This window comes from Streptomyces sp. NPDC027962 (genome assembly GCF_055566095.1).
The window spans coordinates 111,995-166,895 of the sequence record NZ_JBVHTA010000004.1 but is presented as its reverse complement, the minus strand read 5'-3'; the positions used below and the strand labels follow the sequence as shown (position 1 = coordinate 166,895).

General features: G+C 71.2%; 55 protein-coding genes and 3 pseudogenes (1 of these 58 only partly in view). 39 read left to right on the top strand and 19 right to left on the bottom strand.

What is annotated here, in order from left to right; translation table 11 throughout:
• Positions 1-397: 397 nt before the first annotated feature.
• The gene (locus tag ACZ4SA_RS05545) at positions 398-1,834 is read left to right on the top strand and encodes a Gfo/Idh/MocA family protein (RefSeq protein WP_468270124.1); all 1,437 of its coding nucleotides are present in this window, start codon (positions 398-400) and stop codon (positions 1,832-1,834) included.
• Between the two features lie 31 nt (positions 1,835-1,865).
• Positions 1,866-2,861: an NEW3 domain-containing protein gene (locus ACZ4SA_RS05540; protein ID WP_468270122.1), complete on the top strand. Its 996-nt coding sequence runs from the start codon at positions 1,866-1,868 to the stop codon at positions 2,859-2,861.
• A gap of 139 nt (positions 2,862-3,000) precedes the next feature.
• On the opposite strand, the gene ACZ4SA_RS05535 is transcribed toward ACZ4SA_RS05540, so the two are convergent.
• The gene (locus tag ACZ4SA_RS05535; protein WP_468270120.1) at positions 3,001-3,798 is read right to left on the bottom strand and encodes a DeoR/GlpR family DNA-binding transcription regulator; all 798 of its coding nucleotides are present in this window, start codon (positions 3,796-3,798) and stop codon (positions 3,001-3,003) included.
• Positions 3,799-4,184: 386 nt separating this feature from the next.
• Between ACZ4SA_RS05535 and ACZ4SA_RS05530 the strand changes: the two genes are divergently transcribed.
• The 4 genes from ACZ4SA_RS05530 (at position 4,185) to ACZ4SA_RS05515 (ending at position 7,486) form a co-directional block, all read left to right on the top strand.
• Complete coding sequence (locus tag ACZ4SA_RS05530) at positions 4,185-5,135, top strand: SIS domain-containing protein (RefSeq protein WP_468270118.1); 951 nt, start codon at positions 4,185-4,187, stop codon at positions 5,133-5,135.
• A complete protein-coding gene (locus ACZ4SA_RS05525; RefSeq protein ID WP_468270116.1) occupies positions 5,128-5,376 on the top strand; it encodes a hypothetical protein in 249 nt (82 codons plus the stop codon). The genes ACZ4SA_RS05530 and ACZ4SA_RS05525 overlap by 8 nt, the downstream gene beginning before the upstream one ends.
• Positions 5,357-6,187: a class II fructose-bisphosphate aldolase gene (locus tag ACZ4SA_RS05520; RefSeq protein WP_468270114.1), complete on the top strand. Its 831-nt coding sequence runs from the start codon at positions 5,357-5,359 to the stop codon at positions 6,185-6,187. Before ACZ4SA_RS05525 ends, ACZ4SA_RS05520 begins: the two co-directional genes overlap by 20 nt.
• 99 nt (positions 6,188-6,286) lie before the next feature.
• Complete coding sequence (locus ACZ4SA_RS05515; protein WP_468270112.1) at positions 6,287-7,486, top strand: MFS transporter; 1,200 nt, start codon at positions 6,287-6,289, stop codon at positions 7,484-7,486.
• Positions 7,487-7,618: 132 nt separating this feature from the next.
• Here ACZ4SA_RS05515 and ACZ4SA_RS05510 read toward each other — a convergent pair whose 3' ends face one another.
• On the bottom strand, positions 7,619-7,777 hold the full coding sequence (locus ACZ4SA_RS05510; RefSeq protein WP_468270349.1) for a hypothetical protein: 159 nt from the start codon (positions 7,775-7,777) through the stop codon (positions 7,619-7,621).
• Between the two features lie 88 nt (positions 7,778-7,865).
• Positions 7,866-8,018 carry a hypothetical protein gene (locus ACZ4SA_RS05505; RefSeq protein WP_468270110.1) on the bottom strand — a complete coding sequence of 51 codons (153 nt, stop codon included), beginning with the start codon at positions 8,016-8,018 and terminating at the stop codon, positions 7,866-7,868.
• Positions 8,019-8,093: 75 nt separating this feature from the next.
• On the opposite strand from ACZ4SA_RS05505, the gene ACZ4SA_RS05500 reads away from it, so the two are divergent.
• Positions 8,094-9,188 (top strand): glutamate--cysteine ligase 2, encoded by a 1,095-nt coding sequence (locus tag ACZ4SA_RS05500; protein WP_468270329.1) that lies wholly within the window; start codon positions 8,094-8,096, stop codon positions 9,186-9,188.
• 241 nt (positions 9,189-9,429) lie between these two features.
• Here the strand turns inward: ACZ4SA_RS05500 and ACZ4SA_RS05495 are convergent, their stop codons facing one another.
• Together ACZ4SA_RS05495 and ACZ4SA_RS05490 are read right to left on the bottom strand one after the other, a co-directional pair.
• Positions 9,430-10,269 carry a class I SAM-dependent methyltransferase gene (locus tag ACZ4SA_RS05495; RefSeq protein WP_468270108.1) on the bottom strand — a complete coding sequence of 280 codons (840 nt, stop codon included), beginning with the start codon at positions 10,267-10,269 and terminating at the stop codon, positions 9,430-9,432.
• A 114-nt stretch (positions 10,270-10,383) separates the two neighbouring features.
• Positions 10,384-11,304 (bottom strand): NADP-dependent oxidoreductase, encoded by a 921-nt coding sequence (locus tag ACZ4SA_RS05490; RefSeq protein WP_468270106.1) that lies wholly within the window; start codon positions 11,302-11,304, stop codon positions 10,384-10,386.
• Between the two features lie 138 nt (positions 11,305-11,442).
• Here ACZ4SA_RS05490 and ACZ4SA_RS05485 point away from each other — a divergent pair, with 138 nt between their 5' ends.
• Complete coding sequence (locus ACZ4SA_RS05485; protein WP_468270104.1) at positions 11,443-11,697, top strand: hypothetical protein; 255 nt, start codon at positions 11,443-11,445, stop codon at positions 11,695-11,697.
• Positions 11,698-11,787: 90 nt separating this feature from the next.
• Here ACZ4SA_RS05485 and ACZ4SA_RS05480 read toward each other — a convergent pair whose 3' ends face one another.
• Entirely contained in the window at positions 11,788-12,333 is a 546-nt protein-coding gene (locus tag ACZ4SA_RS05480) for a tellurite resistance TerB family protein (protein WP_468270102.1), read from the bottom strand.
• Between the two features lie 714 nt (positions 12,334-13,047).
• On the opposite strand from ACZ4SA_RS05480, the gene ACZ4SA_RS05475 reads away from it, so the two are divergent.
• Positions 13,048-13,233, top strand: coding sequence for a hypothetical protein (locus ACZ4SA_RS05475; protein WP_468270100.1), 186 nt, complete (start codon positions 13,048-13,050; stop codon positions 13,231-13,233).
• A 239-nt stretch (positions 13,234-13,472) separates the two neighbouring features.
• On the opposite strand, the gene ACZ4SA_RS05470 is transcribed toward ACZ4SA_RS05475, so the two are convergent.
• Together ACZ4SA_RS05470 and ACZ4SA_RS05465 are read right to left on the bottom strand one after the other, a co-directional pair.
• Positions 13,473-13,772 carry a hypothetical protein gene (locus ACZ4SA_RS05470; RefSeq protein ID WP_468270098.1) on the bottom strand — a complete coding sequence of 100 codons (300 nt, stop codon included), beginning with the start codon at positions 13,770-13,772 and terminating at the stop codon, positions 13,473-13,475.
• 97 nt (positions 13,773-13,869) lie between these two features.
• Entirely contained in the window at positions 13,870-14,823 is a 954-nt protein-coding gene (locus ACZ4SA_RS05465; RefSeq protein ID WP_468270096.1) for an aldo/keto reductase, read from the bottom strand.
• 153 nt (positions 14,824-14,976) lie between these two features.
• Here ACZ4SA_RS05465 and ACZ4SA_RS05460 point away from each other — a divergent pair, with 153 nt between their 5' ends.
• Positions 14,977-15,231 carry a DUF6296 family protein gene (locus ACZ4SA_RS05460; RefSeq protein ID WP_403864051.1) on the top strand — a complete coding sequence of 85 codons (255 nt, stop codon included), beginning with the start codon at positions 14,977-14,979 and terminating at the stop codon, positions 15,229-15,231.
• Positions 15,232-15,675: 444 nt separating this feature from the next.
• Here the strand turns inward: ACZ4SA_RS05460 and ACZ4SA_RS05455 are convergent, their stop codons facing one another.
• The gene (locus ACZ4SA_RS05455; RefSeq protein WP_468270094.1) at positions 15,676-16,017 is read right to left on the bottom strand and encodes a VOC family protein; all 342 of its coding nucleotides are present in this window, start codon (positions 16,015-16,017) and stop codon (positions 15,676-15,678) included.
• Positions 16,018-16,261: 244 nt separating this feature from the next.
• Here ACZ4SA_RS05455 and ACZ4SA_RS05450 point away from each other — a divergent pair, with 244 nt between their 5' ends.
• The 8 genes and pseudogenes from ACZ4SA_RS05450 (at position 16,262) to ACZ4SA_RS05415 (ending at position 26,280) form a co-directional block, all read left to right on the top strand.
• Positions 16,262-17,851: a cellulase family glycosylhydrolase gene (locus ACZ4SA_RS05450; protein ID WP_468270092.1), complete on the top strand. Its 1,590-nt coding sequence runs from the start codon at positions 16,262-16,264 to the stop codon at positions 17,849-17,851.
• A 107-nt stretch (positions 17,852-17,958) separates the two neighbouring features.
• A pseudogene (locus ACZ4SA_RS05445) lies at positions 17,959-18,654 on the top strand (alpha/beta hydrolase); the annotation flags it as partial.
• Between the two features lie 32 nt (positions 18,655-18,686).
• A complete protein-coding gene (locus ACZ4SA_RS05440; protein WP_468270090.1) occupies positions 18,687-19,433 on the top strand; it encodes a PIG-L deacetylase family protein in 747 nt (248 codons plus the stop codon).
• Positions 19,434-19,668: 235 nt separating this feature from the next.
• Positions 19,669-22,302: a beta-N-acetylglucosaminidase domain-containing protein gene (locus tag ACZ4SA_RS05435; RefSeq protein ID WP_468270088.1), complete on the top strand. Its 2,634-nt coding sequence runs from the start codon at positions 19,669-19,671 to the stop codon at positions 22,300-22,302.
• A gap of 58 nt (positions 22,303-22,360) precedes the next feature.
• Positions 22,361-22,945 (top strand): helix-turn-helix domain-containing protein, encoded by a 585-nt coding sequence (locus tag ACZ4SA_RS05430; RefSeq protein ID WP_468270086.1) that lies wholly within the window; start codon positions 22,361-22,363, stop codon positions 22,943-22,945.
• A gap of 118 nt (positions 22,946-23,063) precedes the next feature.
• A complete protein-coding gene (locus ACZ4SA_RS05425) occupies positions 23,064-24,032 on the top strand; it encodes an NADPH:quinone oxidoreductase family protein (protein ID WP_468270084.1) in 969 nt (322 codons plus the stop codon).
• Positions 24,029-25,210, top strand: a complete 1,182-nt coding sequence (locus ACZ4SA_RS05420) for an acyl-CoA dehydrogenase family protein (RefSeq protein ID WP_468270082.1) — start codon at positions 24,029-24,031, stop codon at positions 25,208-25,210. Before ACZ4SA_RS05425 ends, ACZ4SA_RS05420 begins: the two co-directional genes overlap by 4 nt.
• Positions 25,207-26,280 (top strand): acyl-CoA dehydrogenase family protein, encoded by a 1,074-nt coding sequence (locus ACZ4SA_RS05415; protein ID WP_468270080.1) that lies wholly within the window; start codon positions 25,207-25,209, stop codon positions 26,278-26,280. Before ACZ4SA_RS05420 ends, ACZ4SA_RS05415 begins: the two co-directional genes overlap by 4 nt.
• A 97-nt stretch (positions 26,281-26,377) precedes the next feature.
• Here ACZ4SA_RS05415 and ACZ4SA_RS05410 read toward each other — a convergent pair whose 3' ends face one another.
• Entirely contained in the window at positions 26,378-26,530 is a 153-nt protein-coding gene (locus tag ACZ4SA_RS05410) for a hypothetical protein (RefSeq protein WP_468270347.1), read from the bottom strand.
• 102 nt (positions 26,531-26,632) lie between these two features.
• Here ACZ4SA_RS05410 and ACZ4SA_RS05405 point away from each other — a divergent pair.
• Positions 26,633-27,122 (top strand): annotated as a pseudogene (locus ACZ4SA_RS05405) (ATP-binding cassette domain-containing protein); the annotation flags it as partial.
• A gap of 93 nt (positions 27,123-27,215) precedes the next feature.
• Here the strand turns inward: ACZ4SA_RS05405 and ACZ4SA_RS05400 are convergent.
• Entirely contained in the window at positions 27,216-28,031 is an 816-nt protein-coding gene (locus ACZ4SA_RS05400) for a hypothetical protein (RefSeq protein WP_468270078.1), read from the bottom strand.
• 320 nt (positions 28,032-28,351) lie between these two features.
• Between ACZ4SA_RS05400 and ACZ4SA_RS05395 the strand changes: the two genes are divergently transcribed.
• The 3 genes from ACZ4SA_RS05395 to ACZ4SA_RS05385 all read left to right on the top strand — a co-directional run bounded on the left by ACZ4SA_RS05395 (position 28,352) and on the right by ACZ4SA_RS05385 (position 30,077).
• Positions 28,352-29,215, top strand: a complete 864-nt coding sequence (locus ACZ4SA_RS05395) for a phosphatidylinositol-specific phospholipase C/glycerophosphodiester phosphodiesterase family protein (protein WP_468270076.1) — start codon at positions 28,352-28,354, stop codon at positions 29,213-29,215.
• A 144-nt stretch (positions 29,216-29,359) separates the two neighbouring features.
• The gene (locus ACZ4SA_RS05390; protein WP_468270074.1) at positions 29,360-29,554 is read left to right on the top strand and encodes a hypothetical protein; all 195 of its coding nucleotides are present in this window, start codon (positions 29,360-29,362) and stop codon (positions 29,552-29,554) included.
• Between the two features lie 76 nt (positions 29,555-29,630).
• Positions 29,631-30,077 carry a nitroreductase family deazaflavin-dependent oxidoreductase gene (locus ACZ4SA_RS05385; protein ID WP_468270072.1) on the top strand — a complete coding sequence of 149 codons (447 nt, stop codon included), beginning with the start codon at positions 29,631-29,633 and terminating at the stop codon, positions 30,075-30,077.
• Positions 30,078-30,232: 155 nt separating this feature from the next.
• On the opposite strand, the gene ACZ4SA_RS05380 is transcribed toward ACZ4SA_RS05385, so the two are convergent.
• Positions 30,233-31,507: an SWF or SNF family helicase gene (locus ACZ4SA_RS05380; protein WP_468270070.1), complete on the bottom strand. Its 1,275-nt coding sequence runs from the start codon at positions 31,505-31,507 to the stop codon at positions 30,233-30,235.
• Positions 31,504-34,446: a DEAD/DEAH box helicase gene (locus ACZ4SA_RS05375; RefSeq protein WP_468270068.1), complete on the bottom strand. Its 2,943-nt coding sequence runs from the start codon at positions 34,444-34,446 to the stop codon at positions 31,504-31,506. Before ACZ4SA_RS05375 ends, ACZ4SA_RS05380 begins: the two co-directional genes overlap by 4 nt.
• A gap of 321 nt (positions 34,447-34,767) precedes the next feature.
• On the opposite strand from ACZ4SA_RS05375, the gene ACZ4SA_RS05370 reads away from it, so the two are divergent.
• Together ACZ4SA_RS05370 and ACZ4SA_RS05365 are read left to right on the top strand one after the other, a co-directional pair.
• A complete protein-coding gene (locus tag ACZ4SA_RS05370; RefSeq protein ID WP_468270066.1) occupies positions 34,768-35,850 on the top strand; it encodes a fatty acid desaturase family protein in 1,083 nt (360 codons plus the stop codon).
• 117 nt (positions 35,851-35,967) lie between these two features.
• A complete protein-coding gene (locus tag ACZ4SA_RS05365) occupies positions 35,968-36,150 on the top strand; it encodes a hypothetical protein (protein WP_468270064.1) in 183 nt (60 codons plus the stop codon).
• Positions 36,151-36,318: 168 nt separating this feature from the next.
• Here ACZ4SA_RS05365 and ACZ4SA_RS05360 read toward each other — a convergent pair whose 3' ends face one another.
• The 3 genes from ACZ4SA_RS05360 to ACZ4SA_RS05350 all read right to left on the bottom strand — a co-directional run bounded on the left by ACZ4SA_RS05360 (position 36,319) and on the right by ACZ4SA_RS05350 (position 38,333).
• On the bottom strand, positions 36,319-37,122 hold the full coding sequence (locus tag ACZ4SA_RS05360; protein ID WP_468270062.1) for a hypothetical protein: 804 nt from the start codon (positions 37,120-37,122) through the stop codon (positions 36,319-36,321).
• A 74-nt stretch (positions 37,123-37,196) separates the two neighbouring features.
• Positions 37,197-37,508, bottom strand: a complete 312-nt coding sequence (locus tag ACZ4SA_RS05355) for a hypothetical protein (protein ID WP_468270060.1) — start codon at positions 37,506-37,508, stop codon at positions 37,197-37,199.
• Between the two features lie 195 nt (positions 37,509-37,703).
• The gene (locus tag ACZ4SA_RS05350; protein WP_468270058.1) at positions 37,704-38,333 is read right to left on the bottom strand and encodes a class I SAM-dependent methyltransferase; all 630 of its coding nucleotides are present in this window, start codon (positions 38,331-38,333) and stop codon (positions 37,704-37,706) included.
• Positions 38,334-38,517: 184 nt separating this feature from the next.
• Between ACZ4SA_RS05350 and ACZ4SA_RS05345 the strand changes: the two genes are divergently transcribed.
• The 4 genes from ACZ4SA_RS05345 to ACZ4SA_RS05330 all read left to right on the top strand — a co-directional run bounded on the left by ACZ4SA_RS05345 (position 38,518) and on the right by ACZ4SA_RS05330 (position 42,727).
• Positions 38,518-39,327, top strand: a complete 810-nt coding sequence (locus tag ACZ4SA_RS05345) for an MHYT domain-containing protein (protein ID WP_468270056.1) — start codon at positions 38,518-38,520, stop codon at positions 39,325-39,327.
• Positions 39,328-39,393: 66 nt separating this feature from the next.
• Entirely contained in the window at positions 39,394-41,907 is a 2,514-nt protein-coding gene (locus tag ACZ4SA_RS05340) for a sensor histidine kinase (protein ID WP_468270054.1), read from the top strand.
• Entirely contained in the window at positions 41,904-42,326 is a 423-nt protein-coding gene (locus tag ACZ4SA_RS05335; RefSeq protein ID WP_468270052.1) for a roadblock/LC7 domain-containing protein, read from the top strand. The genes ACZ4SA_RS05340 and ACZ4SA_RS05335 overlap by 4 nt, the downstream gene beginning before the upstream one ends.
• A complete protein-coding gene (locus tag ACZ4SA_RS05330) occupies positions 42,323-42,727 on the top strand; it encodes a DUF742 domain-containing protein (protein ID WP_468270051.1) in 405 nt (134 codons plus the stop codon). The genes ACZ4SA_RS05335 and ACZ4SA_RS05330 overlap by 4 nt, the downstream gene beginning before the upstream one ends.
• Positions 42,728-42,822: 95 nt before the next feature.
• Here the strand turns inward: ACZ4SA_RS05330 and ACZ4SA_RS05325 are convergent, their stop codons facing one another.
• The gene (locus ACZ4SA_RS05325; protein WP_468270048.1) at positions 42,823-43,392 is read right to left on the bottom strand and encodes a GNAT family N-acetyltransferase; all 570 of its coding nucleotides are present in this window, start codon (positions 43,390-43,392) and stop codon (positions 42,823-42,825) included.
• Positions 43,393-43,510: 118 nt separating this feature from the next.
• Here ACZ4SA_RS05325 and ACZ4SA_RS05320 point away from each other — a divergent pair, with 118 nt between their 5' ends.
• The 6 genes from ACZ4SA_RS05320 to ACZ4SA_RS05295 all read left to right on the top strand — a co-directional run bounded on the left by ACZ4SA_RS05320 (position 43,511) and on the right by ACZ4SA_RS05295 (position 49,016).
• Positions 43,511-44,125 (top strand): GTP-binding protein, encoded by a 615-nt coding sequence (locus ACZ4SA_RS05320; protein WP_468270046.1) that lies wholly within the window; start codon positions 43,511-43,513, stop codon positions 44,123-44,125.
• A gap of 121 nt (positions 44,126-44,246) precedes the next feature.
• The gene (locus ACZ4SA_RS05315; protein ID WP_468270045.1) at positions 44,247-44,651 is read left to right on the top strand and encodes a roadblock/LC7 domain-containing protein; all 405 of its coding nucleotides are present in this window, start codon (positions 44,247-44,249) and stop codon (positions 44,649-44,651) included.
• A gap of 118 nt (positions 44,652-44,769) precedes the next feature.
• Entirely contained in the window at positions 44,770-45,693 is a 924-nt protein-coding gene (locus ACZ4SA_RS05310; protein WP_468270044.1) for a DUF6397 family protein, read from the top strand.
• A gap of 147 nt (positions 45,694-45,840) precedes the next feature.
• The gene (tdh, locus tag ACZ4SA_RS05305) at positions 45,841-46,869 is read left to right on the top strand and encodes an L-threonine 3-dehydrogenase (protein WP_468270043.1); all 1,029 of its coding nucleotides are present in this window, start codon (positions 45,841-45,843) and stop codon (positions 46,867-46,869) included.
• Between the two features lie 42 nt (positions 46,870-46,911).
• On the top strand, positions 46,912-48,105 hold the full coding sequence (locus tag ACZ4SA_RS05300; protein ID WP_468270042.1) for a glycine C-acetyltransferase: 1,194 nt from the start codon (positions 46,912-46,914) through the stop codon (positions 48,103-48,105).
• Positions 48,102-49,016: a LysR family transcriptional regulator gene (locus ACZ4SA_RS05295; protein ID WP_468270041.1), complete on the top strand. Its 915-nt coding sequence runs from the start codon at positions 48,102-48,104 to the stop codon at positions 49,014-49,016. Before ACZ4SA_RS05300 ends, ACZ4SA_RS05295 begins: the two co-directional genes overlap by 4 nt.
• A gap of 97 nt (positions 49,017-49,113) precedes the next feature.
• Here ACZ4SA_RS05295 and ACZ4SA_RS05290 read toward each other — a convergent pair whose 3' ends face one another.
• Positions 49,114-49,623: an SRPBCC family protein gene (locus ACZ4SA_RS05290; RefSeq protein WP_468270039.1), complete on the bottom strand. Its 510-nt coding sequence runs from the start codon at positions 49,621-49,623 to the stop codon at positions 49,114-49,116.
• A gap of 382 nt (positions 49,624-50,005) precedes the next feature.
• On the opposite strand from ACZ4SA_RS05290, the gene ACZ4SA_RS05285 reads away from it, so the two are divergent.
• From ACZ4SA_RS05285 to ACZ4SA_RS05265, 5 genes and pseudogenes are all read left to right on the top strand, one after another.
• On the top strand, positions 50,006-51,229 hold the full coding sequence (locus ACZ4SA_RS05285; protein WP_468270037.1) for an MFS transporter: 1,224 nt from the start codon (positions 50,006-50,008) through the stop codon (positions 51,227-51,229).
• Positions 51,230-51,270: 41 nt separating this feature from the next.
• Positions 51,271-51,739 (top strand): annotated as a pseudogene (locus ACZ4SA_RS05280) (aldo/keto reductase); the annotation flags it as partial.
• A 193-nt stretch (positions 51,740-51,932) separates the two neighbouring features.
• A complete protein-coding gene (locus tag ACZ4SA_RS05275; RefSeq protein WP_468270035.1) occupies positions 51,933-52,793 on the top strand; it encodes an ABC transporter substrate-binding protein in 861 nt (286 codons plus the stop codon).
• Positions 52,760-53,590, top strand: a complete 831-nt coding sequence (locus ACZ4SA_RS05270) for an amino acid ABC transporter permease (RefSeq protein WP_468270033.1) — start codon at positions 52,760-52,762, stop codon at positions 53,588-53,590. The genes ACZ4SA_RS05275 and ACZ4SA_RS05270 overlap by 34 nt, the downstream gene beginning before the upstream one ends.
• Before the next feature lie 52 nt (positions 53,591-53,642).
• Entirely contained in the window at positions 53,643-54,446 is an 804-nt protein-coding gene (locus ACZ4SA_RS05265; protein WP_468270031.1) for an amino acid ABC transporter ATP-binding protein, read from the top strand.
• Positions 54,447-54,523: 77 nt separating this feature from the next.
• Here the strand turns inward: ACZ4SA_RS05265 and ACZ4SA_RS05260 are convergent, their stop codons facing one another.
• Positions 54,524-54,901 carry the 3' portion of a DUF4360 domain-containing protein gene (locus tag ACZ4SA_RS05260; RefSeq protein WP_468270029.1) on the bottom strand. 273 nt of this gene lie beyond the right edge of the window, so 378 of the gene's 651 nt are visible here — the last part of the coding sequence; its start codon lies beyond the right edge, outside the window — the gene reads right to left on this strand; it ends in the stop codon at positions 54,524-54,526.

The window sequence follows — 54,901 nt, the reverse complement described above, 5'->3', positions numbered from 1 at the left end:
AATGCATGTTGCTGGTCAACCCCCGCGGCGGTCACGGCATTCCGCCCGTGCAGCCGGACGCGCTGTGATCCGGAACACGCACCCCGGGCAGGTACGCAGCACGGCGGCTGCCCCGGGGACCGGGACGGCCCCCGGCGGCCGCGCTTCAGGACCTCTGGACTTCAGGGCCTCAGGGGCTCGATCCAGATGTTGCGGTACCGCACCGTGTTCCCGTGGTCCTGGCGCCCGGGTGTGCGGCCCCAGGTGTGGGCCGGGAGCTCGGCCACCGGCGGGCGATGCGTATTCATGTTCGTAACGCGGGCCTAATGAACATCTATTGACATGTCACTGCCCATCCCGCCAGAGTCTTGACCGCCAGTGATGCCGATGCCGATCACGGACCGAGGAGCGTTCCCTCATGCCCGAAATCCCCGCAGTATCACGCCGCCTGCTTCTGGGAGGAGCTCTGGCCACCGGGGCGCTCGCAACCGGTGTCGGCGCAGCCCAGGCGGCCCCGGTGGTCCAGGGCGGCGCTGTGCCGGCCGCCTCGCCGCGGCGCAGGCCCGGCCAGAAATCCATGATCAACGTGCCGTACGACGTGTACCGGACGGTCCGTGTCGGCGTCATCGGTCTCGGCAACCGGGGTTCTGGCATGTCCGAGGGATGGTCCGTCGTCCCCGGCTGTACGGTCACCGCCGTCTGTGACATCAGGGCGGACCGCGCCAAGCGCACCGCGGACCGGCTCGTCGCCAAGGGCAAGCCGCGCCCCGCGGAGTACGGCGGGTCGGACGAGTCGTTCGCGCAGATGCTGGAGCGGGACGACATCGACCTCGTCTATATCGCCACGCCCTGGGAGTTCCACTACGAGCAGGGCCGGGCCGCGATGCTGGCGGGCAAGCACGTCATCGTCGAACTGCCCGTCGCCACCGAGCTCGACGAGCTGTGGGACCTCGTCGACACCTCCGAGCGCACGCGCCGGCATCTGATGCTGTCCGAGAACTGCAGCTACGGCCGCAATGAGCTCGCCATGCTCAAGATGGCGCACGAGGGCCTGCTCGGCGATGTCACCAACGGCCACGGCGGCTATCTGCACGACCTGCGCGCGCTGCTGTTCTCGGACACGTACTACACCGACGCCTGGCGCCGTCTCTGGCACACACGCAGCACCGCGTCCTTCTACCCCATGCACGGGCTGGCGCCGATCGCCGCCGCCATGGACATCAACCGCGGCGACCGGACGGCGGTGCTGCGGGCCACCGCCACCGAGCCGAAGGGCCTCGCCGACTACCGCGAGCGTTTCGTGCCGAGGTCGCACCCGTCGTGGAAGGAGACCTACATCAACGGCGACCTCGTCACCTGCCTGATCGACACCGCCAAGGGCCGGGTCATTCGTGCCGAGCACGACGTCAGCTCGCCGCGCCCGTACAGCCGTATCAACAGCCTCGCGGGCAGCCGCGGCATCTTCGAGGACTACGCGGGCACCTCCACGACCGGCGGTCGCATCTACGTCGAGCCGGACCACAGCGGTCATGCCTGGCGCGACTTCGACACCTACCGCAAGGAGTTCGACCACTGGTTGTGGAAGAAGATCGGTGACGACGCGGCCAACAACGGCGGCCACGGCGGCATGGACTACGTCCTGCAGTGGCGCACCGTTCAGCTGATGCGCTCCGGCCAGCTCCCGGACATCGACGTCTACGACTCGGCGGCGTGGTGCTCTCCTGTGCCGCTGAGCGTCAAGTCCCTCGCCGCCGGCGGCCGTCCGGTCGAGATCCCCGACTTCACCCGGGGCTCCTGGGTGAACCTGCGGATGGGTCTGGACTCGCGCATGTCCGAAATGCCCCCGGTCGCCTGACGATCCCGCCCTCACGCGAAGGAGACGGACAGTGAGATCAGCCCGACTGATCAGAACTCTCAGAGCCACGGCCGCGGCAGGGGCGATCCTTCTTGTCCCCGCGCAGGCGGTCGCGGCCGAACCGGAACCGGCTCCCGTCGCCGCGAAGACGGAGGTGACCATATCGCCGGTCGACCTCCAGGGGCCGGCCATCTCGGCGGTGAAGGTGACCGTCAAGAACGCAGGGCGCGACCGTATGCGGTCGTTGAAGGTGTCGTTCGCCGGGCCGGTGGGCTGGGCCGTGCAGCCGGCCGAGCGCAGCGTGGACGGTTCCCTCGCCAAGGGCAAGGCCGTCGACACCGAGTTCAGGATCCAGGTGCCGGAGCAGCGCCCGGGGTTCACCGTCCGGACGTTCACCGCGACCGCGACGTACAAGGGCGGTGACGGCGCCGGGTCGGCCACCGGCATCCGGACCCAGCGCACGGGCGAGCCTGTGGCGAACCTCGCGGCCGCGTACAACAGTGTCGCGATCACCGACGAGAGCAACACCGCGCCGGGCGACTACGACGGGGACGGCAACAGCTTCTCCGCGCAGAAGCTCGCGGCGGTCGGACTCACCCCCGGTGCGTCCGTGAACGCCTTGGGCGCGAAGCTGACCTGGCCGGACGTGCCGAGCGGCACCAAGGACAACGTGTCGAGCGCCGGACAGGCCGTCAGCCTGAGCGGTCAGGGCAGCAAGCTCGTCTTCCTGGGCTCGGGCGTCGGAAGCGGCGCGACGGGAAGCGCCACCGTCCACTACAAGGACGGCACGTCGACCAAGGGTTCGTTCGGCTTCCCCAACTGGTCGTTCGACCCGGCCGACGCCCATGGCGCGACGCTGGTCGCGTCGTCCGACGGCCGCAATCGTCCGAGCGGATACGGAAACGCGGGCATCGCCTACCGCGTGTTCGCCCACTCGATCTCCCTCGACGCGGCCAAGGAGGTGGACTTCGTGGTCCTGCCGGGCAACGGCAACATCCATGTCTTCGACATGGCCGTCGCCCCCTGATGCCCTCCGCGCGACCGTGATTGGCGACAGCCGCCCCCGAACTCCGCTGTCCGGGGGCGGCTGTCGTCGCCACCCCACTGTGTCCACGGGCCGCGCAGGGCTCAGACCGATGGCTGCGATGCCCGCGGCCACGCAGGGCTCAGACCGCCATGACCTTGATGCCCGCTTCCGTCAGGCGCGCCGCCATGTCGGAGGGAAGCGCGGAGTCGGTCACCAGCACGTCGATGCGATCCAGCCCGCAGATCCGGGCGAAGGCGCGCTTGCCCATCTTGGACGAGTCGGTGACGACCACGACCCGGCGCGCGCGCTCGGCGAACAGCCGGCTGATGCTCGCCTCGTCCTCCTGGTGGGTCATCACGCCCAGTTGCGGGTCGACGCCGTCGACACCGAGCACGGCGACGTCCAGCACGACTTCGTTCAGCACGCCCACGGTCAGCGGTCCGACCAGCTCGTACGTCTGCGGGCGGGCCACACCGCCGGTGACGACGATCTTGATCTGGGGGCGCACGGCGAGCTCGCCGGCGATGTTGAGCGCGTTGGTGACGACGGTGAGCGCGGGCCCCGACGTCTCCGGGGACTCCCGTCGACCGCCGCCCGCGCGCAGCGCCAGCGCTCTTGCCACCTCGGTCGTGGTGGTGCCTCCGTTGAGGCCCACGACCTCTCCTTCGGCGATCAGCTCGGCGACGGCCGCGGCGATGCGCTGCTTCTCGGAGGCGTGGCGTGAGGACTTGTAGCGCAGGGGCAGTTCGTAGGAGACGCCGTGGGCGATGGCTCCGCCCCGGGTGCGTACGAGCATCTGCTGCTCGGCGAGTTCGTCGAGATCCCGTCGGATGGTCGCCGGCGAGACCGTGAGTGTCGTCGCGGCCTGCTCGACATCCAGCCTGCCCTCGGCGGCCAGCAACTCCAGCAGCTTGCTCCACCGCTCGTGCTTGGACATGTGTCGGACTCCTTCGGGCATCGTCCTGCGCTCTCGACACGCTATGGGACGCGAGGGCGGGCGCTCCAGCGAGGGCAGGGCTCCTGCGTGAAAGTGATCGTAGTTCCGGAAGAGGCATCAGGCCCACGCATGTCTGGTGCAGCCGAATCTGGGCAACGTTCAGGTAACAAGCCCTGGACCGCGGCCTTGTCGCTGCTGAATACTGCGCGACAGGACCAATGCTTGTAACTGCTTGAAATGGTCGCAGTTTGCGCAGTTTCATGCAATGGAGGTGGGGCTGTTCGCCTTCACCGAACGCCTGGTGGTGTCCGGATCGACCTCCGGCTCCGTGAAGTAAACCGGTCTCTGCGCCGACCGTCAGAGCCTTCCCCGAGGAGTTCATCACTTTGTCCAGCACAGGTTCCTCCCGCACCTCGGCCGAGATCGCCTCCCAGCCCGGCGTGTGGCGGCAGGCCGCCCGCTCGCTGCCCCGGCACACCGCAGCCCTGCCCCGCCGGGGCGAACGCGTTGCCGTGATCGGCTGCGGAACCTCCTGGTTCATGGCCCAGTCCTACGCCGTCCTGCGCGAGACCGGCGGGCACGGCGAGACCGACGCCTTCGCCGCCTCCGAGTTCCCGCACGGCCGCGGCTACGACCGGATCGTCGCCATCACCCGGTCCGGCACCACCACCGAAGTGCTGGACCTGCTCCGCCGGGTGAAGGGCGCCGTCCCCACCGGCGCGATCACCGCCGACCCGGCGACCCCCGTCATGCAGGCGGCCGACGCCGTGGCCGTACTGGACTTCGCGGACGAGGAATCCGTGGTCCAGACGCGTTTCGCCACCGCGAACCTCGCACTGCTGCGCGCACATCTCGAGGCCGAGGGCGCTCTGCCCGGCGGGGTGCGCCCCCTCGACCAGGCGATCCAGCACGCCGAGCGGGCCGTCGCAGAGCCCCTCGACGCCGCAGTGTGCGGTGCCGGGCAGTTCACCTTCCTCGGCACCGGCTGGACCTACGGCCTGGCGCTCGAGGCCGGACTGAAGATGCGCGAGGCCGCCGGCGCCTGGACCGAGGCCTACCCGGCCATGGAGTACCGCCACGGGCCCATCAGCATCACCGGCCCCGGGCGGGTGGCCTGGGCGTTCGGCACGCTTCCGCAGGGACTCGCGGACGATGTCGCACGCGTCGGCGGCACACTCGTCGCCGAGTCGCAGAACGCCGCAGGCGATCTGGACCCGCTCGCCGACCTCGTCCGCGCCCAGCGCCTCGCGGTCGTGCTCGCGGAGACCCACGGCCACAACCCCGACCGGCCGCGCAACCTCACCCGGTCCGTCGTCCTCGAGAACAGTCATGCCTGAGGACCATGACGACTCCGAATGCGTGACCGCCCGACAGGCCTCCGCCCGGGGACGAGACGTCCACCGGGTGGGGGGCCTCGTGCCCGGAGCCGTCGCCGCGGAACCTGGCAGCGCCGTCTGCTCGGCCGACTTCGCTGCCGCCATCGCCCGTCCTGTGGCCGGCGACCTCGATCCCGGCACCCACCACCGTTTCCTTACGACCGTCTCCGTGGAGGAACGCCATGCCCCTCTCGCCCACTGACGACATCGTCCGTTCCGCAGCCGAAGGCGGTGTGGGCGTCGGGGCGTTCAACGTCGTGCAGCTCGAGCACGCCGAGGCCATCGTCGCCGGGGCTGAGGCCGCCGGGCGGCCCGTGATCCTTCAGATCAGCGAGAACACCGCCCGCTACCACGGATCGCTCGAACCGATCGCACTGGCGACACTCGCGATCGCCCGCGCGTCGGGTGCCCCCGTCGCCGTCCACCTCGACCACGCCGAATCCGCCGACCTGGTGCATCAGGCCGTCGAACTCGGCTTCACCTCGGTCATGTTCGACGCCTCCAAGCTCCCCTATGACGAGAACGTGGCAGCCACGCGTGAAATCACCGCCCACTGCCACTCGAGGAAGGTCTCTGTGGAGGCCGAGCTGGGCGAGGTCGGCGGCAAGGACGGCGCTCACGCCCCCGGCGTACGCACCGATCCCGACGAGGCACGGGCCTTCGTCGCCGCCACCGCCGTCGACGCACTTGCCGTGGCCGTGGGCAGCTCCCACGCCATGCTCACCCGGGACGCCGTACTCGACTTCGCGCTCATCTCCCGGTTGCGGGACACCGTGAGCGTCCCGCTCGTGCTGCACGGCTCCTCCGGCGTCAAAGACGCGGGCCTCACCAAGGCGATCGAGGCGGGCATGACGAAAATCAACGTCTCCACTCACCTCAACAAGGCGTTCACCCATGCCGCGCGCACCTACCTCGACTCCCACCCCGAGACCGCCGACCCCCGCAAGTACCTCGGCCCCGCCCGTGACGCCGTCGCCGCGGAGGTGGCACGGCTGCTGGAGGTCCTGAGCTGACGTGAACGGGCGGGAGCCCAGGTCGTGTCCGCGGGGGCCGAGGCGCGACCCCCGCGCGGTGCTGAGCGCGGCGCAGGCCGGGCTCGTAGGGTGGCCCGCATGATCGTTCGCAGCGGCGCAGGCCGGCATCCCGGCTACTTGGCGGCCGCGCTGGTCTTCGCCATCGGTATGGCCGGGACGACGCTGCCCACCCCGCTCTACGGGCTCTACCAGCAGGAGATCGGTTTCTCCGAGCTGATGGTGACGGTGGTCTTCGCCGTGTACGCCGTCGCCGTCATCACCGTGCTGCTGGTGGCGGGCAACTACTCCGACGAAGTCGGGCGCCGCCCCGTGCTGCTGTGTGCGATGGGGTTCTCGGCAGCGAGCGCCGCATGTTTCCTTCTGGAGGAGGGCCTGCCCCTGCTCTTCGCCGGCCGGCTGTTCTCCGGTTTCGCGGCCGGACTGCTGAGTGGCGCGGCCACGGCGGCCGTCATCGAGCTGGCCGGGCCGGGGCAGAAAGCGCGAGCCGGATTCGCGGCCACAGCGGCGAACATGGGCGGCCTCGGTTGCGGGCCGCTGCTGGCCGGATTCCTCGCGCAGTACGCGGCATGGCCCCTTGAACTGACCTTCCTGGTCCACCTCGCACTGCTCGCCGCGGCGACCCTGCTGATCCTCTTCCTGCCGGAGACCGTGGAGCAGCCGAAGCGGCGCCCGCGGCTGAAGCCGCAGGGCGTCACCGTGCCGGACGAGGTGAAGGGGGTGTTCGTGCCCGCGTCCGTGGCGGCGTTCGCCGGGTTCGCGCTGCTGGGTCTGTTCACGGCCGTCGCCCCCAGCTTCGTCGCCAGGACGCTCGACGTGCACAACCTTGCCGTCTCGGGGGCGGTGGTGTTCTCCGTGTTCCTCGCCTCCATCGCCGGACAGAGCCTGAGCGGACGTGTCGGCGCCGTGCGCGCCCTTCCTGCAGGCTGCGGCGTACTGGTCATCGGCCTTCTGGTGGTCGCCGCGTCCTTGCTGACGGAGTCGCTCGCCCTGCTCGTGGTGGGCGCGGTCTGCGGGGGAACGGGCCAGGGCCTGGCGTTCCGCGCGGCACTCTCGCTCGTAGGCGACGCGGCCCCGGCGGAGCACCGCGGAGGCACGATCTCGGCGTTCTTCGTCGTCGCCTACACCGGCATCTCGCTTCCCGTGGTCGGGGTGGGCGCCCTGGCGCAGGTGTGGGGGTTGCGGACGGCGGGGCTGCTCTTCGCCGGGTGCGTGATGGTGCTCGCGGCGTGCGCCGGGCTCTACGCGGCGCTCAGACCGCCGGCCGCGGCCCCGGAATGAGGGCGTCCCGGCACGGCGACCTGAGCACCCATCAGCGGCCGGCGCACCGGCCCGTAACGGGAAGCCCGAACACCAACGCCCCGTACCGCGGCCAACTCGGTTACGGGGCGGTGGAGTCCGTCGTACGACCCCTCAGGGCAGGGGAGTCCGGCCCGTCGCGTTGACGATCTCGGCGGTGGTGTAACTCGCCTGCGGAGAGGCGAGGTCGTACGACGGACTCCACCGCCCCGTAAACACGTAGGCGGGCGCCATCTCCGCCGGCTGTGCCGGACGGCCCAGCGGTGACTCCACACCCAGCCTCCGGTGCCACGAGGACGGGTGCAAACGGGCCCGCGGGCTCAGCCGCCAGGCGCGTTCCCGCCCGCACCGGGCGACACACCTACCGCCCGCCGGCGTAACCCTCGAGGCGGTCCGGCACGGTCGCCGTGTCGGCGATCCGGTCCATGAGGGCGGTCAGCACGAGAGCGGTGCGGGCGGCTGCGATCTCGTCATGGCGGCACGATGTGAGGGAGCCGCCACGCCACGCAGGCATCGGCACCCTCTGGCGGGGCAGAAGAGGTCCAGCGCCGCAGGGTCGCGACGTGAAAGCCTCAAGGAGAGTGGTGTGATGCGCACGGTGGGCGTCGAGGAGGAGCTTCTCCTCGTGGACGCGGAGTCGGGTGAGCCGCGTGCCCTGTCCGCTGCGGTTCTCGCGTCCGCCGGTCGGGAGGGCGGGGACTGCCGGCAGGTGTTCGAGTCGGAGCTCCAGCGTGAGCAGCTCGAGTTCGCCACGCTCCCGCAGAGCTCGATGGACGATCTCGCGGAGGAGATCATCCGCTGGCGTGCAGAGGCAGCCCGCCACGCCGAACGCCTCGGTGCCGCGGTCGCGGCACTCGCCACGTCCCCCCTCCCGGTGAGTCCCTCCCTCGCGGCGGGCGAGCGGTACGGCTGGATGGCGGAGCAGTTCGGGCTGACCACGCAGGAACAGCTCACCTGCGGCTGCCACGTCCATGTGTCGGTCGAGTCGGACGAAGAAGGCGTCGCGGTCCTCGACCGGATCCGCCCCTGGCTCTCGGTCTTGGTGGCGCTCAGCGCGAACTCCCCGTTCTGGCAGGGCAAGGACAGCGGCTACTGCAGCTACCGCAGCCGTGTCTGGGGCCGCTGGCCCTCGGCCGGGCCGGTCGAGCTCTTCGGTTCCGCCGACCGGTACCACGAGCAGGTGCGCGCGATGGTGGGCACCGGCGCCCTACGGGACGAAGGCATGATCTACTTCGACGCCCGACTCTCCCATACGTATCCGACCGTGGAGATCCGTGTGGCGGACGTCGGGCTCGACCCGTCGACGCCGGTTCTCCTGGCCACGCTCGTCCGGGGCCTGGTCGAGACCGCGGCCCACGAGTGGCGGGCCGGTCTCCCGCCCGCGCCGCACGGCGTCGGACTGCTGCGGCTGGCGGCATGGCGGGCAGGCCGATCGGGACTGGACGAGCAACTGATCCACCCGCTCACGATGACTCCACGACCCGCCGGCGAAGTGGTTCGCGCGCTGCTCGACCACGTCCGGGACGCCCTGGAGTCATCGGGCGACATGGCCCGAACGGAGGAGGGCGTGGTCTCGCTGCTGGCAGCCGGCAACGGAGCCGCCTTCCAGCGCGACCTGCTGAAGCAGACGGGAAGCCTCCGGGACGTCGTCGCCGCGTGCGTCCGCAAGACCTCCGGCGGCTGACGGCGCCGCGGCGCACTGCACGAGCTGCTCACGAGACCTTCGCCCCCTGGCGGCGGGCGCGTGGGCGCTGCTCGGCGTTTCCGTGAACTCCCCGGGGCTGCGTCCGGGACAGCGGGCTGCGCCGAGCCGTCGGGCGTTACACATATGGCCCCGGCGAGGCATGCATCTTCGCTGCTGGGGCATACGCCAGTCAGGCCCCGCCGCGCATCCCCCGTCGCGGCGGGGCCGCCGTCTGCAACGGTCAGCCACTCCGGCGGGCAGTCACGAGGAGGTACTCCCACTCCATGGCGAGACTGTCCACCCCGCCGTTCTCCCGCCGCGCGAGGTCGGCGAGAGCGCGGTCCAGTTCCGCTGTCCGGTCCGGGGAGTCCGCGATGTGCTGATAGACGGCGATCGTCGGACCGTAGGCGGCTTTGAAGTAGTCCCGGAAGTCCTCGGGCGTCTCGAAGCGGTCCACCTTCACCGTCTGCCGGCGCACGTCCACATCGGTCACCCGGTCGCCGAGGAGCGCGCGGACGTGCTCTTCGTCGCCCCACAGCGGCGGTGGCTTCGCACCCGGCGGCGGCGGGGGCGCGTACGGCTTCATCACGGCGAACATGCGGCCGATGAAACCTTCGGGCGTCCAGTCGACCAGGCCGATGGTCCCGCCCGGTCGGCAGACCCGCACCAGTTCGTCGGCGGCGGCCTGGTGATGCGGGGCGAACATGACGCCGACGCAGGACATGACGATGTCGAACTCGCCGCCGCCGAACGGCAGCGCCTCCGCGTCCGCCTCGCGCCACTGCAGATCGGCGCCCTGCTTCTCGGCCAGTCTCCGGCCGGCCTCCAGCAGCTCGGGCGTGAGGTCGCATGCCACCACGTCGGCGCCTGACAGCGCGGCCGGAATCGCGGCATTGCCCGAACCGGCCGCGACGTCCAGCACCCGCTTGCCGCTCTTCACTCCGCATGCCCGGACCAGCACCGTACCCAGGTCCGCGACGAGGTCACCGGCCAGGGCCGGGTAGTCGCCGAGCGCCCACATCTTCCGGTGCTTGGCCTTGAGGGCCCGGTCGGCCTCGGTCGCATGGATCGCGTCGGTCATGGCAGATCTCCTCGGGGCTCTTGCCGGCAGCCGCCCGGGTGACGGCCGCATCGACCGGAATCACCACTTTTGTCAATGACCCAAGGATAGAAGCGGGGGGACTTCCGGTCCCGCTCAGACCTCCAGAACCACCTTGCCCCGGGTACGGCCGCTCTGGCTGATGCGGAACGCCTCTGCCGCCTCCGCCAGGGGCAGCGCCCGGTCGACGTTCACAGTGAGCGCACCCGAGTCGGCCAGCCGCCCCAGCTCGGCGAGATCGTCGCTGCTGGGCCGCACCCACACATGGTGCCCGCCGCGCTGGGTGACGGAGGCGTCGACGATGGACGCGACACGGGAGGGGTCGGTGAGCAGCTGCTGGGAGATCTCGACGGCATCGTCACCGATGCAGTCGACGGCCGCGGTGATGCCGTCGGGAGCCAGCTCACGGACGCGCTCGGCCAGCCCGTCTCCGTAGGTGACGGGCTCGGCGCCCAGGGACCGCAGGAAGTCGTGGTTGCGTTCGCTGGCCGTGCCGATGACACGCGCACCGCGCGCCGCGGCGATCTGGACGGCGAACGAGCCGACGCCGCCGGACGCGGCGTGGACCAGAACGGTGTCCTGACCGGTGACGCCGATGCGGGCGAGCGACTGAAGGGCGGTGAGTCCCGCGAGCGGCACCCCCGCCGCCTGCCGCCAGTCCAAACTGGACGGCTTGTGTGCCAGGGTGCGGACAGGAGCTGCGACCAGTTCGGCGAAGGTGCCGTGCTGTACCTCGTCCTTCCTCACGTAGCCGTAGACCTCGTCGCCGACCGAGAACTCGGTCGCGTCGAGCCCGACCGCCTCGACGACGCCCGACACGTCCCAGCCCGGAATCAGCGGGAAGTGGACGTTCATGATCGGGTCGAGATACCCGGCGACGATCTTCCAGTCGACAGGATTGACCCCCGCGGCCTTGACGCGGACAAGAACGGCATCGGGGGCGATTTTCGGATCGGCGGTGTCGGTGAACTCCAGGACCTCGGGGCCGCCGTAACGGTTGACCGTGATGGCTCGCATGGTTCTTTTCTCTCACATCGATCAGGGGTCGTGCCCGATCATGCGCTCGCCATGGCCGTCGTGCGCGCCGTGCCGTGTCGGCGGTGCACGGCTGGGTACCCGCGAAGCGTTCCGGAGCCGCACCACGAGGGAGACGCGATGAGTGACGAATACCGGCCGGAGGGCTTCGAGGACAGCGACGAACCGCTGCCGCGCGACATGCCCGATCAGCAGGCCGGGGTGGAGGACCCGTGGGACCCGGAGGACCGGACACCGGGAGAGTCCGGCCGGACGGCGGACGAGGAGGCGGACGACGTGCCCGACCTCGACGAGGCCGGGGCCGGCCCCCAGGGTGCGCCCCGCGACGAGCAGGCCAACCCCGACATGCCGACCCCCGACGAATCGACGGGCTGAGCGGCCGCCGGGCACGTCCTGCGCGGTCGTGCCCGGTCGCCGCCCGGCGGCAGCCCCACGCCCCGGTCGCGGCGGCAGTCCGACGCATGGTCACATGCCGAACTCCGCGGGGGAGACGCCCAGAACGGCGCAGGCCTCCCGGATGACGTCCTGCTCGGCCGGTGCGACATAGCCGTCGGCGCCGGCGATGACGATTCCGGTCTGGATCACGGCCCGGGCTTCCGTCGGCTTCTTCACCGCCTTTCCGACCTCCTGCATCACCGCCGCCTTGCCCAGCTGGAAATTGGCCGACAGCTGGTCGGCGTGCTTGTTGAACCGCTCGCGCAACTGCTCCGCCGGGAAGTTCTGCAGGACGTCGTTGTTGAGGATCAGCGACTCCACGTGCTGCCGCTCGCTCGCGTCCACATGCCCGTCCGCGGCGGCCACCAGCGCGCACATCGCCATCGATGCGTCTCTGAAGGCACCGCTCTTCAACTCCGTCTTGAGGGACGTGAGCTGTGACTTCAGTGTGTTCACCAGCTGGGCGCGCGAGCCGCCCGCGGACCGCGCCCCGGGGGCGTGGCCGCCCGAGCTCCGGGTGCCCTGGGACTGCTGCAGACTCTTGGCCTGGTCCTTGATCCGGTCCCACATTGCCACTGGTGCCACCTCGGCTTCTGTTCAGGTCGTTCGGTCGTCGTGACGCGCACCGCAGCGCATCACCCAGCCAACGCTCGGCCTCCGTCACGCGTTCCACCTCACGGTCGATTCGATCTTTTGCACGCATTCGGCCCAATGCCTGTACTTCGTTGGGGGGACTTCTCGCCGTGGCGCAACGACGGCGGGCCCGCGGCGGGCAATGGAGGCACATTCAGGAGGTTGTGCCCCATGAGACCGCCCGAGTACGGCCGAGCCGTGCGCGCCGGCGACCGTTCGACGGTTCCGGTCGCACGGGCAGCCGTCACAGCTGTGCTGGTCGTGGTGACGATCCTGCTCTCGCTGATCGCCGCCGATCCGGCTGCTGCTCAGCAGCACGCCCCTCGTCTTCAGGCGCACCCCTCCCCCGCCGATCCCGCGGGGGAGGGGTGCGCGGAGTCGGCCGACGTGATGCAGGAGGCATCGACCCGGGCCGGCGGACCGCGTACCCGTCGGCACGCCGGGCTCCGGCCCTGCCCCGGACCGCGTGCCCGGCCTTCCCGCCCCGGGGCCCGGTCGGCTTACGGCCCGGCCGTGCGGAAGCCGCCTCAGCTGTTTGCCGTGAGGTGTGTGGTTCTGAGGTGCTGACAGCGCCGCTCCGTCCGGCGCCCGCCGGTGCCGGTGCCGGGGCAGTCCGCACACAGGAGCCGTCCACATGCCCGAGAGGTGGCAACAGCCATGCCCAACGACCCCTTCGCTGTTCTCAACGCCCTGATCCGCGCCGAAGCCGCACGAGGTGTGGCATCGCGGGACGCCCGACATCCGTCCGAGCCCCCCAAGGACGGCCGTGCGGAGGTGACGGGCGCAGATGCCCGCGCTGTGTCCGACGGCAGCCCCCTGTCCGAGGGCAAAGGCGCAGCCTGATGCACGGGCGGAGCCGGCGGGGGGTGATCCGGCCGACTCCGCCCGGCTCGTTGCCGACCTCGGCGGGCCGGATCAGTCGGCCGAACAGCGAGGCCGGCCGCTCCGGCCGCCTTGTACGCCGCTTTCCGGCACGCGTCGGCGACCACCGGCGACCTGCGCTGCCCATGGACGGCGGCGTAGCTCCCCACTCATCCCTTGATCGCCGTCAGTGTCCCCGTACGCTCATCTCTTGATCGCCGTCATTGCCCCTGTCCCTCGTCCGCCGTCGAGGAAGGGACCACCGCACCGGCGCCGTTCCGGACCGCCTGCACCACCGCGTCGTGCAGTGTCCTGCTCGCTGCCTCCGAGGGGCACGGTGTGGGGCTGCCCGTCATCGTGAACCAGTCGGTCGCGCCGGTGAACTGCAGAGCGACATGTGCCATGCCGTCGGCCCATGTGGTGTGCACGGTGAGGTTCCCGGTCATCACGCCGGCCTCCTCGGACAGCGCACCGCCACGTCCTGTATACACATTGCGAGTTGTCCAAGACGCCCAGGTCATTACTCCAGCGTCACACCACGTCCCCGGATACGCGACCGACGGCGCGGCTCTCCCCGGGGCTGCTGTTCGGGACGGGGCTCGACGGCTGCCTGCCTCCCTAGGGCAGGGCAGCGCCCCGCGCCGTCACCCAGAGCTCGTACCACTCCTCGTGGCTGAGACGGGGCTCCCCCCGCGCGGCGTCCCGGCACGCACGGATGCGTTCCGGACGCACACTGCCGACGACCGGCGCGATCGCGGCAGGATGCCGCTGGAGCCACCACAGGAGGATCGTCTCCGGCGTGGTGCCCTTCTCCTCCGCCAGCGCCGCCACGAGCCGGGCGGTCGCCTGCTCGTTCGGCGTCTCCTGACGGCCGCTGAACCGGCCCTGGGCGAGCGCACCCCAGGCCTGCAGCCGGATGTTGTTCGCCCGGGCGTGCTCGACCGTGCCGTGAGGGAAGCCGACCGACGCCGCCTCCGGGGTGTTCACCAGCACAGCGGCCTCCAGCCAGTCGCGCCGGTGGAGGCTCATCTCGAGCTGGTTGGCGACCAGCGGGAGATCGAGCCGGGACTGCAGGAGCGAGATCTGCGCGGCGCTCATGTTGGACACACCGAAGCTGCGCACCAGGCCCTGGCCGTGCAGCGACATCAGAGCCCCCGCGAGCTCGTCCGGGTCGGCCAGCGGGTCCGGCCGGTGCAGGAGCAGGATGTCGACGAAGTCCGTACGCAGACGGCTGAGGCTCTCCTCGACCCCCCGGATCACGGTCTTTCCCCGCAGGTCGTACATGCCGGGGCGGTCGCCGTCGGCGAGACGGATGCCGCACTTGGTCTGCAGGACGATGCGCTCGCGCAGCCCGCGCGCGCGGGCGAGGACCTCGCCGAAGACTGCCTCGGCCTTTCCGTGGCGGTAGATGTCCGCGTGGTCGAACGTCGTGATTCCGCTGTCGAGGGCGGCCTCGACAGCCGCTTCGGCGGCGGCGACGTCCGCCGCGGAATGGGGCGTGGTGTCCCAGCCGCCCCCGAGGCCCATGCATCCGTACAGCAGCCGCTCGCCGTCCATGTCCGTCTCCGTCACGGGCCTCACCCTTCCATGTGCCGACCGCGCGACTCAAACGAGTGTCGGACCCGGCAGGACAGGCGCGGTGTTCGTCATGGGAGCACGATGGAAGGAGGTCGCAGCGTGGCCGGCCTGCGTTTCCGGGTCGCGCGGAGTGGCCGGGAGGATCTCATGGACAGTCCGGAAATCTACGAACTCGTGTTTCAGGAACCGGCCGTGGAGGACGACGTGGTCGTGGTGCGGCGCACCGAGAGGGTCGGTGCGGGCGGTTACCCGATTTACGAGGACGACACGGGGATCGTACGCGCGGAGATCAGCGAACGGGGAGAAGTGCGCATGATGGCGAGCGGGGGACACCAGGTCCACCCCTTCCCTGTGGTCGCCCGGCCACCGACCCCTCACTCGACGGGGCACGGGGCACGCTGAACCGCATCAAATTACGTCCGGAATCTCGTGCATACCCAGGGCCGGACGGGGGCATGCGATGGTCGAGCGAGCTCGACCGGTCCACCCCCCCCTGGCCGGTCCCGGGCCGTAGCGGCCCCGCCCCCCATCCCCCCGGGAGGCGGGGCCGCCCCTCATTCCGCAGCGCGAACGCGTGCCGTCGTGTCCGGCCGCCTCTTGTTCCGTCACCGGCACCCGCGCCGTCCGGGCGGCGGGCTGTTCGGACCGCAGCCGCGGTCGATGACGGCTGTCGGGCGCGCGGACGGGTGCTTCCCGCGGGCCCCGCTCCTGCCGCACCGGGCGCGGGCGGCGACCGCGTGCGACCAGTCCTGTCCGTCGGCCTGGTGAAAGTCGGCCCGGTGAAAACGGCGCTCCGGGCGGACCCGGAGCGCTTCGCGTTCCGAGGGTGCCCTTAGAGGTGCCACGCTATGACACCGGGTTCTCGATCAGAGTGATCCGGTTGCCGTCGGGGTCGTGGACAGCGGCGAACCGCACGCCCGGACCGCGTGGCTGAGTCCCGCCCGCCGTGATGCCACGGTCTGCGAGATCAGCAAGCGCCTTGTCCAGGTCGTCGACCACGAGGTTGAGCAGAGCGCCCCCGGCGTGTTCCGGCGACCGGAAGACGTGGATCCATCCGGACGGTGCGACAGTCGGCGAGCCCGTCCATCGGCCTCGCGTCGGCGGGGTGACCCAGAAGCCGTTCGTACCAGTCACCGCCGACTCGATGTCACTTACCGGGGCGACTGCGAGAACATGTGTGAAGGCCATGGTGACCACCCTTTTCGCCGTGGACGCGGGCCTCTGCCGTACGCGGGCCTCTGCCTTTGCCTAATGTGACCCCACGCAATATGACCCCACGCATCGCGGAAGTTCATCGAACCTTCCTCCTTCGGGGCGATGCGCCCCGAGCGCCGCGCGGCAGTCGTCGGTGCGGTCGGTAAGTCTCTCTGTGTCCGTGTCCCTGTGCGGCCGGCGGCCATCCGGCCACGCGCCCTCCCCTCGCTCTTTTGTCATGACCCTTGCCGCCGCCTGGACAGTCCTGCTAATGCTCTTGGTTAGGAAAGTTTCCTTCCAATCGATCGGCCGTCCCGCGGCCGAGTCCGGCCCTTCCGCCCAGCCAACGGAGTCCCCCATGAGACCGGCACGGTTCTGGCTACGCCCCCTCGGCGGCGTCGGCGTCCTCGGCGCCGCCCTGCTGCTCGCCCTCACCACCGCAACCCCCGCCCCGGCTGCCCCCGCCCCCACACCGCCGGCGACCGCGGCAGCCGTCACCCACGAGGCGGAGAACGCGACCGTCTCGCGCGGTCTGGCCGAGTCCAACCACCCCGGGTTCACCGGCAGCGGGTTCGTCAACTACGACAACGCCACCGGCAGTTACGTTCAGTGGACGGTCGACGCCGCGCAGGCCGGCCGCGCTACGCTGACCCTGCGCTTCGCGAACGGCACAGCCGCCGCCCGTCCGATGGACATCGCCGTCAACGGCGCGCTCGCCGCCGACGACCGCGCCTTCCCCGGCACCGGTTCCTGGACCTCCTGGTCGACGGTCACCTTCAACGCCGACCTCGAGGCGGGAGCCAACACCGTCAGGGCCACAGCAACCACCGCGAGCGGCGGTCCCAACGTGGACCACCTCGTCGTCGACGCACTCCCCACGACCGGCGGCACACCCGCGGCGGTCAACGGACAGCTCGAGGTCTGCGGTACGAAGCTCTGCAACCAGTACGGCAACCCCGTCCAACTGCGCGGCATGAGCACCCACGGCCTCCAGTGGTACAGCCAGTGCGTCACCGGCGGCTCGCTCGACGCCCTGGCCACCGACTGGCAGGCCGACGTCCTGCGGATCTCGATGTACGTGCAGGAGGGCGGCTACGAGACCGACCCGCGCGGCTTCACCGACAAGGTCCACTCGATCATCGAGCAGGCCACCGCCCGCGGCATGTACGCGATCGTCGACTGGCACATGCTCAGCCCCGGTGACCCGCACCACAACCTCTCCCGGGCGAAGACCTTCTTCAGGGAGATCGCCCAGCGCCACGGAAACAAGAAGAACCTGCTGTACGAGATCGCCAACGAGCCCAGCGGTGTGAGCTGGTCGAGCATCAAGAGCTACGCGGAGGAGCTCATCCCCCTCATCCGGCGCATCGACCCCGACACCCCGGTCCTCGTGGGCACGCGGGCCTGGTCCTCCCTCGGTGTCTCCGAGGGCGCAGACGAATCCGAGGTGGTGAACAATCCCGTCAACGCCTCCAACATCATGTATACGTTCCACTTCTACGCGGCTTCGCACCGGGACGAGTACCTGAGCACGCTCTCCCGCGCCGCCGACAGCATCCCGATGTTCGTCACCGAGTTCGGCACCCAGGACTACGCCGGAGAGGGAGCCAACGACTTCTCGATGGCCCAGCGCTACCTGGATCTGATGGCGAGCAAGAAGATCAGCTGGGTCAACTGGAACTTCTCCGACGACCACAGGTCCGGCGCCGTCTTCAACAGCGGTACTTGCAACAACAACGGCCCATGGGCCGGTACCGCGTCGCTGAAGCCCGCCGGCGTCTGGGTCCGTGACCGGATCAGGACACCGGACAACTTCCCGACCGGCTGACCGGAACCACTGTCCGCGCCCGGCCTGTGCGCGTCCCCGCCCGTCCGCTGTGATCCACTGGACGGGCGGGGACGCACACGAACAGGAGCAGCAGTGGCCGGCTACCGGACGTGGAGCGCGCCCGGCGCATCGCCGATCGTCTCGCCGAGCAGCCGGCGAAGCGGCCCGGCGGCTACACCCTCACCGTGGAGGCCTTCCAGTCTCTGGGCATCGTGCCCGGCGGCGGCGAAGGCAGCCACCAGCTGCACCACCTGCTGGAGAACGCCTTCGTACGCACCGCCGCCGGCCATGAACTCTCCGACGCCTTCCAGGAAGCCGTAGGCCCGATCCTGTCGTTCGCCACGAGCCCGCTGTGCGCGGTGCTGCACGAGGCCGTCCACGCCCAGGGCGGGCGGCCCACGGCCTGGGCCGCCGAGTGGTGCGCGCGGAGTTCGCGGAGTTCGACGCCGCCAAGGCCCTCGCGGGGGATCAGCCGCTGATGTCCACCGGGGAGACCATCCATCCCTGGCACTTCGAGGTGGACCCCGCCCTGCGGCCGCTGCGCGAGACGGCGGAGCTGCTCGCCGCGCACCGATTGGGCGCCGCTGTACGACCCGGCCCGCCTCGCCGCCAACGAGGTGCCGGTCGCCGCGGCCGTCCACCACGACGACATGTACGTCGACACCGATGACTCGCTGCGCACCGCGCGCACCGTCCGCGGTCTGCGTACCTGGGTCACCGACGAGTACGAGCACGACGGTGTGCGGGCGAGCGGGCCGCGGGTGGTGGAGCGGCTGCCGGCGTTGGCCCGCCAGGAGATCTGAGTTGTGATCAGCAGATCCGTATCCTGCGGGACATGACCGATCAGAAGAGTGAACAGCTCGAACCGATGCCGGCCGACTGGCAGCGCGCGCTCGCCGTCGTCGCACACCCCGACGACCTGGAGTACGGCTGCGCGGCCGCAGTCGCCGGGTGGACCGACGAAGGCCGCGACGTCGCCTACCTGCTGGCCACCAGGGGCGAGGCCGGGATCGACGGCATCGCGCCCGCGGACTGTGCACCGATCCGCGAGCGTGAGCAGCGGGCGAGCGCCGCCGTCGTGGGTGTCTCCACCGTGGACTTCCTGGACCACAGGGACGGTGTGATCGAGTACGGCACGGGGCTGCGCAGGGACATCGCCGCGGCGATCCGCCGCCACCGGCCCGAACTGGTCATCACTCTCAACCACCGCGACACCTGGGGCGGCACGGCCTGGAACACCCCCGACCACCGTGCCGTCGGACGGGCTACCCTCGACGCGGCCGGGGACGCGGGAAACCGCTGGATCTTTCCCGAGCTCATCTCCGAAGAGGGCCTCGAGCCGTGGGACGGGGTGCGCTGGGTGGCTGTCGCCGGCTCGACGAGCCCCACACACGCTGTCGAGGCGGGCCCCGGCCTCGAGCGGTCGGTGGCGTCACTGCTGGAGCACCGGCTGTACATCGAGGGTCTGACGGAGCAGGACCCGGAGGCGTACTGCCGCACCTTCCTCACCGGCATGGCCGAGATGGCGGCACCGCGTTTCGGAGGTCGTCCCGCTGTCACGTTCGAGCTCTTCCCGCGCTGACGCCGGTCACGACGCCCGGCCTCCGGGGCCCCGCCCGTGACGTGTGCGGTCATGTCCCGGGCGGCGTCGGGGCCCCGGCAATGTGGCCGGATTCGGACGTGTGGCCCGCCGAACAGCCCACATCGGTGAAAACGGTCCGTTCCTGCTGATTGACAGGGCGTCATATGGCTGGTCAATTGCGATTGTTGTGATGCGCGAACTTCCTTGTGAGACCCCAGCGGCCCATGGAGGAAAAGTGACGCTTCGCCCGACCCGTCTCGCCGTGCTCGCCGCGGCCATCACGCTGTTGCTGACGCCGGCCGTCGCCCGGGCGGCCGACCAGCCCAAGGCCGCCGGCGCCGAAGCCCCGGCCATCACCCCGACCCCGCAGTCGGTCCGACCCCTCGACGGCCGGGTGACCATCACCTCGACCGTCACCCTGATCCCGGGAGAGAGCGCCGACCCACAGGCCGTCGAGGTCACCGAGCAGGCGCTCCGCGACGCGGGCGCCCAGCGGATCGTGCACGGCGACCGGGCCGTGCGCGACCGGCTCACCGTCCACGTCGGCTCGGCGGCGGCGCTCGGCACGCTGAACCTCGAGGGGCCCGCCGGGCTGCCCGCCGACGGCTATGTGCTGGGTATCGGCGAGGAACGCGTCGTCCTGGCCGGAAACGACGCCACCGGCACCTACTACGCCGCCCAGACGCTGCGGCAGGTCCTCCCGCACCGCGACCGGCCCGGCGCGAAGATCGGCGGACTCGCCGTCCGCGACTGGCCGGCCACCTCACTGCGCGGTGTCATCGAGGGCTTCTACGGCACGCCGTGGTCCCATGAGGCACGCCTCGACCAGCTCGACTTCTACGGCGCGCACAAGATGAACATCTACGTCTACTCGCCGAAGGACGACCCGTACCTGCGGGACAAGTGGCGCGAGCCCCACCCGGCGCCGGAACTGGCGCGCATCAAGGAGCTGGTCGACCGGGCCGCCGAGCGCCATGTCGACTTCACCTACGCCCTGTCGCCGGGCCTGTCCATCTGCTACAGCTCCGACGCGGACACCGCGGCACTCATCGACAAGTTCCGGTCGATCTGGGAGATCGGCGTCCGCACCTTCGCCGTGCCGCTCGACGACATCAGCTACACCTCGTGGAACTGCCCGGACGACCAGGCCAAGTGGGGCACCGGCGGTGGTGCGGCGGGTGCCGCGCAGGCCCACCTCCTGAACCGGGTGAACAGGGAGTTCATCGCCGGACGCCCCGGTGCTCAGCCGCTGCAGATGGTCCCGACGGAGTACTACAACGTCACCGCCACCCCGTACAAGAAGGCGCTGGCCGAGCAGCTCGACCCGGACGTCCTCGTGGAGTGGACCGGAATCGGTGTCATCGCACCGACGATGACCGTCGCGCAGGCGAAGGCCGCCCGTGCCGTGTTCAACCACCCGATCCTGACCTGGGACAACTACCCGGTCAACGACTACGTCACCAACCGGCTGCTCCTCGGCCCCTTCAACGGGCGGGAGAAGGGCCTGCCCGCCGAACTCGCGGGCATCACAGCCAACCCCATGATCCAGCCGTACGCCTCCAAGATCGCCCTGTTCACCGTCGCCGACTACGCCTGGAACGACGCCGCCTACGATCCGAGAGCCTCCTGGGAGGCGGCGGTGCGCTGGTACGCGGGAGGCGACGGACGGGCGGAACGTGCACTGCGGACCTTCACCGACGTCAACTACAGCTCGCGGCTGAACCTCCAGCAGGCCCCCGAGCTGGCGGCCGCGTTCGAGCGGTTCTGGATTGACGGCGACGGGCGCCGGCTCGAGCGGGTGCTCGGTGATCTGCGCGCCGCGCCGTCCGTGCTCCGCGACCGTCTGCCCGAGCAGGGCTTCATCGACGACGCCGGTCCCTGGCTCGACGCGACCGAGGCGTGGGCGATCGCGGCCCGTACCGCCCTGCGCATGGTGGGGGAGGCACGTGACGGCGACGGCCGCGAGGCCTGGGAACTGCGCCGGCAGCTCCCAGGCCTCCTCGCCACGGCCCGGTCGTTCGTCTACACGGGGCTCGACGGCCGTCCGGTGCCCGTGACCGTCGGCGAGGGCGTGCTCGACGGCTTCGTCGACGACGCGACGGCCGAGCACGACCGCATCCTGGGGGTGCCGGGGGCCGTCAGGGCGGCGAGCAGCATCGGTCAGTACCGCGACAACGACGTCTCACGGATGCTCGACGGCGACGACGCCACGTTCTACTGGAGCAGCCGCGCGCCCGCCGTGGGCGACACCGTCGGCGTCGACCTGCGCCAGGAACGCGAGTTGCGCTCCGTCAAGCTCGCCATGGGCAAGCCCACCAGCCCCAACGACTATCTGCGCCAGGGGGTGCTCGATTACTCGTCGGACGGTACGAGCTGGCAGCAGTTCGCCGCCTTCACCGGGCAGCCCGACGTCACGGTCACCGCTCCGGCGGGCACCAAGGCCCGCTTCGTGCGGGCACGGGCGACAGCCAAACAGACCAACTGGCTTGTCGTCAGGGAGTTCGCCGTCGGTACGGACAGTGCGTCCGTCACGGGCGACCCGCCCGCAGCGGCCGGTTCTTTTCTGGGCGCGGCGGCTGACGGCGACCCCGGCACGCTCTACCGCGCGGCGCGGACGCCACGGGACGACGAGGCGCTGACGGTGGAGCTGGGCAAGCAGCGGACCGCGCGTTCGGTCACGGTCCTGCAGCCATCGGACACCGCCGTGCAAGCCATGGTGGAGCTGCGGGGGCCCGACGGCGCCTGGCGCAGGGCGGGTGAGCTCCGCGGACCGTACACCCAGCTCAGGTTCGGGCCGCGCGAGGTCGCCGGGGCGCGTCTGGTGTGGCGCGGCGGGGTGCCGCGGATCGCGGAGGTGATCGTCCGCTAGCCAGGGCGAGGGCTGTGCGTATTTGACAAAGTCCCTTGCTGTTTCTGCAATGGGGTGCATGGAAGACGACGCACGGCTCGACGCCGTACTGAACGAGGTCGGCCCCCGGCTCCGCAGGATCCGGCGCGAGCGGGGGGCCACCCTCGGCGCGCTCTCGGAGGCGACGGGGATCTCCGTGAGCACCCTGTCCCGGCTCGAGTCCGGCGGACGCCGGCCCAGCCTCGAGCTTCTGCTGCCCATCGCCCGCGCCCACCAGGTACCGCTGGACGAACTGGTCGGCGCGCCCCCGGTCGGCGACCCCCGGGTGCGCTCGAAGCCGATCGTCCGTGGCGGGCGCACGATGTATCCGCTCACCAGTCGGCCCGGCGGCCTGCAGGCGTACAAGGTGGTCCACGAACCCTCCGCCGACCAGCCGGAGCCGCGCACCCACGAGGGCTACGAGTGGCTGTACGTCCTGTCCGGGCGGCTGCGTCTGGTGCTCGGCGACCACGATGTGGTGCTGGGTGCGGGGGAGGCCGCGGAGTTCGACACCCGGGTGCCGCACTGGTTCGGCTCCGCCGACGACCGGCCCGTCGAGTTCCTGAGCCTCTTCGGTCCCCAGGGTGAGCGCATGCACGTACGGGCCAAGCCGAAGCGGGCCTGAGACGGTCGTGCGGGTGATCGTGCAGGCAGTCATGCGCTCCCTGCCCTTCCCGGATGGGCAAGCGACCGCTTAGTATGTGGCGCAGCGCAGTACTGCCCTACGTGTGGGAGGCCCCGAAATGCAGGCATGGCGAGTGCACCGCAACGGCGAGCCGAGCGAGGTGATGCGGCTCGAAGAGGCGGACCGGCCCACGCCCGGCGAAGGGCAGGTCCTCCTGAAGGTCCGTGCGGCCAACATCAACTTCCCCGACGCCCTGCTCTGCCGGGGCCAGTACCAGGTGCGGCCCCCGCTGCCCTTCACCCCCGGTGTGGAGATCTGCGGCGAAACAGAGGGCGGCCGCCGCGTGATCGCCAACCCCGTCCTCCCGGGCGGCGGGCTCGCCGAGTACGTGGTCGCCGACGCGGCCGCCCTGCTCCCCGCGCCCGAGGCGCTCGACGACGCGGAGAGCGCCGCGCTGCACATCGGCTACCAGACGGGCTGGTTCGGGCTGCACCGGCGGGCCGCTCTCAAAGAGGGCGAGACCCTGCTCGTGCACGCGGCGGCGGGCGGGGTCGGCAGCGCCGCGGTACAGCTCGGAAAGGCAGCCGGAGCCCGGGTCATCGGCGTCGTCGGCGGCGCGGACAAGGCGGCCGTCGCCCGAGAGCTCGGCTGCGATGTCGTCGTCGACCGTCACGCGGACGACATCGTCGCCGCCGTCAAGGAGGCGACAGGCGGACGCGGCGCGGATGTGGTCTACGACCCGGTCGGCGGAGACGCGTACGCCAAGTCCGCCAAGTGCGTGGCCTTCGAGGGACGGATCGTGGTCGTCGGCTTCGCCAGCGGCGACATCCCCGCCCCCGCCCTCAATCACGCGCTGGTCAAGAACTACTCGATCATGGGCCTGCACTGGGGCCTGTACGCCACCAAGGACCCGCGCTCCATCGCCCGCTGCCACGAGACGCTCACCGAGTACGCGGCCAAGGGTCTCGTCAAACCCCTGATCAGCGAGCGCGTCGCCTTCAAGGACGCCGCGGACGCCGTGCAGCGCGTCGCCGACGGCACCACCACGGGCCGCCTGGTCGTCCTCCCGGACGGAGCGGGCCGATGACCCAGGCAGCCGAACTCCACGCCCTCACCCGGGAGTTGCTCGCGACCCATCCGCCGGCCGAGACCGACCGCACCGACTTCCTCAAGGCGCGCTTCGACGCCGGACTCGCCTGGGTCCACTTCCCGAAGGGCCTCGGCGGACTCGACGCCCCGCGCGCCCTCCAAGCCGTCGTCGACGCCGAACTCACCGCCGCCGGGGCTCCCGACAACGATCCCCGCCGGATCGGCATCGGACTCGGCATGGCCGCGCCGACGATCCTCAAGTACGGCTCCCAGGAGGTCAAGGAGCGCTTCCTGCGGCCCCTGTGGATCGGCGAGGAGGTGTGGTGCCAACTGTTCAGTGAGCCCGGAGCCGGCTCCGACCTCGCGGCACTCGGCACCCGCGCCGTGCGGGACGGCGACGACTGGCTCGTCACCGGTCAGAAGGTGTGGACCTCCAGTGCGCACGTCGCCCGGTGGGCGATCCTCATCGCCCGTACCGATCCGGACCTTCCCAAGCACCGGGGCATCACCTACTTCATCTGCGACATGACCGACCCCGGGGTCGAGGTGCGGCCTCTGCGCCAGATCACCGGGGAGGCGGAGTTCAACGAGGTCTTCCTCACCGGGGTGCGCATCCCCGACGCGCACCGGCTCGGCGAGGTCGGCGAGGGCTGGAAGGTCGCCCAGACCACCCTGATGAACGAGCGCGTCTCCATCGGCGGCATGCGCCTGCCGCGCGAGGGCGGCATGATCGGCCCCGTCGCGCGGACCTGGCGGGAGCGGCCCGAACTGCGCACCCACGATCTGCACCAGCGGCTGCTGACCCTGTGGGTCGAGGCGGAGGTGTCCAGGCTCGCCGGAGAGCGGCTGCGCCAGCAGCTCGTCGCGGGCCAGCCCGGACCCGAGGGCAGTGGCATGAAGCTCGCCTTCGCCCGCCTCAACCAGGAGATCAGCGGTCTCGAGGTCGAAATGCGCGGCGATGAAGGGCTGTTGTACGACGACTGGACCATGAGCCGGCCCGAGCTCGTCGACTTCACGGGACGCGACGCCGGCTACCGCTATCTGCGCTCCAAGGGCAACTCGATCGAGGGCGGCACCAGCGAGGTGCTGCTGAACATCGTCGCAGAACGCGTTCTCGGGCTGCCCTCCGAGCCGCGCAACGACAAGGACATCGCCTGGAAGGACCTCGCGCGATGACGAACCTGCTGTATTCAGAGACCGAGGACGACCTGCGCGCCGCGGTACGGTCGCTCGTCGCCGCCCGCGGCGACACGACCGCACTCGCCACCCGCGCCGAAGCGGGTTCGCCCGGCGACCCGCGGCTGTGGACATCCCTTGCCGCCGAGATGGGCGCAGCCGGGCTGCTCGTACCGGAGAAGCTCGGTGGCCAGGGTGCGAGCCACCGGGAGGCAGCGGTCGTGCTGGAGGAGCTGGGGCGCGGCGTCGTCGCCGCGCCGTACCTCACCAGCTCCGTCGCCGCCACCCAGACACTGCTGGCGCTGGACACCGAGTCGGAGATGGTCGCCGCGCTGCTCGGCGCCCTGGCGGAAGGGCGGCGCACCGCCGTACTCGCCGTGCCGCTGTCCACGGCGCCGGACGGTCCGCTGCCCGACGGCGGGGCGCGCGTCACCGGCGTCGCGGACGCCGCGACGGCCGATGTGCTGCTCCTGCTCCGGCCCGACGGCCTGTACATGGTGGAAGCGGCGGAGGCCGTCGTCGAGCCGCTGACCCCGCTCGACCTCACCCGCCCCATCGCCGCGGTCACGGCCCCGGACGGCGGGACGCGGCTCGCGGACGCGGCGGTCGGCGAGGCCGCTGTGCGCCGAGGACTGCTCGCCGGGGCCGGTCTGCTCGCCTCCGAGCAGCTGGGCCTCGCCGAGTGGTGCCTGGAGGAGACGGTCCGGCACACCGCGGAACGGCACCAGTTCAACCGCCCGGTCGGCTCCTTCCAGGCGCTCAAGCACCGCATGGCGCAGCTGTGGCTGGAGGTCGTCTCGGCACGGGCGGCTGCCCGCGCCGCCGCGGACGCGCTGGCGACGGACAGCGCGGACGCCGCGGTGTCGGTCGCCGTCGCCCAGGCGTACTGCTCGCGGGTCGCGGTCCACGCGGCGGAGGAGTGCGTGCAGTTGCACGGCGGCATCGGTATGACGTGGGAGCACCCGGCCCACCTGTACCTCAAGCGCGCCAAGGCGGACGAGATCGCGTTCGGAACACCGGGACGGCACAAGGAGGCGCTGGCCGCGTTGGTCGACCTCCAGGCCCCGTGACACTGCCGCCCCGTGCCCCGGCCCAGTAACGTCCTTTGTTCCGTCACGCCCTTTACGCGCTGTTTGATTGCGGCCACTTTGCCATAACAGCTGATCTTCAACAGGGCTGTACGCGCATGACGGGCTGATCGACACGGGCTGCGGCCGCCACGGCCATGGCCGCCGCGCCGACCCTCGGCGCGGCGGCCTGCTCCATCCCGGGCGGCGGGGAAGCGGGCGCCACGGCGAAGGACTCGGCGGTCGTCGGCATCGCCTACGAGCCGGACAGCCTCAGCCCGCTCCTCGGCTACGGAAAGGACGGCAACTCCAAGATCTTCGACGGGCTGCTCGCTTTCGACGAGGGCATGAAGCCCGTCCGGACGCAGGCCGCGTCGTGCTGGACGGCGAACCGGTCGACGGCTGGCGCCACGCCGTACCCCGGCCCAGCACACCGCCGTCGGTGTCGTCTTCCAGCAGCCCCGGCTGTCCGCCGACCCGCGGCTCAGTCTGCGGGACCTGATCGCGGAGCCCCCGAGGGCCACCGGCCACAGGCGGCCCCGAGGCCTCGGCCGGCGCGGACGAACTGGCGCTGTCCGTGGGCCTCACCGCCGAACTGCTCGGCCGCCGGCCCCATGAGGTCATCGACGGCCGGCTGCAACGCGGCTGCCTGGCAAGGGCGCTGGTGCTGCGCCCGCGCCGGCTGGTCCGCGACGAGATGACGGTCATGCGACGCGTCGACGACCGCGGCGCTGGTGGCCGTCGTCGAAACCTACCGCCGCACACACGGCGCGGGCCTGCTCGCGGTGGGCCTGAGCCGCTGGTGCGACCGGACCGTGCACTGGTCCGACATCACGCAGGGGTGAGGCGGCAGTCGGGGTCCTGGCAGGGCCGCTGTCCTCCAGCGTTTCCTGCCGGCACGGATGTCACGGCGTTGTCGCAGCGGCGGCGAGCAGCCGTCACCGCGTGCGCAGAGCCGTGACGCTGAAGCGTTCGACCTCGGCGACGTGGCCGCCTGTGCTCGCGACGAGGGTCAGCACCGGGTCGCGGGCGCCGGTGAAGGAGACGGACGCCGACCAGGGGCTGTCCTTGCCGCCCGCCGGGATGCAGCACGAGCTGCTGCCCAAGGGCGACGTGGACGAGGGCTGGTGCACCTGGACGTGGATGCTTTCGTCCACGCCCGTGATCCTTCCGCCGGCACGCACCGGTGAGCGTACGACCGACCCGTACGCGGGCGTGGTCAGGGAGAACGTCGTGTCGTCGGTGCCCACCACCTCCCATGGGGCGTTCGGACCGGAGCCGTAGCGCACCAGATGGATGACGGCCGCTGTGGCCCCGGCCTCGGGGCCGCTGCCGCCGACGCCGATCCGTGCCTCCATGTCGCCGACGGAACGCGTGGTGACCCGGTCGATGTCCTTGAAACCGAGGAAGCCCTGGGTGAAGGAGAGCGCCGTCTGCGCCGGATCGAGATGCCACGGCTGGTGCCCGCCGGAACGGAATTCGCGCTCCCACGCCTTGGCCTGGTCGAGCGTGGTGAACGGCCACAGCGGCTGCAGGCCCTTGGCGCCGCCCAGTCGGCCGTCACCGCTGGGCGCCGGTGTGGAGGGCGGTGGGGTGCCCGGTGGTGTGCCGGTGGCCGTGGCGGACGGGGCGGGATCACTGGCCGACGCCGACGCCGACGCCGACGCCGAGGATGTGGACGGCGATCTCGCCGCCTGCGACGCACCGCCGGACCCACCGCACGCGGCGAGCATCAGGCCGGCCGCGGCGGTCACGGCCACTAGTCGGAAGGGGAGCCGGAAGTTCATTGATGCCCCCAGGCACGAGTACCGACTCTCGGTACTCTTCGTAACAGCCATCGTGCCACCAGCCAGATCTCCGCTCCAAGTTCCTCATCGGTCGTTTCGACGACAGCCGCGGAACGGGCGCCGGATGGCGTTTGCACGTGCGTTCGGCCCCCAACGCCCCATCTCCTGCGGCCCCTTGGCAACCGACATGACGAATGGCCGAACTCTTCGTGGCCCCCTGCCCATGGGCTCGCGGCCGGCGGATACTCACCGATGTCCCTCCCGACCCGCCGAGCCCGGAGGTCTCCGTGCCCACCACCCGCCGCAGAGTCGTCACCAGCCTTGCCGCAGCACTCGCCGGTGCCGTGGCGGCGCCCGCCCACGCCCGGGCCGCCACGGACGCCGGCGCAACCGACCGGCCTCTGCGCCGGGCCCACGCCCACAACGACTATCTGCACGAGCGGCCCCTGCACGACGCTCTGTCGCACGGCTTCACCAGCGTCGAGGCCGACATCTTCCTCGTCGACGGTGACCTGCTCGTCGCCCATGAACCCGCCGAACTCGATCCCACCCGCACCCTGCGCTCCCTCTACCTCGACCCGCTGCTCGCCCGTGTACGCGCCAACCACGGCAGTGTGTACCGCGGTTACCGCCGACCGGTGCAGCTGCTGATCGACATCAAGACGGACGGTGTCGCCGCCTATATCGAACTCGACCGCCAACTGCGGCGCTACCGGCACATGCTGAGCAGCAGCGTCCGTGGAAAGGTCCGCCTCGGCGCCGTCACCCCGGTCGTATCCGGCGACCGCGCGGCCCGCGTCCCGATGGAGGCGCAACCGGTGCGCCACGCCTTCTACGACGGCCGCCTCGAGGACCTCGTCGCCCCCGCCCCGGCTCCCGCGTCGTTCATCCCGCTGATCTCCAGCAACTGGACCCACAGCTTCAGCTGGCTCGGCGCCGGCGAATTCCCGGCCGCGGAGCGGGAGAAGCTGCGCACCCTCGTCGCAACGGCCCACCGCCGCTCCCAGCGGGTCCGCTTCTGGGCGACGCCCGACGCGGCAGGCCCGGAACGTGACGCGCTATGGCGCGAACTTCTGGCCGCAGACGTCGACCACATCAACACCGATGATCTGGCGGGCCTGGAGCGCTTTCTGCGCCTCAACGGACGCTAGAGCCTTACTGCCAAGAGGGACTGGTATCCCGCCTCCGCCCAGATGCATCCGTACGGCGGACACGCCAGTCGGCCGTACGGGGCCCCGGCTACGCCAGACTGGCCGCCGAATGCCGCAATTCCGGCGCGGCGGAGGAGGTTGGCGATGGCCATTTCGATCTCGGTGGTGCTGCTCCTGCTGGTGCTCGCAGTGATCTTTCTGCGCAGCGGAGGGCTGAAGATGTCCCACGCGCTGGTCTGCGCCCTGCTCGGGTTCTTCCTGGCCGGCACCAGCATGGCGCCGACCATCCAGGAAGGCATCGCCGCCACGGCCAACGTCGTCGGCAGCCTCCGGCCCTGATGACGCCCGCCGGGAAGCCGCGCCGCGGCAGCGGTGTTGAACGCATGGCAGTGCCATCGACGACGGGAAGAGAACAATGCCTCTTGAGGGTGAGTACGAGCCCAGCCCCGAAACATGGGTGCGTGAGCAGGTCGAGGAGTACGAGAGCTCCGGCGGTACGAGGGGGACGACGATGCGCGGCATGCCCGTCATCGTCCTCACCACCCGCGGCGCCAAGAGCGGCAAGATCCGCAAGACCCCGCTGATGCGCGTCGAGCACGCCGGAGCGTATGCGGTCGTCGCCTCACTGGGTGGCGCGCCCAAACACCCGGTCTGGTACCACAACGTCAAGGCCGACCCCCGCGTCGAGCTCCAGGACGGGCCGGTCCGCAGGGACATGATCGCGCGTGAGGTGACCGGCGAGGAGAAGGCCGTGTGGTGGGGGCGTGCCGTCGAGGCGTACCCCGATTACGAGGACTACCAGAAGAAGACCGACCGCGAGATCCCGGTCTTCGTCGTCGAGCCGGCGGCCCGGGAGCGTTGAGCGGACCGTCGCACGTCGGGCGAACGCCGGGCGGGTAGCGGGCGGAAACCCGGCGAGCGTCCCCGGCGACGTCCTGCGAGGCGGAGCGTGGGCGCTTGCAGGGGCGCGGCCGGTCGGCAGGTGGGGCGTACCCCCACGCCCACGCTCCCCTCCCGTCAGACCGTTTCGCCCAGGGCGCCCGCGAGGGCTTCCGCGGGGTCCGGCGACGCGGGCCCGGCCGGCGCCCACGCGCCCTGTTCCTTGCGGAACGGCCACCACTGCCCGTCGCGTCCCAGACGTAGTTGTGTCCGGGCGCCGACGACCGTCCAGCGGGCTGGGCCGGCAGGGCGCAGCCACGGCCGGTCCGCCTCGTCCGCCCATGCCGCCGCGAGTCGGTTCGTGGCCCTGGCGTGCTGTGCGGCGTCCGGGGTGAAGTCCTCCTCGAGCACCGCCAGCCCGGCGGCGCCGCCGAAGCGCCAGGCACGGACCGCCAGATCGAGCTCGGCGCGGCTTCGCCCCGTACCGGCGGCGAGCCTGCCCGCGATCACCGGGCCCGGAACGGACGCGGCCATCCGCACCGCGTCCTGGTCGCGTGTCGGCGCAGGCTCGGCCTGCTGCTCCGCGTGGCCGGGCGCGAGGGCCTGACGCAGCATGAGGTGGGCGCGCGCAGCCGCGTCCGCCGCGAGGAACTCCCATGCGCCGGCGTCGAGTCCGTCGGCCGCCGGAGTCTGCGTGTCGAGCGCGGGCGCGGGCCCGGGCACGTCCGGCAGCGGAGGCGGACCGGGCAGCGGCGGCAGGTCGCCGGCCGCCGCGAACGCCTCGTCGGCGCGTAGCACCGCCCGCACGGACGTCTCGTCCGCCTCCGGCGGCTGCGTCCGTGCGACGCTGCGCAGCTGGAGTTCGTCCAGCAGACGGCGCTCGCCACGCCCCCGCATCAGCAGCAGCACGAACGGGTCCTGGTCCAGCAGGCGCGCGACCTGGTAGCAGAGCGCCGCCGTGTGCGGGCAGTGGTCCCAGGCGTCGCAGGTGCACTCGGGCTCCAGGTCGCCGATGCCGGGGAGCAGTTCGACCCCTGCCGCCGCGGCGTCCTCCACCAGATGCGGCGGCATGTCCCGGTCGAGGAGCGCCGCGATGTGCCCGGCGCGGTCCGTGGCCGTGTCCAGGAACCGGTCCCAGTCCCGGTCGTCGAGCTGCTGGAGCAGCACATCACTGCGGTAGGCCGTGCCGTCGTGGTCCCTGACCACTGCGGTGATCCTTCCCGGCCGTACGGAGACGGCCCCGACCGCGCCCTCCCGAGCATGCCGCCTGCCCCGCTTCAGCTGCTTGCCGTCGAGAGCGGTGTCCTCCAGGGCCTTCAGCCAGGCCTGACCCCACCAGCTCTGTGCGAAGCCTCTGCCGCGAGCGGGGGGCAGCGCGGCGAAGGTCCGCTCCTGTTCGTCCGGTCCGTTCATCGCCCCGCTCCTCGCAGTTCCACCAGGTCGGCCAGTTCGGCGTCGGTCAGTTCGGTCAGGGCCGCCTCGCCGGAACCGAGCACCGAGTCGGCGAGATCCCTCTTCCGTTCGAGCATCTGCGCGATCCGGTCCTCGATCGTGCCCTCCGCGATCAGCCGGTGGACCTGCACCGGCAGGTCCTGCCCGATCCGGTAGGCGCGGTCGGTGGCCTGTGCCTCGACCGCAGGGTTCCACCACCGGTCGAAGTGCACGACATGCTCGGCCCTGGTGAGGTTCAGACCGGTTCCCGCGGCTTTCAAGGACAGCAGGAACACGGGCACTTCGCCGCTCTGGAAGCGATTCACCATCGCCTCCCGCTCCGGGACCGGCGTGCCGCCGTGCAGGAACTGCGTGGGCACCCCGCGCGCGGCCAGGTGTTCCTCGAGGAGCCGCGCCATCCGGACGTACTGGGTGAAGACGAGCACGCTCGCGTCCTCGGCCAGAATGGTGCCGAGCAACTCGTCGAGCAGTTCGAGTTTGCCCGAGCGGCCCGCGATGCGGGGGCGTTCCTCCTTCAGGTACTGCGCCGGGTGGTTGCAGATCTGCTTGAGCGCCGTCAGCAGCTTCACCACCAGACCGCGCCGCTCCATCCCGTCGGCTCCGGAGATGGCGGCGAGGTTCTCGCGGACCACGGCCTCGTAGAGCCCCGTCTGTTCGGGCGTCAGCGACACCGCGCGGTCGGTCTCCGTCTTGGGCGGCAGCTCGGGTGCGATGCCCGGGTCGGACTTGCGCCTGCGCAGCAGGAACGGGCGTACCAGCGCCGCCAGCCGGCGGGCCGCCGCCGGGTCGGTGCCGCCCTCGACGGCCTGGGCGTAGCGGCTGCGGAAGGTGCCGAGACGCCCGAGCAGCCCCGGCGTGGTCCAGTCGAGGATGGCCCACAGCTCGGACAGGTTGTTCTCCACCGGGGTTCCGGTGAGCGCCACGCGGGCCTTCGCGCCGATGGTGCGCAGTTGCCTGGCGGTAGCCGAGTACGGGTTCTTGACGTGCTGCGCCTCGTCGGTGACGAGCATGCCCCAGGAGACCTCGGCGAGCCGGGCCGCGTCGAGGCGCATCGTGCCGTACGTGGTGAGGACGAACTCCCCGGCGCGGAGCTCCCCGAGGGAGCGTGCGGCTCCGTGGAAGCGCCGCACGTGGGTGCCGGGTGCGAACTTCTCGATCTCGCGCTGCCAGTTGCCCATCAGCGAGGTGGGACACACCACGAGCGTCGGGCCGGCGCCCGACGCCTCGGTCTGCCGGTGCAGGTGGAGCGCGATGAGCGTGATGGTCTTGCCGAGCCCCATGTCGTCGGCGAGGCAGCCGCCGAGGCCGAGGGACGTCATCCTGTGGAGCCAGTTGAGGCCGCGCAGCTGGTAGTCGCGCAGGTTCGCCGCGAGCGCCGCGGGCTGCCCGATGTCCTGCGGCGCGTCCTCGGGCTGGGTGAGCCGTTCGCGGAGCCGTTCGAACGGGCCGGAGGCCTCGACCTCGACCGTGCGTCCGTCCACCTCGGCCGTTCCGGTCAGCACGGCGCCCAGCGCGTCGACGGGGGACACCTTGCGGTCCTGGCTCTCGCGGGCGCGCCGTGCCTCGGCCGGGTCGATGAGCACCCACTCGTCGCGCAGGCGCACGACAGGGCGGCCGGCCTCCGCGAGCTGGTCCAGTTCGGCGCGGGTGAGCCGGCTGTCCCCGAGTGCGAAACGCCAGTTGAAGGAGAGCAGTGCCTCCGCGGAGAGGAACGACGGAAGCCCCGACGACTCGTCGCCCCGCGCCCGCTCCTCCTCCTCGTCGTCGTCGTCGGGAGAGCCGATCACGGCACGCGCCGTGAGCCTGCGGGCCAACTGCCTGGGCCAGTGCACCTGGACGCCGGTGGCCGCGAGAGCCCGCGAAGCTTCGCCCAGCAGCTCGGTGACGTCCTCGTCCGCGAGCTCGATCGCCTCGGGCACGGCGGCCTGCAGCAGTGGGGTCAGCGGCGGCCAGGCGTGCGCCGCCCGGCGCAGCGCGAGCAGCGCGTCCAGCCGTGCACGCGGGCCGAAGCCGGCGCCCGGCGCCCCGGCCTGAGCCCACACCTCGGCCGCGTCCGCCACGGTCGTGGGGTCGCTGACGCTGTGGATCTGCAGCACGGCGCGGAACGCGGGGGCCTCACCCGTCATGTCCGCCTGCTCCAGGCCCGGCAGTTCGACACGCAAGGAGAGCCGCACGCCCGCGTCGTGCCCCGCGGCGACATCGGTGGCCCACTCGCGCCGACCCGGCAGGTGCTGGGGTTCCGGTGCGGCGAAGGCGGGGCCGCCCGCGGCGAGCGGGGCGGCGGGGGAGCGGGGCATGACGTCGGCGACGGCGTCGAGGAACTGCCGCAGCAGACGCTCCGGTTCGGGGAGGAGCAGCGTCCCGGCTGTTTCGTCCAACGGCACGGCATGCGCCGTGGGCGGCATCGAGGCCGACAGCGCACGCAGCCGCTCGAGGTCTTCCGGCGTGAGCGGACCCATGCGCCATGCGTCCATGTCGGTGGGGCTCAGACCGGGCAGGAGCAGTCCGCGCGCGGCCATGTGGAGCGCGAGCAGCGCGGACGCGCCCCAGAACCCCGCCGATTCGGAGGCGTTGGCAGAGCTGCGGGCGCGGGTCAGGACGGGCAGCGCCTCCTCGACAGGCAGCAGCACCGCGGGTACGGCGGTGATGCGGACGTCGGGCGTGACGGCGGTGGCACGGACATCGGTGGCGCGGACATCGGAGGTGCGGACCTCGGACGTGACGACGGTGAGTGAGCGGAGCGCGTCGTCGGCGACGGGAAGCGGGCCGCTGTCCGGTCGCCAGAAGGCGATCACGCCCGTGCGGGCGGGGTCGCCCGGTACGAACACGGCCGAGCATGCGGCGAGCGCGGAAAGGGAGTGAAGGGGGACCGGGGAGGGGCTTGCAGGGGTCTTGTGCACAGCGATGGCGCATTCCTCAAACTTGACTACTGCGGGCCGAGTCGCCGAGGGTACCTCACTCGGTCACCGTCCAGCGGCTTCCGCCCGGTGACGTGGCTCACTCCACGCCCTCGCCCCCACTGCCGTACCGTCGAGGGTGCAGCCAGCGCCACCCCGGGGAGCGGGATTGCCCCCGAACGGCCCGGGTGGTGGCGCCATGGCCCCGAAGGGCCCCCGGTCCATACGTTTATCAGGCCGGAGAGCCGGACAGTTCGCGGATCCGGCCTGACCTCGTCTTTCGCGCGTCCGGCGCACCCGTCGTCCACAGACCGGAGACCCACCATGCCCCAGGGCACTGCCATCCTCGCCCCGCCCATCGCTCCTGCGAGAACCAGGCCGGTCAACGGCAGCGAGTTCGCACCGCTGCTGCGGACCGTCAAGGAGCAGGGACTGCTGCAGCGCCGTGCCGGCTGGTACGCGCGTGGTATCACCGTGAACCTCCTCGCCCTCGCGGCCGTGATCACCGGCGTGGCACTGACCGGAGGATCCTGGTGGGTGCTGCTGCTCGCACCCCTGCTGGCCCTGTTCTCGACCCGCGCCGCCTTCTTCGGTCACGACGCCGGACACGCGCAGATCAGCGGCGACCGCCGCACGAGCCGGACCATCCAGCTCGTCCACGCGAACCTGCTCCTCGGCATGAGCCAGGAGTGGTGGAACGACAAGCACAACCGGCACCACGCCAACCCGAACCACATCGACAAGGACCCCGACGTCGCGGCCGACGTCCTGGTCTTCACGGAGAAGCACACCGGGGGCCGCGCCGGGCTGCTCGGGTGGCTCACCCGCCACCAGGCCTGGCTGTTCTTCCCGCTGACCACCCTCGAGGGCATCGCGCTCAAGATCTACGGCTTCCGTGCCGTCTTCACCCGGCGGCCCGCAGGCCGCCAGTCGCACAAGGACCGGGCTGTCGAAGGCCTGCTGCTGATCGCCCACCTCGCCGCCTACGGCACGCTTCTGCTGACCACGATGCCCCTCGGGCAGGCCGTGCTCTTCGCGCTCGTGCACCAGATGGTGCTCGGCCTCCACCTGGGCATGGCCTTCGCGCCCAACCACAAGGGTATGGAGATGCCCGACGAGGAGACCGGCAAGGAGTGGGGCCATCTGCGCCGTCAGGTCCTCACCTCGCGCAACATCCGCGGCGGCCTCGTCACCGACTGGTTCCTCGGCGGCCTCAACTACCAGATCGAGCACCACCTCTTCCCGAGCATGCCCCGTCCTCACCTGAGGCGCGCCCAGCCGCTGGTGCGTGCACACTGCCGCTCGCTGGGCATCCCGTACACGGAGACCGGGCTGGTGGAGTCGTACCGCCAGGCACTGACCCATCTGCACGAGGTCGGCGAGCCGCTGCGCAAGGCCGCGCAGTAGCCGAGACGCCGCACAGGGGAGACGCTCGCACAGGAGAGGCCCGCATAGTGGAACTGCGGGACGGGCGCGCACGTTCTCACACCAGAAGCGGCCAGAGCCGCGGAGGAGGCGTCGGAAATGACGACACGCACGAAGATCGTGATCGGGGGAGTGGCCGTCGGCCTGCTCCTGATGCCGTTGCTGGGATTCTGGCTGTCACTGCTGGTGGTGCTCGGCGTACCCGCGGTGGCGTATCTGATGCTGGACCCGAGCCAGCGCCGCCGGCTGCGGCGCATCTCGCGCAAGGAGATCGGCCGCTGACGGGAGTGGTTGGCGCGCCGCGCACCGAACCGGCGCCCGGCCGCCTCTCCGACACGGCTGCACCGCCGATGACGCGACACCGCTGACGCCGACGTGAGCCGCGGGCGGGGCCCTGACCTGTGGTCCCGCCCGCGGCTCACGTCGTGCCGCGGGCCGGGCCGCCGTGGTTCAGGACGGGTGAACGGCCACCTTCTCCAGCGCCTCCAGCAAGCCAGGCAGCTCCGGGCCGCGGCCCACCGGCACCACGTGGCCCGGCTCCTCGTCCAGCAGTACGAAGGCGATGTCGTCGGTCCTGGCCACGAGCGACCAGCCGGGGCCGTCGGCACGCAGGGTCCGTGCACCGCCCGGTGCGAACGACGACCGCACCCGGCCGGGCGGCGGCGCCGACTCCACGTACGCGCGCGCCTCCTCGAGGGCGCGACGCACACCTTCCCGGGGCGGCCTGCGCTCCTCTTCGGGCGCGTCGGCGGAGACCAGCCCCCCCGTGTCGTCGATCCCGGAACGCCACTGCGCCCACTGCAGCGCCACCTCGTCGGCGCCCAGCCTGCGCTGGGCGGGCCCCCAGCTGCTCGTGTCCGGCGGGGCCAGCGGCGGCCTGTCGCCTTCCTTCGGATCGGGGTCGTGCGGCGCGGGCACCCCTGGCGCGGCGACCGCGAGGGCCAGCGGCCAGCCCGGCAGCGCCCCGACGACGCTGCCCTCGTCGGGGGACAGGTCGTACTCCATCCCGCAGTCCCAGGAGGCGATGGCGACAGCGACGAGCGACACGTCGTCGACCACGACCGTCCAGCGTGCGCCGTCGGAGTCCTGTCCGAGAACCAGGCCGTAGCCCTCGGCGTACGGCTCGAGGTGCAGCGCCTGGCACGCGGCCGGGTAGTCGTCGCCGAGCACGCTCGGGAACTGTGCCGGTGTGAGCAGTGCCGCGGTCAGCACATACAGCGAGTCGTCGTCGACGGTTTCTTCCGCCCCGGCCACGGCAACCTCCCCATCCCATCGTCGTCGGCGCACCTTAACCAGTGGGTAACCCGCACGTCGAGGGCTCGCGGCCGCTAATTCGATCCGGTTCTGTCCGCCCGCGGGAGGCCGAGGAGCTCACGCGCCACCGCCTCGACCGGCTCGTTCCGCTCTCGGGCGAGGGCGGTCACGGCGCGGCAGGCGAGCTGATTGATCCCGAAGACGAGCGCGTCGGGGGCGACCCAGCCCGCCGCTTCGTCCAGGCGGTCGTCGTCGTCCTCGATGGTTGCCGTCACATGCGTCGCGGCGGCTTCGAACAGGTTGTGCTGCCGTGGGTGGTCACGGGCCTTCGAGCGGGCGGAGCGTGACGCGAGGAAGTTGCGGAGCCGAGCGAGCACGGGGACCACCTTCTCAGAGGCGGCAGACGCCGCCGACAGTTGAAGTCTTCCACTGTCGCACCGCGTTCGGACGGAGACGAGAGGGCCCGTGGTGGCCCGTTGCGGGAGTCCGTCGTAGGGGGGAGCCGCTCGCCTCCTGGGGCCGGGTGGGGCTCGGCCCCGGCGCCGCCGGGATCCGGACCCTCCGACCACGTCCGGTCCGGATCAGTTCGTCACCGTGTCGTCCTGACGCGTCGCCAGGGCGAGGAACCGGTCGTCCTCGTCGACGTACGAGGTCATCAGCCATCCCGAACGGGCCAGGAGCGGCCGCAGGTTGATCTCTGCGCGCAGATCGTCCGGAGTGACCTCACGTCCCTGCCGTGCCGCGAGCGCCGCGCGGCCCACCGGGTGGAAGAGGGCGAGCCGGCCGCCCGGTCGAACAACGCGGGCGAGTTCCCGCAGATTGTCCGCCGGTTCCGGCAGATGGGAGATCAGGCCGGCGCCGAACACCGCGTCGAGACAGTGGGTGCGCAGCGGCAGCCGGGCCACATCGGCGAGCAGCAGCCGGCCGGCCGCATCGCGTCCCGCGCGGCGGGCCTCGGTGAGCATCGCGGGTGTCAGATCGATGCCGAGGACCACGCCGTCTCGGCCCACCGCGGTCCGCAGGGCTTCGAGTGCGCGTCCCGTGCCGCAGCCCGCGTCGAGCACAGCGTCCCCCGCGCGGAGCCCGAGTGCGGTGACGGCGGCTGCGTGCGCGGGGCCGTCGTCGGGGAAGCGGCTGTCCCAGTCCGCTGCCCGGGCACCAAAGAACTCCTGCACGTTGGTGTGGTCATGGGTCGTGCGGTCATCGGCCATGCGCACCATGATCCGCCATGACGACCGAGGCGTCGCCGCCGGATGCGGGAGAGCGGCATATGGCCGAGCTGTGCACACGTTCGAGCGCGGCACGATCGTTCAGAAACATCTCTCTGTCATATTCCATCAGCTTTCGAACTGCGCCCCCGTTGTGCGCCCCCCTCGGGGCTAGCGTCCCTGAGCCATGGGACACCTGGACCACGCCGCCTTCGGCCTGCTGACCCCCGTGCTGTCGTACGCGATGGCCGTCATCGGCGCTGCCCTCGGGCTGCGCTGCACCGTGCGCGCACTCTCCGCCACCGGCCCATCCCGGCGGAACTGGCTGATCACCGCCGCCTCCGCCATCGGCACCGGCATCTGGACGATGCACTTCGTCGCCATGCTCGGCTTCGCCGTCCGCGGCACCGACATCCGTTACAACGTGCCGCTGACGATCCTCAGCCTTCTCGTCGCCATGCTCGTCGTCGGCGCCGGCGTCTTCTGCGTCGGCTACGGCCGCCACCGGATCGGGGCTCTGCTGATCGGCGGCATCTCCACCGGCATCGGTGTCGCCAGCATGCACTATCTCGGCATGGCTGCCCTGCGGCTGCACGGCACCGTCCACTACGACCCGCTCATCGTCGCGCTGTCCGTCGCCATCGCGGTGGTCGCCGCGACCGCGGCCCTCTGGGCGGCGCTCAACATCAAGTCGCCCGTCGCGGTGGCCGTCTCCTCGCTCGTCATGGGGGCCGCCGTCAGCAGCATGCACTACACCGGAATGCTCGCGGTCGCCGTCGATGTCGCACCCGCCGGAGGGCACCTGCCCGGCGCCACCGCGATGCAGTTCATCTTCCCGCTCGCGGTCGGCCTCGGCTCCTACCTCTTCGTCACCGCCGCGTTCGTCGCACTCTCACCGACCGCTGGTGAACGCGCCGCCTACTTCACCGCCGAACAGGCCACGGACAACGGCCCGGAGACCACCGGCAAGCCCAACCAGACCATCGCCCACGCCTAGATCCAGTCCGGCTGGACCAGCCCGGGCGACGCTGCCGCGCCCGGCATGTATCCGGAACGAGGAGCCATGCGCACACCCCGTACGACCCAGGGCGGCGAGAGCCGGCCCCCGCACCCGCCGCCGACCGGGCCGGCCGTCCGCGGGCGACGGGCACACGCCGGGCCGCCGGCCGTCGAGCACACCGGCCACGAACCGTATGCGGCGCCGCCGCAGCCGGATCCCGGACGCCGACGCCTGATGCCCCGTCCCAGGACCGTACGCGCCAAGATCATTTCGCTGCTGATGGTGCCCGTCCTGTCGCTGTTGGCTCTCTGGGGGTTCGCCACCGTCACCACCGCCCAGGACGTGACACGACTCCGCCTGTCGCAGCGCGTCGAGCAAGAGGTGGGCACACCCGTCGCCCTGGCCATGGCCGCGCTGCAGGCCGAACGCCGTGCGGCCCTGCGCCGGCTGACGGACCCCACAGAGGAACGGTCCACCGCGCTGCGACTCGAGGCGGGCCGCACCGACGACGCTGTGGGGCGCCTTCGACTCGACGACGCGCACACGGTCGCCGACGGCGGCGAGGTACCCCGGGCCGTCGCCGAACGACTCGGCCGGTTCGTCTCACTCGCCCGCAAACTCGGCACGACGCGCACCGAAGTCCTCGACGGCAAGGTCTCGTGGGACAGGACATACGAGACCTACACCGACGTCGTCACCGCCGCGCTCGAGGTGTCCGGCGCGGTCGCGGGCATCGAGGCCGGCGGGTCGGGCTCCGACGCACGCGTCCTGCTCGAGTTCGCCCGGTCCGGCGAGATGCTCGCACGGGAGGACGCCCTGCTGAGCTCCGCACAGGCCGGTGGAACGTTCGATGCGGACCGGCTGCGCCTTTTCACGGGGGCAGCCGCCGCCCGCACCACCCTCGCCGCCGGCGCCGCCGCCGACCTGCGCGGCCCCGAACGCGCGGCGTGGCATGAGCTCTCCGCACAGCCGGCCTACCGCCAACTGCGTGCCACGGAGGACCGCGTGTCCGCATCACCCGCGGGCCGCAAGGCGGCCACCGCCGTCGCCCCGGACGCCTGGGACCGGACGCACAGCGCCGTGAGCGACGGCATGCGCGACATCGCCGCGCAGGCGCGCCGCAGCGCCGTGGACCGGTCCGACCCGGTGAGCGGGGGCGTTCTGACCGTCGCGGGCGCCGCCGTGCTCCTCGGACTGGTCGCCGTCGCCGCGTCGCTCGTCATCTCCGTACGCATCGGACGGGCCCTCGTCGTCGAACTCATCACCCTGCGCAACAGCGCCCTCGCGATCGCCCGGCGCAAACTTCCGCACGCCATGCGCCGCCTGCGGGCCGGTGCGCAGATCGACATCCAAGAAGAGGCCCCGCCCGGCGCACCGGCCGACGACGAGATCGGACAGGTCTCCGAGGCTCTGGGCAGCGTCCACCGGGCGGCCCTGAGCGCGGCCGTCGAGCGTGCCGAACTGGCCGGTGGCATCTCCGGAGTCTTCGTCAACCTCGCTCGGCGCAGCCAGACGCTCGTCCACCGTCAGCTCACGCTGCTCGACGCGATGGAACGGCGCGCCGACGATCCGGGCGAACTGGGCGACCTCTTCCGCCTCGACCACCTCACGACCCGTATGCGCCGCCATGCGGAAAGCCTGATCATCCTGTCCGGCGCCGCCCCCGGCCGGGCCTGGAGCACTCCCGTCCCGCTGACCAGCGTCGTCCGGGCCGCCGTCTCCGAGATCGAGGACTACGCGCGCATCGAGGTGCGCACCCTGCCGGAGGCGGCCGTCGTGGGCGCCGCCGTCGCCGACGTCACGCATCTGCTGGCCGAACTGGTCGAGAACGCCGCCCAGTTCTCCCCACCGCACACGAAAGTGCGCGTCAGCGGCGAACCCGTCGGCAACGGCTATGCGCTGGAGGTCGAGGACCGCGGCCTCGGTATGGGCAAGGAAGCCCTGGCGGAGGCGAACCGCAGACTCGCGGAGTCCGAGGCCCTCGACCTCTTCGACAGCGACCGGCTCGGTCTGTTCGTCGTCAGCCGACTCTCCTCCCGCCACGGCATCAAGGTCCATCTCCGCACCTCGCCCTACGGCGGCAGCACGGCCGTGATCCTGCTGCCCACCGACCTGCTCCAAAGCGCCCTGCCCGCCCCTGACAGCGCCTCCGCCGGCGCGAGCAAGCCCGCCGCCCGGCCGCCGGAGCAGCCGCCGCGGACCGCGCTGCGGACGCCGCCGCCCCCCGCCGCTCCTGCCCCCACCCCGATGGCAGCCCGCGCGGCCCGTCCGGCGATCGGCGCACCTCCCGGGCCACCCGTGCCGCAGACTCTGCGGGCCCTGCGGCTGCGTGAGACCGCTTCGCCGACCGAAGAAGGCGAACTCCCGCGGCGCGTGCGGCAGTCACACCTCGTACCGCAGCTGCGCGAAGCACCCCCGAAGGAGCAGCCGCGCAGCGCCCGCACGGACGACGGCCCCGCGCACCGCACCCCCGAACTGGTCCGCGACCGGATGACCGCGTACCGCAACGGCTGGACCAGAGGCGGCGGCACCGCGCCGGGCCCTACCGCCCCAGGCACTGAAGGAGAGCACGCATGACCGAATACGAGACAGCCGCGGCCCACTACAGGTTCGGCGACCTCGACTGGCTGCTGGACGATCTCGTACAGCGTGCCGGACAGGTCCGGCACGCTGTCGTGCTGTCCAACGACGGCCTGCCGGTGGGCGCGTCCCAGGCGCTGAGCCGCGAGGACGCGGAACACCTGGCCGCCGTCGCGTCCGGCTTCCACAGCCTCGCCAAGGGCGCGGGACGCCACTTCCGAGCCGGGCGCGTACGCCAGACGATGGTGGAGATGGACGACGGCTTCCTCTTCGTGGCCGCCGCGGGAGACGGCTCGTGCCTCGCCGTGCTCACCTCCGCGGCTGCCGACATCGGGCTGATCGCCTACGAGATGGCCCGCCTCGTCAAGCGCGTCGGCGAACACCTGCGCACGCCGCCGCGCGTCGACGCGACATGAGCGGGACCGGCGCCGGGCCCGCCGGCAGTCAGTGGTACGACGCGGCGGCGGGCCCGCTGGTCAGGCCCTACGCGATGACCGGTGGCCGGACCAAGCCCGGGCCCAGCAACGTGCGCTTCGACCTCATCGCGCTCGTCGTCGTGGACCCCGACGGCGCCGGCATCGGCGACGAGTCCCTCCTCGGCCCCGAGCACCGGGTGCTGCTGGCCCTGTGCCGGTCCGAGACACAGTCCGTCGCGGAACTCGCCGCCGACGCCGACCTGCCCGTCGGCGTCGTGCGGGTGCTGCTGGGAGATTTGCTCGAAGCCGGATACGTCAAGGTCAGCCGACCCGTACCGCCCGCGCAGCTGCCCGACGAACGGATTCTCAGGGAGGTGATCGAGGGACTGAGGGCGCTGTGAGGACCGCCGGGCCGGCGCACTGCGCACAGGCCGGGGCGGGGGAGCGGCGGCCGGGTCGCACCGGGACGTACGGCCTCTGTGACGTGAGACCCGGGTCAACTCCGGGACGCGCGGCGCTCCCACTGCGCCCGGGTCAGCTCGTACTCCACATCCCCCAGTTCGGAGCCCTCGATCACATCGGGCCACTCCTCGAAGAAGGTGCGCACGAAGCTCAGGCCGGACTTCTCCATCACCCGACGTGAACGGGTGTTGACCGTCATCGTGTTGGCGGTCACCCGCTCCACACCCACCTCGGAGAAACCCTTGTCGATCAGTGCCCGCGACCCCTCCGTCGCCAGTCCCCGCCCCCATGCTGCGCGGCCCAGACGGTACCCCAGCTCGATCTCCCGACAACTGTCGTCGGCCTCGGGGCGGAAGACGAACCAGCCCAGGAACGCCCCGGAGCCGCGGTCCTCGGCCGCCCAGCAGCCCGGCCCGCCGAGGCAGGGATAGCGGTGGAGGAAACGCGGCATGATCCCGCCTTCGACCTCCCCGTCCAAGGAAGGTCGGCCGCCGTTGATGTAGCGCATGACCTCGGGGTCGTCGACGACGTCGCGCACCTGACCGGCATCGGCGTTCGTGAAGGCACGCAGCGTCAGACGGTCGGTCTCGAGGAAGACATGCATGCCCCGATCATGGTCGGCCCTCCATCGGCGGGCCATCGAATTTCCCGGCGCCGCTCGCGGCGCCCGTTCCCGCCCCGGGCACTCAGACCTGCACACCCACACCGGAGAGAAGCGACCGATGGACCCCCAGACCCTGGACAGCACCGGCGAGGACACCACCGCCCTTGCGCTGAAGATCCTTGTCGCCGGCGGCTTCGGCGTCGGCAAGACCACCCTGGTCGGCGCGGTCAGCGAGATCCGGCCACTGCGCACCGAGGAACAGCTCAGCCGGGCAGGCCGCACCGTCGACGACACCGAGGGCGTCGACCGCAAGACCACGACGACCGTCGCCATGGACTTCGGGCGCATCACCATCCGCTCAGGGCTGTCGCTGTATCTCTTCGGCACACCTGGCCAGGACCGTTTCTGGTTCCTGTGGGACGAGCTCTCGCAGGGGGCCCTCGGTGCCGTGGTCCTCGCCGACACCCGGCGGCTGTGCGACTGCTTTCCTGCCGTCGACTACTTCGAACACCGCCGGATCCCGTTCGTGGTCGCCGTGAACTGCTTCCCCGGCGCCCGGACCTTCGCCGCTCAGGACGTCTCCCGCGCCCTCGATCTCGACGACGGAACGCCCGTCGTCCTGTGCGACGCGAGGAAACGCGACTCGGGAAAGGAGGTGCTGGTGCGCCTCGTCGAGTACGCCGGGCGCGTGCACACGGCACGGATGCTCGACTCGATCGCACCACCGCAGTGACGGCGTCCGGGAGCCGGCATACCTTGCCGTGCGCCGCCCCGTGCGAAAGGCTTACGGGCAAACGCGAGGCCACGGGGACGCGAGGCCACGGGGAACGTACGAGCGGGGAGGACGACGGACCATGGCGTTGGACAAGGGACTCGACTGGCTGCTGGACGACCTGACACAGCGGATCGAACACATCAGGCACGCACTCGTGCTGTCGAACGACGGTCTGGTGACAGGCGCGAGCGCCGGGCTCGCTCGCGAGGACGCGGAACACCTCGCCGCCGTCTCCTCAGGTCTGCACTCCCTCGCGAGAGGGTCCGGCCGTCACTTCCGAGCGGGCCGGGCACGCCAGACGATGGTCGAGTTCGACGAAGCCCTGCTCTTCGTGACGGCGGCGGGCGAGGGCAGCTGTCTGTGCGTGCTCAGCGCCGCGGAGGCGGACGTCGGCCAGGTCGCGTACGAGATGACGCTGATGGTCAACCGGGTGGGCGAGCACCTCGGCGTCGCGGCGCGGCAGCCCGGCGGCAGCCCCTTCTGACCCCTTTCTGGCCCTTTCGCCTACGGCTCGGGGAGTTATCCACAGGGCCGGGCGGGATGTCGCAGCTTCGGGCTACGGTCGTCACCGAGAGTATTCACAGCTCACGGGGGAGATCGTCATGGCAGCACGGCAGGCAGCCCATCGCGGCTTCGCGCTCGGCCGGGCGGCGCAGGAACTGGGCCTCAGGCGCGGCGAGTTGGAGCTGGCGCTCCAGCTGGGTGAAGTTCGCTCGGCGCCGGAGGCGCGCGGCGGACCGCCTCGGATCGACCGGAAGGAGATCGACCGTCTCCACGGCGAGCCGGGCTTCCCCGACGCCCTCCGGAATCGGCTGCGGACGGTGGGCACGGCACAGGGGGCCGAGCTCGCCGGGATCAGCCAGGGCCGGTTCCTCAGGCTCGCCCGCACGGGCCACTTCACCCCGGTCCGCTTCTACGTCAACCGCTACCACGCGGTCGTGTGGCTCTATCGCGCCGAGGAGGTGCGCGACGTGGCCCGGGAGCACGCCGATCTGCTGACCGGCGTGACACCGCCGCGGGTCCGAGCCGCGCTGGAAGCGGGCGAGGACCGGCGACCGCGGAACTGGCGGGGACGCCGGCTCGGCCGGCTGCTGTGCGCCACCTCCGATCCCTGGCGCCGGGCCGCCGCGATCGCGGCCGTGCTCGATCCGGTGACGACGGCCGACGTGGTGCCCGACCCCTACGAACGCTCGCATCTGCGCGTGCTGCGACCGGACCTCGTGCCCGTGCTGCCCAAGTCGCCCGCCGGCCGGGAGATCGTGGAGCGGCTGCTGCTGGCCGACCACCCCGACGAGATCCTGTGGCACCGCGTGAGCCTCGCCGACGCGCTGCGGGAGGCGCGCGAGCACTCCCCGGCCCCGCGCCCGGAGCCCCGGCCGCGGATCACGAGACCGTCATCAGCAACAGGTCCGAGTGGTCCCGACCCGGGGCGGCAGGCACCCGGGCCCGTGGCGCCGGGCCGTTCGCGCGGTGTGCCACGGGCCCTGCTCGGCCGGCTGTGGCGCAGAAAGGCGGGGCGGGCATGAAGCTGCGCTGTGGGTCCGCTTAAGAAAACCTCGATGGACGTGACGCTCCGAGCTGGGCAGATTGGAGCCCGTCCGCTGATCGGGGCCGTATTTTCGGTAACGGATCAGTTCGACCGTCCCTCCCGTCGCCCGCCTGGAGCCGCACCGATGAAGGCACTTGTCAAGCAGCATGCCGAGCCCGGACTCTGGCTCATGGACGTGCCGGAGCCGGAGACCGGGCCCACGGATGTGCTGATCAAGGTGCTGCGCACCGGCATCTGCGGCACCGACCTGCACATCAGGTCGTGGGACGGCTGGGCCCAGCAGGCCGTCACCACGCCACGGGTCCTCGGTCACGAGTTCGTGGGCGAGGTCGCCGCGATCGGTGCGGACGTCCAGGACATCGCGGTCGGCGACATCGTCAGCGGTGAGGGCCACCTGGTGTGCGGCAAGTGCCGCAACTGCCTGGCCGGCCGCCGCCACCTGTGCCGCAGCACCATCGGTCTCGGAGTCGGCCGCGACGGAGCGTTCGCGGAGTACGTCGCACTCCCCGCGTCCAACGTGTGGGTGCACCGCACCAAGGTGGACCTCGATGTCGCCGCGATCTTCGACCCGTTCGGCAACGCCGTGCACACCGCCCTCTCCTTCCCCCTCGTCGGCGAGGACGTGCTCATCACCGGCGCCGGCCCCATCGGCATCATGGCCGCGGCCGTCGCCCGGCACGCCGGCGCGCGCAACGTCGTCATCACCGACGTCAGCGAGTCCCGTCTCGCACTCGCCCGCAAGGTCGGAGCGACCCTCGCGGTCAACGTCGCGGAGACCGAAATCGCCGCGGCACAGCAGCAACTGGGGCTCAAGGAAGGCTTCGACATCGGCCTCGAGATGTCAGGACGCCCGGAGGCCATGCGTGACATGGTCGACAACATGACACACGGCGGCCGCATCGCGATGCTCGGCCTCCCGGCGCAGGAGTTCGCCGTCGACTGGTCCCGGATCGTCACATCGATGATCACCATCAAGGGCATCTACGGCCGCGAGATGTTCGAGACCTGGTACGCGATGACGGTCCTGCTCGAGGGCGGCCTCGACCTCAGCCCCGTGATCACCGGCAGCTACGGCTACCAGGACTTCGACGCCGCTTTCGACGAAGCCGCGACCGCCCGCAGCGGCAAGATCATCCTCGACTGGACCGTCTGAGTCCCGCACCCCGGCGTCCGAGCAGACCTAGGAGAACCCCTCATGTACGCGTCCGTCCGCGACGACCTCCGCGCCACCCTCGACGAGATCCGCGACGCGGGCCTCTATAAGCCCGAGCGTGTCATCGGCACCCCCCAGAGCGCCTCGGTGGGCGTCACCGCGGGCGGCGTCCCCGGCGACGTGCTCAACTTCTGCGCCAACAACTATCTCGGCCTCGCCGACCACCCCGACGTCGTTGCCGCAGCCAAGGACGCGCTCGACCGCTGGGGCTACGGCATGGCGTCCGTCCGCTTCATCTGCGGCACTCAGGAGATCCACAAGGAGCTCGAGCAGCGCCTCGCCGCGTTCCTCGGCCAGGAGGACACGATCCTCTACTCCTCCTGCTTCGACGCCAACGGCGGAGTCTTCGAGACCCTCCTCGGCCCTGAGGACGCCGTCATCTCCGACGCCCTCAACCACGCCTCCATCATCGACGGCATCCGCCTGTCCAAGGCCCGCCGCCACCGCTACGCCAACCGCGACCTCGCCGACCTCGAGCAGCAGCTCAAGGAGACCCAGGACGCCCGCCGCCGCCTCGTCGTCACCGACGGAGTCTTCTCCATGGACGGTTACGTCGCCCCCCTCGCCGAGATCTGCGACCTCGCCGACCGCTACGACGCCATGGTCATGGTCGACGACTCGCACGCCGTCGGCTTCGTCGGCCCCGGCGGCCGGGGCACTCCGGAACTGCACGGCGTGATGGATCGGGTCGACATCATCACCGGCACCCTCGGCAAGGCACTCGGCGGCGCCTCGGGCGGTTATGTGGCCGCGCGGGCGGAGATCGTCGAACTGCTGCGTCAGCGCTCCCGCCCGTACCTCTTCTCCAACTCCCTCGCCCCCGTGATCGCCGCCGCCTCCCTCAAGGTCCTCGATCTGCTGGAGTCGGCCGGGGACCTGCGGGACAAGCTCGCCGCCAACACCGAGCTGTTCCGCACGAAGATGACTGAGGCGGGCTTCGAGATCCTGCCCGGCGACCACGCCATTGCGCCCGTGATGATCGGCGACGCCGCCGAGGCCGGCCGGATGGCGGAACTGCTGCTCGAGCGCGGCGTGTACGTCATCGGCTTCTCGTACCCGGTCGTCCCCATGGGGAAGGCACGGATCCGCGTCCAGCTGTCCGCCGCGCACGCCACCGAGGACGTGGAGCGGGCGGTGGCGGCCTTCGTCGACGCACGCGCGACAATGGCTGGGTGATCGACCCCCGCCGGCTGCGTATCCTGCGGGCCGTGGCGGACCACCGTACGGTGACCGCCGCGGCCTCCGCGCTGTATCTGACCCCCTCCGCCGTCTCCCAGCAGCTCAACGCCCTCGAGCAGGAGACCGGCCACGCCCTGCTGATCCGCAGCGGCAAGGGGGTGCGGCTGACGGCGGCGGGCGAGATCCTGCTGAGCCATACGCACGCGGTCCTCGCCCAGCTGGAAAGGGCGGAGGCGGAGCTCGCCGCGTACGCGGGCGGCGCGGCCGGAGAGGTGACCGTCGCCGCGTTCGCCACGGGCATCGCCGAGGTCGTCGCGCCGGCCATGGACCACCTGTCGCAGGCTCGCCCCCGCATCCGCGTGCGGGTACGGGACGCGGAGGGCGACGAGAGCCTGCCGCTCGTGCTCGACGGAGAGGCGGACCTCGCTGTCGCGGTGGAGTACCGGGGAGCACCCGGCGCGGACGACCGGCGGCTCGCGCGGGTCCCGCTGTACGCGGAGCCCTTCGACGCGGTCCTGCGCGCCGACCACCCGCTGGCCGCGCAGGAGCGCGTGGAGCTGGCCGCGTTCGGCGACAGCGACTGGATCGGCCCCTACCCGGGCAATCCCTGCCACGACATGGTCCTGCTGGCATGCGAGCTGGCCGGGTTCGAGCCGCGGCTCGTGCACTCCTCCGACGACTTCCGCGCCGTTGTCGCTCTCGCCGGAGCAGGCGCCGGGGTGGCGCTGGTGCCGCGCTCCGCGCTGCGCGGCATGGAGCTGCGCGACACGGTCGTACGCCCCGTCGCGGGCCCGGCGCCCACGCGCCGCGTCTTCGCCGCGGTACGCCGCGGGGCGGAGACGCACCCGCTCATCAGCCCGGTCCTCGACGCCCTGGCACACGCCGCCCAGGGCATCACCACCGACTGACCCTACCCGGGCCCCGCGCGGTCCGACGTAAGCCCCGGGACCCCGGCCGCTCCGACACACGGCCCGACGCATGCCCCGGCCCGGCCTCGCCCTCGCGCTACGAGGGCTCCGACTCCATCGCCTTCTTCAGATTGTCCAGCGTCGTGCGGATGTTGCGGCGCTGGAACTCGGCGAACGTGTGCCCCCGTGTCGCCGCTTTGTCGAACGCTTCGGCCAGGAAATCGGGCCAGGCGCGGCGGTCGTCGATCCAGGTCTCCGTCACCCGCGTGCCGCCGTTCGCGGCGGGCTCGAAGCGGTACTCCCACGTGGCGATGCGGCCGGGCAGCACGGGCCGACGCCGGCCGATGGCGCGGACACGGAACGCGAACCGCCGGCCCGGATCGGCCGCCGTGACCGTGCAGCGGGTGGTCCACTTCAGCGGGCCGCGGGTGTTGCGGCCGTCGAAGACCATCCCGACATAGGCCCGTTCACCGCCGTCACGCACCGTCGCGCCGCGGTTCTCGGGGCTCCAGCGCCCCATAAGCGCGGGGTTGCTCACCTGCGCGTAGATCACCGAGGGGGTGGCGTCGATCACGACGCTGTCCGAGACGCTGAATATGCGGGCCATCCGTATGTCTCCGATCATCGATGCGCCCGACGCTATCGCGGCGCGTCCGGTTGCCGGACGGCGGGGCTTCCCTCCTGGCCGCGGCCCTGCGCGAGGCGGTGCGGCATAAAGAGGGGGCCGCCCGTGCACGCGCAGGCCGGGGTACCGCACGGGTGACCGGGCCTGCGCCGCAAGCGGGCTCAGCCCGTTACGGGTAGCTCACCACGTTCGGCGCATCGGTGGACGAATGGGAAGGGCCGCCCCTGTCGTTGATCACATGCCGATTGGTGCCGGTGCCGCCGAGGGACACGGTCAGTGAAACCGCGCGCTTGCAATCAAAAGCGTCTGCAATTATTGTGGACGCCGGTAAGCCGCACTGACAATCTCTGGAAGGTTCCTTCCCATGCCCCTCGCGCTTCTGGCTCTGGCCGTCGGTGCCTTCGGTATCGGTACAACCGAGTTCGTGATCATGGGGTTGCTGCCCGAGGTCGCGGCGGACTTCGGAGTGTCGATACCGACGGCCGGCCTCCTGGTCACCGGATATGCCTTGGGCGTCGTGGTCGGTGCCCCGCTGATGACGGCGCTGGGCACCCGGGTGACGCGCAAGCGGATGCTGATGCTGCTGATGGGGCTCTTCATCGCGGGCAACCTGCTCTCGGCCCTCGCCCCCGGCTTCGGACTGATGCTGACCGGCCGCGTGGTCGCCTCACTGGCCCACGGCGCGTTCTTCGGGATCGGCTCCGTCGTCGCCGCCGATCTCGTCGCTCCCCACAAGCGGGCGGGCGCGATCGCGATGATGTTCACCGGTCTGACCGTCGCCAACGTCGTCGGCGTACCCCTTGGCACCTCCATCGGCCAGAGCGCCGGCTGGCGGGTCACCTTCTGCATCGTCGCCGCCCTCGGCGTGCTGGGCCTCGCCGGTGTGGCGAAGCTCGTCCCCGGCGCCCCCCGCCCCGAAGGGGTCCGGCTGCGCGACGAGGTGGCCGCGTTCAAGAACGTCCAGGTCCTTCTCGCGATGGCGATGACCGTCCTCGGCTTCGGCGGAGTGTTCGCCGCCATCACGTACATCACGCCGATGATGACCGAGGTCGCCGGCTTCGCCGACTCCTCCGTGACATGGCTGCTGGTGCTGTTCGGCGCCGGCATGGTCGCCGGCAACCTGATCGGCGGCCGGTACGCGGACAAGCACCTCATGCCGCTGCTCTACGTCACCCTGACAGCGCTCGCGATCGTGCTGGGCCTCTTCACGGTGACCGCCCACAACAAGGTCCTGGCCGCCGTCTCCGTCCTAGTGATCGGCGCCCTCGGCTTCGCCACCGTGCCGCCGCTGCAGAAGCGGGTCCTCGACCACGCCCACGGCGCCCCGACCCTCGCCTCCGCCGTCAACATCGGCGCCTTCAACCTGGGCAACGCGCTTGCCGCCTGGCTCGGCGGCATCGTCATCGCCGCCGGGATGGGGCTGACCGCGCCCAACTGGGTCGGTGCGGTCCTCGCCGCGGCCGCCCTCGTCCTGGCCACCCTGTCCGCCGCCCTGGAACGCCGTGAGGCCAAGGCCGCGAGCCGTGTCGTCATCGGCTCCCCGGCGGCGGCCGGGACACCGGCCCATGCCACCGTGGCAGACCACTGAACCCTCGGCACCCCCATCTCCGCACCCATCGGAAGGACACCATGACGTTCCCGCCGAGCATCCCCGCCGTCACCCTCAACAACGGCCTCGAGATCCCCCAACTGGGCTTCGGCGTCTTCCAGGTCGACGACGAGCCGACCACCGGCGCCGTTCTCTCCGCCCTCGAAGCCGGCTACCGCAGCATCGACACCGCGGCGATCCACGGCGACGAAGCAGGCGTCGGACGCGCACTCGCCGCCTCCGGCATCGACCGCGGGGCCCTGTTCGTCACCACCAAACTGTGGAACGCCGACCAGGGTCACGACGCCACCCTCGCCGCGTTCGACGCCGGCCTCGTCAAGCTTGGTCTGGACCACGTGGACATGTAGCCGATCCAGTGGCCCACGCCGGCCCGCGATCTCTACCTGGCCACCCTGGTGCGGCCTGGCGAAGCTTCTCGCCGACGGCCGTACCCGCGCCATCGGCGTCTCCAACGTCCAGCGACGCGTACGGGTCCCGACCTTGACACCCTCAACTGACCGGACGCCGCCGTACCACTGACCGGCAGCGCCGCCAACCGCACAGGCCCGCCCGCCCCAGGTGCCACGCCGGGTGATCTCCCTGTCCACGGAGTGGAACACCTGGTGGACGGCTCCGGCGCACCGCCCGCGTCGTGGCTTACGATCTCGGCGGACGGTCGCGGACTGCGGCCTCCTCCCCATCCATGGAGGTCACCGTGTTCGGGACGGCCAGCGGCCACCGCACCCACCGCAGCAGTTTCCGCGTCCGCGCCGCCGCCGGTGCAGTGGCTGCCGGGATGTTCCTCGCGGTCGGATGTTCCTCCTCCGACGAGGGGCCGGGGGAGGCGGCGGGAGGCGTCCCGGTGGTGGAGAAGGGGAAGCTCACCACCTGCACCCATCTGCCCTATCCGCCCTTCCAGTTCGAGCAGGGCGGCAAGGTCGTGGGCTTCGACGTCGCCCTGGTGGACCTGGTGGCGAAGGACCTCAAGGTGGAGCAGAAGATCCTCGACACCCCGTTCGAGAACTTCAAGACGGGCGCCTTCCTCAATTCCGGCGAGTGCGACCTGGCCGCGGCCGGTATGACCATCACCGACGAGCGCAAGAAGAACGTGGACTTCTCCGTCCCCTACTTCGACGCCACCCAGGCGTTGCTGGCCACCAGGAAGAGCGGCGTGACGACGCTCGACGACGTCAAGTCCGAGAAGAAGAAGCTCGGCGCGCAGGCCGGGACGACCGGCGAGAGCTACGCCAAGGCGCAGGGCTTCGACCCGGTCGCCTTCGAGAGCTCGGACGCCGTGCTGAACGGGCTGCGCACCGGCCAGGTCGACGCCGTCGTCATCGACTACCCCGTCGTCCAGGGCTGGCTCAAGGACGAGGACAACGCCGCCGAGTTCGTCCTCGGCCAGAACATCGAGACCGGTGAGCAGTACGGCTTCTCGGTGAAGAAGGGCAACGACAAGCTGCGCGCCGCCATCGACACGGCCATCGAGGACGCCCGCGCCGACGGCACGTACGACAAGCTCTACAAGCAGTGGATCGGACCGCTGCCCAAGGGCCGGTCGTGACCTCACGTCTCACCCGTCGCCAGCGGCGCCGGATCTCGCAGGGCATCCAGTACGCGGTGTTCGTGGCGGTCCTGATCTGGATCGGCGTGCTGGCCGACTGGGACCGCCTGCAGAACCAGTTCGCGCAGAAGGACCTCGCCTCCGAACTCTTCCCGGCCATCATCACCACGGCACTGCGCAACACGGTGATCTACACCGTGTCCGGTTTCGTCTTCGGTCTGGTGCTCGGCCTGGTCGTGGCGCTGATGCGACTGTCGTCGGTCGCCCCCTACCGATGGGTGGCGAGCGTCTACATCGAGATCTTCCGTGGGCTGCCCGCGCTGCTGATCTTCATCTTCGTCGGAGTGGCGGTTCCGCTGGCGTTCCCCGGCACGGAGATTCCCGGCGGCACGTACGGCAAGGTCGCCCTCGGTCTCGGCCTGGTCGCCGCCGCCTACATGGCGGAGACGATCAGGGCGGGCATCCAGGCGGTGCCCAAGGGACAGATGGAGGCGGCCCGTTCGCTGGGCTTTTCGCATGCCAGGGCCATGGTGTCGGTGATCATTCCGCAGGCGTTCCGTATCGTCATCCCGCCGCTCACCAACGAACTTGTCCTGCTCTTCAAGGACTCCTCGCTGGTGCTCTTCCTCGGTGTCACCCTCCAGGAGCGGGAACTGACCAAGTTCGGTAGGGACCTTGCGAGTCAGACCGCCAATTCCACCCCGATCCTCGTCGCCGGCCTCTGCTATCTGCTGGTGACCGTGCCGCTGAGTCTCGTGGTGCGCCGCCTCGAGGCGCGCGCCGACAAGGCCGGGTGAGCGGCGGATGCCGGTCGTACCACAGTCGTCGGGAAGCGGGAGCAGCGAGAACATGAGCAGCACGGACCGCCCCGAGATCGAGATCAGGGGCCTGCACAAGTCGTTCGGGGACAACCAGGTCCTGCGCGGCATCGACCTCGACATCGCCCGCGGCGAGGTGGTGTGCGTCATCGGCCCCTCCGGCTCGGGCAAGTCGACGCTGCTGCGCTGTGTGAACCTGCTGGAGGAGCCGACTGCGGGCCAGGTGTTCGTGGGAGGCACCGAGGTCACCGACCTCGATGTCGACATCGACGCCGTGCGCCGCCGGATCGGCATGGTCTTTCAGCAGTTCAACCTCTTCCCGCACGTCAGCGTCACGGAGAATCTCACCCTGCCCCAGCGGCGGGTGCTGCGCAGGGACAAGGTCAACGCCCTGGAGGTGGCCCGGCGGAACCTGGAGCGTGTCGGGCTCTCGGACAAGGCCGACGCCTACCCGTCGCAGCTCTCGGGCGGCCAGCAGCAGCGGGTGGCGATCGCCCGCGCGCTGAGTATGGGCCCGGAGGTGATGCTCTTCGACGAGCCGACCTCCGCCCTCGACCCCGAACTGGTGGGTGATGTCCTCGCGGTCATGCGGCAGCTCGCGGCGGAGGGCATGACCATGATGGTCGTCACCCACGAGATGAGCTTCGCGCGCGAGGTCGCCGACCGCGTCGTCTTCATGGACGGCGGAGTGATCGTGGAGGAGGGCCCGGCCGCGCGTGTGGTGGGCGATCCGCAGCACGAACGCACCCGGAACTTCCTGATGCGCATCCTCGACCCGGCCGCCGCCGAAGAGCCGGTCGAGGGCCCCTCGCAGGCGCCGCGCAAGGAGCTGTGACCACCCCGGCCGGACCCATGGGTCCGGCCGGGGTGGTCAGGTCGGGCCGGATCCATAGGACCGGCCGGGTGTCCAGGTCAGCGGCGCGGGCACTCCTTCCAGGCCATGTGGTAGATGGTGCTGATGTCACCGTCGGTGGAGTCCATGGTCATGAAGCTGGTCTGCGCCGGGTCCGAAGTGCCCGCGTTGACGCGCAGTTCCGTGTTGATGTTGAAGTTGCGCTGCACACCGCAGGGCGCCCAGACCAGCTGCGCCCAGTCGGTCTGGTCCGTGGCCTGCCAGTTGTCGTCGTACGGACCCTCGAACGAGTGGCTCCGGAACGCGGTACTCGGCGATCCCTGGAAGTAGTACGACGCCTTTTCCGTGCTGCTCGCACCCGGTTGCAGCGAGGCGTAGCCTCTGTAGTCGGCGCTCGCGATCGCGTAGGTGAAGCCCTGCGGGACGTGGACGATCAG

Bases quoted from the DNA above. Each gene is read 5' to 3' on its own strand.
- ACZ4SA_RS05265 (WP_468270031.1), top strand. From the start codon at position 53,643: ATGAGCAGCACGGACCGCCCCGAGATCGAGATCAGGGGCCTGCACAAG.
- ACZ4SA_RS05545 (WP_468270124.1), top strand. From the start codon at position 398: ATGCCCGAAATCCCCGCAGTATCACGCCGCCTGCTTCTGGGAGGAGCT.
- ACZ4SA_RS05310 (WP_468270044.1), top strand. From the start codon at position 44,770: ATGGCAGCACGGCAGGCAGCCCATCGCGGCTTCGCGCTCGGCCGGGCG.
- ACZ4SA_RS05415 (WP_468270080.1), top strand. From the start codon at position 25,207: ATGACGAACCTGCTGTATTCAGAGACCGAGGACGACCTGCGCGCCGCG.
- ACZ4SA_RS05475 (WP_468270100.1), top strand. From the start codon at position 13,048: ATGCCCAACGACCCCTTCGCTGTTCTCAACGCCCTGATCCGCGCCGAA.
- ACZ4SA_RS05285 (WP_468270037.1), top strand. From the start codon at position 50,006: ATGCCCCTCGCGCTTCTGGCTCTGGCCGTCGGTGCCTTCGGTATCGGT.
- ACZ4SA_RS05325 (WP_468270048.1), bottom strand. From the start codon at position 43,392: ATGCATGTCTTCCTCGAGACCGACCGTCTGACGCTGCGTGCCTTCACG.
- ACZ4SA_RS05320 (WP_468270046.1), top strand. From the start codon at position 43,511: ATGGACCCCCAGACCCTGGACAGCACCGGCGAGGACACCACCGCCCTT.
- ACZ4SA_RS05490 (WP_468270106.1), bottom strand. From the start codon at position 11,304: ATGCGAGCCATCACGGTCAACCGTTACGGCGGCCCCGAGGTCCTGGAG.
- ACZ4SA_RS05315 (WP_468270045.1), top strand. From the start codon at position 44,247: ATGGCGTTGGACAAGGGACTCGACTGGCTGCTGGACGACCTGACACAG.
- ACZ4SA_RS05290 (WP_468270039.1), bottom strand. From the start codon at position 49,623: ATGGCCCGCATATTCAGCGTCTCGGACAGCGTCGTGATCGACGCCACC.
- ACZ4SA_RS05365 (WP_468270064.1), top strand. From the start codon at position 35,968: ATGACGACACGCACGAAGATCGTGATCGGGGGAGTGGCCGTCGGCCTG.
- ACZ4SA_RS05410 (WP_468270347.1), bottom strand. From the start codon at position 26,530: ATGCCGACGACCGCCGAGTCCTTCGCCGTGGCGCCCGCTTCCCCGCCG.
- ACZ4SA_RS05460 (WP_403864051.1), top strand. From the start codon at position 14,977: ATGGACAGTCCGGAAATCTACGAACTCGTGTTTCAGGAACCGGCCGTG.
- ACZ4SA_RS05495 (WP_468270108.1), bottom strand. From the start codon at position 10,269: ATGACCGACGCGATCCATGCGACCGAGGCCGACCGGGCCCTCAAGGCC.
- ACZ4SA_RS05440 (WP_468270090.1), top strand. From the start codon at position 18,687: ATGACCGATCAGAAGAGTGAACAGCTCGAACCGATGCCGGCCGACTGG.
- ACZ4SA_RS05380 (WP_468270070.1), bottom strand. From the start codon at position 31,507: ATGAACGGACCGGACGAACAGGAGCGGACCTTCGCCGCGCTGCCCCCC.
- ACZ4SA_RS05420 (WP_468270082.1), top strand. From the start codon at position 24,029: ATGACCCAGGCAGCCGAACTCCACGCCCTCACCCGGGAGTTGCTCGCG.
- ACZ4SA_RS05525 (WP_468270116.1), top strand. From the start codon at position 5,128: ATGCCTGAGGACCATGACGACTCCGAATGCGTGACCGCCCGACAGGCC.
- ACZ4SA_RS05425 (WP_468270084.1), top strand. From the start codon at position 23,064: ATGCAGGCATGGCGAGTGCACCGCAACGGCGAGCCGAGCGAGGTGATG.
- ACZ4SA_RS05515 (WP_468270112.1), top strand. From the start codon at position 6,287: ATGATCGTTCGCAGCGGCGCAGGCCGGCATCCCGGCTACTTGGCGGCC.
- ACZ4SA_RS05335 (WP_468270052.1), top strand. From the start codon at position 41,904: ATGACCGAATACGAGACAGCCGCGGCCCACTACAGGTTCGGCGACCTC.
- ACZ4SA_RS05340 (WP_468270054.1), top strand. From the start codon at position 39,394: ATGCGCACACCCCGTACGACCCAGGGCGGCGAGAGCCGGCCCCCGCAC.
- ACZ4SA_RS05275 (WP_468270035.1), top strand. From the start codon at position 51,933: ATGGAGGTCACCGTGTTCGGGACGGCCAGCGGCCACCGCACCCACCGC.
- ACZ4SA_RS05535 (WP_468270120.1), bottom strand. From the start codon at position 3,798: ATGTCCAAGCACGAGCGGTGGAGCAAGCTGCTGGAGTTGCTGGCCGCC.
- ACZ4SA_RS05385 (WP_468270072.1), top strand. From the start codon at position 29,631: ATGCCTCTTGAGGGTGAGTACGAGCCCAGCCCCGAAACATGGGTGCGT.
- ACZ4SA_RS05505 (WP_468270110.1), bottom strand. From the start codon at position 8,018: ATGCCTGCGTGGCGTGGCGGCTCCCTCACATCGTGCCGCCATGACGAG.
- ACZ4SA_RS05455 (WP_468270094.1), bottom strand. From the start codon at position 16,017: ATGGCCTTCACACATGTTCTCGCAGTCGCCCCGGTAAGTGACATCGAG.
- ACZ4SA_RS05500 (WP_468270329.1), top strand. From the start codon at position 8,094: ATGCGCACGGTGGGCGTCGAGGAGGAGCTTCTCCTCGTGGACGCGGAG.
- ACZ4SA_RS05520 (WP_468270114.1), top strand. From the start codon at position 5,357: ATGCCCCTCTCGCCCACTGACGACATCGTCCGTTCCGCAGCCGAAGGC.
- ACZ4SA_RS05485 (WP_468270104.1), top strand. From the start codon at position 11,443: ATGAGTGACGAATACCGGCCGGAGGGCTTCGAGGACAGCGACGAACCG.
- ACZ4SA_RS05470 (WP_468270098.1), bottom strand. From the start codon at position 13,772: ATGACCTGGGCGTCTTGGACAACTCGCAATGTGTATACAGGACGTGGC.
- ACZ4SA_RS05390 (WP_468270074.1), top strand. From the start codon at position 29,360: ATGGCCATTTCGATCTCGGTGGTGCTGCTCCTGCTGGTGCTCGCAGTG.
- ACZ4SA_RS05350 (WP_468270058.1), bottom strand. From the start codon at position 38,333: ATGGCCGATGACCGCACGACCCATGACCACACCAACGTGCAGGAGTTC.
- ACZ4SA_RS05330 (WP_468270051.1), top strand. From the start codon at position 42,323: ATGAGCGGGACCGGCGCCGGGCCCGCCGGCAGTCAGTGGTACGACGCG.
- tdh (WP_468270043.1), top strand. From the start codon at position 45,841: ATGAAGGCACTTGTCAAGCAGCATGCCGAGCCCGGACTCTGGCTCATG.
- ACZ4SA_RS05370 (WP_468270066.1), top strand. From the start codon at position 34,768: ATGCCCCAGGGCACTGCCATCCTCGCCCCGCCCATCGCTCCTGCGAGA.
- ACZ4SA_RS05450 (WP_468270092.1), top strand. From the start codon at position 16,262: ATGACCCTTGCCGCCGCCTGGACAGTCCTGCTAATGCTCTTGGTTAGG.
- ACZ4SA_RS05345 (WP_468270056.1), top strand. From the start codon at position 38,518: ATGGGACACCTGGACCACGCCGCCTTCGGCCTGCTGACCCCCGTGCTG.
- ACZ4SA_RS05300 (WP_468270042.1), top strand. From the start codon at position 46,912: ATGTACGCGTCCGTCCGCGACGACCTCCGCGCCACCCTCGACGAGATC.
- ACZ4SA_RS05430 (WP_468270086.1), top strand. From the start codon at position 22,361: ATGGAAGACGACGCACGGCTCGACGCCGTACTGAACGAGGTCGGCCCC.